The organism is Micromonospora lupini str. Lupac 08, from assembly GCF_000297395.2.
GTDB lineage: Bacteria > Actinomycetota > Actinomycetes > Mycobacteriales > Micromonosporaceae > Micromonospora > Micromonospora lupini.
Window position 1 is genome coordinate 6,903,837 of record NZ_HF570108.1, and the last position, 57,271, is coordinate 6,961,107.

Here is a 57,271-nt window from a genome sequence, read left to right on the forward strand (position 1 = left end):
GTCACCTGGACGATGGCACGCGATTGCGTGACGACGAAAAGGCGGGGCCCCGGTGGCTTGCGCCACCGGGGCCCCGCCCCTTGCTGCTGGTCGTGCTACTCGTCGGCGCCTGCCGCGGCGGTGCCGGCGGCGGTGCCACCGAGGTCGGCGGGGACGGCGTCCGGAACCTCGACCGGCTTGTCCGCGCCCCGGAAGACGAGCTTGGACTTGTCGATGTCCTCCGGGTCGCCCTCGCAGTCCACCACGACGATCTGACCGGGGGTCAGCTCGTTGAAGAGGATCCGCTCGGACAGGTTGTCCTCGATGTCGCGCTGGATCGTGCGACGAAGCGGACGGGCACCGAGCACCGGGTCGAAGCCCTTCTTGGACAGGTACTTCTTGGCGTTGTCGGTGAGCTCCAGACCCATGTCCTTGTTGTGCAGCTGGGTCTCGATCCGCCGGATCATGATGTCCACGATCGAGAGGATCTCGTTCTGACGCAGCTGGTGGAAGACGATGGTGTCGTCGATCCGGTTGAGGAACTCAGGCCGGAAGTGCTGCTTGAGCTCGTCGTTGACCTTCTGCTTCATCCGGTCGTAGTTGGACTCGGAGTCCTCCGACTGCTGGAAGCCCAGCGACACGGCCTTGGCCACGTCGCGGGTGCCCAGGTTGGTGGTCAGGATGATGACCGTGTTCTTGAAGTCCACGATCCGGCCCTGACCGTCGGTGAGCCGACCGTCCTCCAGGATCTGCAGGAGCGTGTTGAACACGTCCGGGTGGGCCTTCTCGATCTCGTCGAAGAGGACCACCGAGAACGGCCGACGCCGCACCTTCTCGGTCAGCTGCCCGCCCTCGTCGTAGCCGACGTAGCCGGGAGGGGCACCCACGAGGCGGGACACCGTGTACCGGTCGTGGAACTCGGACATGTCCAGCTGGATGAGGGCGTCCTCGCTGCCGAAGAGGAACTCGGCGAGCGCCTTGGACAGCTCGGTCTTACCGACACCGGACGGGCCGGCGAAGATGAACGAGCCCGACGGGCGCTTCGGGTCCTTCAGGCCGGCCCGGGTACGCCGGATCGCCTTCGAGACCGCCTTGACCGCGTCCTCCTGGCCGATGACGCGCTTGTGCAGCTCGTCCTCCATGCGCAGCAGGCGCGAGGTCTCCTCCTCGGTCAGCTTGTAGACCGGGATGCCGGTCCAGTTGCCGAGCACCTCGGCGATCTGCTCGTCGTCGACCTCGCTGACGACGTCCAGGTCACCGGCCTTCCACTCCTTCTCCCGCTGAGCCTTCTGGCCGAGGAGCTGCTTCTCCTTGTCGCGCAGCTGGGCGGCGCGCTCGAAGTCCTGCGCGTCGATCGCGGACTCCTTGTCACGACGCACCTGGGCGATGCGCTCGTCGAAGTCACGCAGGTCTGGCGGCGCGGTCATCCGACGGATCCGCATCCGGGCGCCGGCCTCGTCGATCAGGTCGATCGCCTTGTCCGGCAGGAAGCGGTCGGAGATGTACCGGTCGGCCAGGGTCGCGGCAGCGACCAGGGCCGCGTCGGTGATGCTCACACGGTGGTGGGCCTCGTACCTATCGCGCAGGCCCTTGAGGATCTCGATGGTGTGCGCCAGCGACGGCTCACCCACCTGGATCGGCTGGAACCGGCGCTCGAGAGCGGCGTCCTTCTCGAGGTGCTTGCGGTATTCGTCGAGCGTGGTGGCACCGATGGTCTGCAGCTCACCACGGGCCAGCATCGGCTTGAGGATGCTCGCCGCGTCGATCGCGCCCTCGGCGGCACCCGCACCCACCAGGGTGTGGATCTCGTCGATGAACAGGATGATGTCGCCGCGGGTGCGGATCTCCTTGAGCACCTTCTTGAGGCGCTCCTCGAAGTCACCGCGGTAGCGGGAACCGGCGACCAGCGCACCGAGGTCGAGCGTGTAGAGCTGCTTGTCCTTCAGAGTCTCGGGCACCTCGCCCTTGATGATCTTCTGGGAAAGCCCCTCCACCACGGCGGTCTTACCGACGCCGGGCTCACCGATCAGGACCGGGTTGTTCTTGGTACGGCGGGAGAGCACCTGCATGACCCGCTCGATTTCCTTCTCGCGCCCGATGACCGGGTCGAGCTTGCCCTCACGGGCGGCCTGGGTCAGGTTGCGGCCGAACTGGTCCAGCACGAGGCTGGTCGACGGCGCGGCCTCACCCGGCGCGGCGCCCGCAGCGGCGGGCTCCTTGCCCTGGTAGCCGGAGAGCAGCTGGATCACCTGCTGGCGGACCCGGTTGAGGTCGGCGCCGAGCTTGACCAGCACCTGGGCGGCGACGCCCTCACCCTCGCGGATCAGCCCGAGCAGGATGTGCTCCGTGCCGATGTAGTTGTGGCCGAGCTGCAGCGCCTCGCGCAGCGACAGCTCCAGCACCTTCTTGGCCCGCGGCGTGAACGGGATGTGCCCGCTCGGCGCCTGCTGGCCCTGGCCGATGATCTCCTCGACCTGCTGGCGGACGCCCTCCAGGGAGATGCCGAGGCTCTCCAGGGCCTTTGCCGCGACGCCTTCACCTTCGTGGATCAGGCCCAGCAGGATGTGTTCCGTACCGATGTAGTTGTGGTTGAGCATCCGGGCCTCTTCTTGGGCCAGGACGACAACCCGTCGCGCTCGGTCGGTGAACCGCTCGAACATGCCCTCGTGCTCCTCACGTGCCGTGCGCCTTGATGGTCAAGATCTTGGCGGGGCCGGTGCACGAACGTCCAGGACGGGCGTCCGTGCCTCCTTACTCTATCGTCGCTGACCGACTCAGCTGAGGTCGTGTCTCTCCGGTCTGGGTCAGTTCCACGTCGTTTTGCACAACCGTCCGCGCTCAGGAGGTGTTCCGGTACCCCTGGCGCTACGCGCAGAGCGAAATCCGACCGACTCCACGGAAGCCCTCTGCGGGGCCCCACGGGGCCCGGGGAGGGCCTCCGACGGCCTCCGGAGGCTCCGGGAGGGCCGATCGGTGGGACCGGGCACCGCTCCCGACCCTCGCGGGGGAAGCCTCGCCCGACCCTTTCGGGAAGTTGTCCACAGGTTGTGGATAGTTACTCCACCGCCTGTGGACAACGCCGGTCGGGCCGGAAAACGTCCCGATCCGCGAAACCCAGGCGAACCGATCCAGGAATCCCCCCAAACCGGACGTGGATACGGCGACGCCGGCCCGGAGGATGCTCCGGCCCGGCGTCGGTGTCGCCCTGCGGTGGCGGCTGCCACCGGTCAGCTCAACGGATCAGCGCTTGGCGTGGTACTCGTCGACGATCTCCTGCGGGATACGGCCCCGGTCCGAGATGTCCTTGCCGGCCTTCTTGGCCCACTCCCGGATCGCCTTGTTCTGCTCCCGGTCGGCAGTGGCGCCACCGCGACCGCGGGCGGCACGCCCACCGATCACCACGCCGCCGCGACCCACCTTGGTGCCGGCCCCGACGTACGGCGCGAATACGTCGCGCAATTTCGCGGCGTTGGCGCCGGACAGGTCGATCTCGTACTGAACGCCGTCGAGCGCGAACTTGACGGTCTCGTCAGCGTCCCCACCGTCCAGGTCATCGACCAGCTTGTGAATGATCTGCTTGGCCACGTCCCACATTCCTTTCGAGCAGGGCGCTCCTGCTTAACGAGAGCACAATAACCCCCGCGCTGCTCGTCGCGTCAATAGGAGGCCGTTACGACTCGCTGGGAGTTGGCGGCCGACTACTCCGGGCGGACCAACGGGAAGAGGATCGTTTCCCGAATTCCGAGGCCGGTCAGGGCCATCAAGAGCCGGTCGATTCCCATTCCCATACCCCCGGCCGGCGGCATTCCGTACTCCATGGCCCGGAGAAAGTCCTCGTCGAGACGCATCGCCTCGTCGTCGCCACGGGCCGCGAGCTGCGCCTGGGCCACCAGCCGCTCCCGCTGCACCACCGGGTCGACCAGCTCGGAGTACCCGGTGCCCAGCTCGAAGCCGAGGATGTAGAGGTCCCACTTTTCGGCCAGCCCCGGCTCGCTGCGGTGGCCCCGGGTGAGCGGGCTGGTCTCCTCCGGGTAGTCGCGGACGAAGGTGGGCGCCTGCAGGCCGGGGACGACCAGTTCCTCGAACAGTTCCTCGGCGAGCTTGCCGGGGCCCCACTTCGGATCCACGGCCAATCCCACCTTGTCCGCGTACTCCACCAGCCGGGAACGGTCGGTGCGGACCGTGACCTCCTCGCCGAGCGCTTCGGAAAGGGACCCGAACAGGGTCACCGATCGCCACTCGCCGCCCAGGTCGAACTCCCGCCCGTCAGCGTGGGTCACCACCGTCGAACCGCTGACCGCGATCGCCGCCTGTTGCACGAGATTACGGGTCAGCTCGCCGATCGTGTCGTAGTCGCCGTACGCCTGGTACGTCTCCAGCATCGCGAACTCGGGCGAGTGCGAAGAGTCGACACCCTCATTACGGAAGTTGCGGTTGATCTCGAAGACGCGGTCCACACCACCAACGACCGCGCGCTTCAGAAACAGTTCCGGAGCGATTCGCAGATACAGATCGGTGCTCAACGCATTGCTGTGGGTCACGAAGGGTCGGGCCGCCGCGCCGCCGTGCAGGAGTTGCAGCATCGGCGTTTCCACCTCGATGAAGCCCTGGCCGTGCAGTGAATCGCGCAGACTGCGCACCGCCGCCGCCCGCGTGCGGACCATCTGCCGGGCCTGCGGCCGGACGATCAGGTCGACGTAGCGCTGCCGGACCCGAGCCTCCTCGGAGAGCGGCTTGTGAGCCACCGGCAACGGACGCAGCGCCTTGGCGGTCATCTCCCACCGCTGCGCGAGCACGGACAGTTCGCCCCGGCGGCTGGTGATCACCTCGCCGGTCACGCCGACGTGGTCGCCCAGGTCGACCATGCGCTTCCAGGCCTCCAGCCGCTCCGGACCGATTCGGTCCAGGGAGAGCATGGCCTGCAACTCGGTGCCGTCGCCGTCGCGCAGGGTGGCGAAGCAGAGCTTGCCGGTGTTGCGTACGAAGATCACCCGGCCGGTGACCGAGACCTCGTCGCCGGTGGCGGTGTCGGTGGGCAGATCCGCGTAGCGGGCCCGGATCTCGGCCAGGGTGGTGGTGCGGGGGAAGCCGATCGGATAGGGCTCGACTCCCTCGGCGAGCATCCGGTCCCGCTTCTCCCGGCGGACCTTCATCTGCTCGGGAAGGTCGTCGGCGGGGTCCACTGGCACGGCGTTCTGCTCGCTCACGGCACGCTTCCTCGTCACGGGAGATACAGGGGGTCAGGCCCGAGCGTACTCAAGCGGTCCGGGGCCCGTTACCGGATAACCTGCCCGTCATGGTCGATCACACTCACGCCCTCTCCTTCGGTGCCGCGGCGAGCGATTACGACCGGTTTCGTCCCCACTATCCCGACGCCGCCATCCGGTGGGCACTCGACAGGCTCCGCGACGCACGGATCGTCGACCTCGGCGCGGGCACCGGCATCCTGACCCGCGACGTCCAGGCCCTCGGCCACCAGGTCGTACCCGTCGAGCCCGATCCGGGGATGCGGGCGCAACTCGCCCGCAGCACCCCGGGCACGACGGCGCTGGCGGGCAGCGCCGAGGCCGTGCCGCTGCCCGACGGGGCGGCGGACGCGGTGCTTGTCGGCACGGCGTACCACTGGTTCGACCGGGAGCCCGCGCACGCCGAGATCGCCCGGGTGCTGCGCCCCGGCGGCACCTTCGCCCCGGTCTGGAACATCCGGGACGACCGCGTCGACTGGGTGGCGGAGCTGGGCCGGATCGCCCACCTCGACGACAAGTCGGGCAACATCGTCGTGAAGTACGCGGACTTCGGTCCGGCCTTCGGCACCATCGAGACGCGCGAGTTCACGCACCGCACGACCCTCACCCCGGACGAGGTACGCGGCATGATCCGCACTCGTTCCTACTGGCTTACCGCCTCCGACGCGGATCGGCAGCGGGTCGAGGGGGAGCTGACCGAACTCCTGGCCACCCACCCCGCCCTGGCCGGCCGGGAGACAGTCGAGCTGCCGTACCGGACGTTGGTGCTGCGCGCCCGACGACGCTGAGGGTCTACAGGTTGCGTTCGTAGACCATCCGCAGGCCGATCAGCGTGATCATCGGCTCGTGGTGGGTGATGGTGCGGCACTCGTTGATCACCAGGGAGGCGAGGCCGCCGGTGGCGATCACCGCCTTCACCTCGCCCAACTCCTCGGTCATCCGCTCGACGATCCGGTCGACCTGCCCGGCGAACCCGAAGTAGAGGCCGGCCTGGAGGCACTCCACGGTGTTCTTGCCGATCACCGAGCGGGGCTTGGTGGCCTCGACCTTGCGCAACTGGGCCGCGCGGGCGGCGAGCGCGTCGAAGGAGATCTCGATGCCCGGGGCGAACGCGCCGCCGAGGAACTCGCCCCGGCCGCTGATCACGTCGAAGTTGGTGGTGGTGCCGAAGTCGACAACGATCGACGGCCCGCCGTAGAGGGTGAACGCGGCAAGCGTGTTGACCACCCGGTCGGCGCCCACCTCCTTCGGGTTGTCGATCGCCAACTGCACCCCGGTCCGCACGCCCGGCTCGACGATCACGCTCGGCAGGTCGGCGTAGTACCGGCCGAGCATGGTCCGCAGCGACCGCAACGCGGCGGGCACCGTGGAGCAGGCGGCCACGCCGGTGATCTCGACGTTGTCCCCGGCGAGCAGGCCCCGGAACATCAGGCCCAGCTCGTCCGCCGTCGAGCGGGCATCGGTCTTGATCCGCCAGGAGTGCACCAGCTTGTCGCCGTCGAAGGTCGCCAGCACGGTGTTGGTGTTTCCGATGTCGATGCAGAGCAGCACGCACGCAGCCTAGACAACTACTCGACGCGCAGGTCCAGCGCGATGTCCAGGATCGGCGACGAGTGGGTCAACGCGCCCACCGAGAGGAAGTCGACACCCGTGGCCGCGTACCGGCCCGCCACCTCCAGGGTCAGCCCGCCGGTCGCCTCCAGCTCCGCCCGGTCACCCACGGCGGCCACCGCCTCGGCCAGTACCTCCGGGGTCATGTTGTCGCAGAGCAGGAAGTCCGCCCCGGCCTCGACCGCCTCCACCGCCTCGGCGACAGTGATCACCTCGACCTGCACCGGCACCTCCGGGAACGCCTCCCGGACCCGTCGGTACGCCGCCGTGATGCCCCCGGCCGCCAGCTTGTGATTGTCCTTGATCATGGCCACGTCGTAGAGGCCCATCCGCTTGTTGGTGCCCCCGCCGGCCCGCACCGCGTACTTCTCCAGCGCCCGCAGGCCCGGCGTCGTCTTGCGGGTGTCCAGCACCATCGCCTTCGTGCCGGCCAGGGCGTCCGCCCAGGCACGGGTGTGGGTGGCCACCCCGGACATCCGGCAGAGCAGGTTGAGCGCCGTCCGCTCGGCGGTGAGCAGCAGCCGGGTCGGGCCGGTCACCGTCGCCAGCACGTCGCCGCGGGCCACCCGCTCACCGTCGCGGGCCAGCTCCGACACCTCGACGGTACGACCGGAGCCGGTCACGTCGCCCACCAGCTCGAACACGGCGGCGGCCACGGCCAGGCCGGCCACCACCCCGTCGGCGCGGGCCACCAGGTCGGCGGTGTCGGTCTGCTCCGCCGGGATGGTCGCCACGCTGGTTACGTCGAGGAAGTCCGGCCCCAGATCCTCGACCAGCGCGCCCTCGATCACCTGCCGTACGTGCGCCGGATCCAACCCCGCCGCCCGCAACGCCGTCTCCGTCGACTCGATCACGAGTTCCCCTCCCACTGCTCCGTCACCCGGCCCTGCGCCCCGACCGACCCGACCAGGTGGCCCAGCCACCGCTCGTCGGCCGTCGGGAAGTCCTCCCGCCAGTGGCAACCGCGGGTCTCACCACGGGCGTACGCCGCCGCGACAAGCGTCGACGCCACCGTGAGCAGGTTTGTCGCCTCCCAGTCGGCGGTCCGCGGTCGGCCCCGGGCCGCGCCCAACTCGGTGAGCGTTCCGGCCGTCCCGGCCAGCGTCGACGCCGATCGGAGCACCCCGGCCCCCCGGGTCATCGCCCGTTGCAGGGCCGGCGTCACCTCGGCGGGCAGCACCCAGCCCGCGCCACCACGCCAGGCGCCGGTGTCCGCCGGCTGAACCTGCTCGGGCAGGCCGGCCGCGATGTCCTCGGCGATCCGTCGGGAGAAGACCAGACCCTCCAGCAGCGAGTTGCTGGCCAGCCGGTTCGCGCCATGCACACCCGTGCAGGCCACCTCGCCGCACGCGTACAGGCCGGGGATCGACGTGCGGCCGCGCAGGTCGGTGCGGACGCCGCCGGAGGCGTAGTGCGCGGCCGGTGCCACCGGGATCAGGTCGGTCGCCGGGTCCACGCCGATCGCCAGGCAGGACGCCACGATGGTGGGGAACCGTCCGGCCAGGAAGTCCCCGCCCAGGTGCCGCGCGTCGAGGAAGACGTGGTCCGCGCCGGTGGCCAGCAGCACCCGGTGGATGCCCTTGGCCACCACGTCCCGGGGGGCCAGCTCGGCCAGCTCGTGCTGGCCCACCATGAACCGCTTGCCGTCGGAGTCCACCAGGTACGCGCCCTCACCGCGCAGCGCCTCGGAGACCAGCGGCTGCTGCGCGTGCCCGGCGCCGGGCACCCCCGCGCCGGGCGGGGTGATCAGGGCGGTCGGGTGGAACTGGACGAACTCCACGTCGGTCACCGCCGCGCCGGCCCGCATCGCCAGCGCCACCCCGTCTCCGGTGGAGACGGCCGGGTTGGTGGTGGCCGCGAAGATCTGCCCCATCCCGCCGGTGGCCAGCACCACCGCCCGGGCCAGCAGCGCGCCGACGCCGTCCTCACTGCCCTCACCGAGCACGTGCAGGGTGATCCCGCAGGCCGGTCCGAGCCCGTCCGGGCCGTCACCGGGGGCGCGCAGCAGGTCCAGCACCAGGGCGTGCTCGACCAGCCGGATCCACGGGTCGCGTTGCACGGCGGCGTGCAGGGCCCGCTGCACCTCGGCGCCTGTCGCGTCCCCGCCGGCGTGCACGATCCGGTCCGCGCGGTGCCCACCCTCCCGGGTCAGCATCAACGAACCGTCGGGGTGGCGATCGAACTCGGCGCCGATCCGCATCAGCTCCCGCAGCCGGGTCGGCCCCTCCTCGACGAGCACCCGGACCGCCGCCGGGTCGCAGAGCCCCACCCCGGCGATCTCGGTGTCCCGGGCGTGCGCCGCCGGGGTGTCCGCCGGATCGAGCACCGCGGCGATGCCGCCCTGTGCCCACCGGGTCGAGCCGTCGTCGATGTTGACCTTGGTGACGACCGTGACGTGCAGGCCCGCCTCACGCAGGTGCAACGCCGCGGTCAGCCCCGCCACCCCGGACCCCACCACGATCACGTCGGTGGTCTCCACCCAGCCGGGCTCGGGTGCGGCCAGCAGTCTGGGCAGGGCCGGCAGGTCGACGGTCGGTTGGTCCATCCCACCAGTCAACCCGAACGATCCTCGCCGGGGGCGGCGGGGGCGGGACGAGTGGTTTGGGCTACGCCGTCCGGCGCGGACCGCGCCGCGCCGACCGGACGGCAGTGCTCACTTCGTCCGCACCGGCAGGCCGGCCGGGCCCGCGCCCTTCAACGAAGCCGTCACCGTACGGTCGCTCAGCCACAGGTAGCAGCGGACCCCCCGGTCACCGACCCGCCAACGCCCCGCGCCGGGCGGGCGCACCACCACGCCGCTGCGGAACCGCAGGTCGGAGTCGTCCGGTACGCCGACATAGCGGCCGAGGACGCTGCGGCAGCCGGTGTAGAGCGGCGCCCAGTCGGCGTCCCTGGTCGGGTACGGCCGGTCCGGCGCACGCCACACGCCGACGAACTCGGCGTCGTGCCGAGCGCCGCACTCCACCGGGACCAGCGTCTGCACGCCCCGGCCCGCCCCGGTGCGGGTCTGCTGGCAGCCCAAGCGCAGCGCGGAGGCCCCCTTCAACGCGTCCCGCAGGCTGCCCGAGCGGACCACCACCGTTGCCGCCGCCTCGACAGTGGTCAGCTCGGTCAGGTCGCACCGGTACCAGCGGGAACCTGCCGCCCAGCCCGGCCCCGAGGGCAGCGCCACCGACAGCCGCAGTCGCCCGGCCCGCCAGTCGTCGCCCACGTACGCGGAGGCCCGGGTGTCGCACTCGGCGAACGCGCCGCGCAGCTCCACCGAACCGTTGGCCGGGGCGGCGGCCCGCTCGGCCGGGAACGCCCCCACGTGCACGGTCTCCACCCGGTGCGGGCCGGCGCAGTCCATCGGTTGATAGGCGGCCAGCGTGACCACCTCGACGAAGTCGGCGGCCTGACACACCCCGGCGGCCGGCGTGAACGCCGTGGCCGGTGGCAGCGCCGCCCAGTCGTCGGTCAGGTCGCCGTCCAGGCCACCGGACCCGGCGCAGCCGACAAGCAACACTGCCGTGACGGCAGTGGCGAACAGGGTCGTCATGGCACGGCGCATCGCGGCCTCCCCCAGCCACCTACCGGCTTCCGCCAGCGTGCTCAGGGTAACCGCACATGACCTTCCGGTGACAGACCGGAATCGCGTCCCGCGGGATCAGACTCCGGACACGGCGTACGGGTTGGGCATCGGGTCGCCGGCCGTGCCCGGGGCCGCCACGGCCGGGTTCGCACCCAGCTCGACGACCCGGTTGTCGGTGTCCACGTGCACCACCCGCGGCCGGTACGACCGGGCCTCGGCGTCGTCCATCTGCGCGTACGAGATCAGGATGACCAGGTCACCGGGGTGCACGAGGTGCGCGGCGGCGCCGTTGATGCCGATCACGCCGCTGCCCCGCTCGCCCGGGATGACGTACGTCTCCAGCCGGGCGCCGTTGGTGATGTCCACGATCGCGACCTGCTCGCCGGGGAGCAGGTCGGCGGCGTCGAGCAGGTCCTCGTCCACTGTCACCGAACCGACGTAGTGCAGGTCGGCCTGGGTCACCGTGGCCCGGTGGATCTTCGACTTGAGCATGGTCCGGAGCATCAGTCTCGCCTTTCGCGAAAAGATTGGTGGTGGGGGGCCGGGTCAGGCGCGAGGCGCGAGGTGGATCGCGGCGTTGTCGATCAAGCGCGTGGTGCCCACCCAGGCGGCGATCACCAGCCGGGCCGGCCCGGAGACCGGTCCCGGCTCCAGCTCGGGGTCGGTGAGCACCAGGTAGTCGAGCTGAGCGCCGGGCGCGCCGGCGCCGAACGCGGCGTGCGCGGCGGACAGCACCTCCCCCGCGTCCCGGCCGTCGTCGGCGGCCCGGGCCCCGGCCCGCAGCGCGGCGGACAGGCTCAGCGCCGCCGCCCGCTCGGGCTCGCTCAGGTATCGGTTGCGGCTGGACAGCGCCAACCCGTCCGGCTCCCGGACGGTGGGCACGCCGATCACCTCGACCGGGACGTCCAGGTCCCGGGCCATCCGTCGCACCAGGGTGAGCTGCTGATAGTCCTTCTCGCCGAAGAACGCCAGGTCAGGACGGGTGAGTTGGAGCAGCTTCAGGACGACGGTGAGTACCCCGTGGAAGAAGCCGGGGCGGCTCGCGCCCTCCAGCTCCCCGCCGAGCGGGCCCGGGTCGAGGCGTACCCGGGGCTGGCCGTCGGGGTACATGTCGGCCACCGACGGCGCGAAGACGAGGTCGGCGCCGGCCCGCCGGCACACCTCCAGGTCGGCGTCGAGGGTGCGCGGATACCTGTCGAAGTCCTCGTTCGGCCCGAACTGCAGCGGGTTCACGAAGATCGTCACCAGCACGTGGTCGACCTGGTCCCGGGCCGCGCGCAGCAGCGTCTCGTGCCCGGAGTGCAGGGCGCCCATGGTCATCACCACGCCGACGGTGCCCTTCAGCGCTGCCCGGGCCTCGGCCAACTCGGCGCGCGTGTGCACGACCTGCGTCATGCCGCCACCTCCCGGCTCGACTCGGCGAGCACGCCGAGCAGCGACTGCGCGTCCACCGGCCGCAGGCGGCCGGCGGCGATCGCCCGGTCGGCGGTACGCCGGGCCAGCGCCAGATACGCGGGGACCGACTCCGGCGCGGTGGCGGCCAGCCGGGCGAGGTGTCGCTCGACAGTGCCCGCGTCGCCCCGGGACACCGGCCCGGTGAGCGCGTCGTCGCCGAGGCGCAACGCGTTCTCCAGGGCGGCCCGCAGCAGCGGGGCGAGCACCTTCTCCGGACGGGCCACCCCGGCGTCCCGCAGCCGGTCGGTCGCCTCGTTCACCAGGGTGACCAGGTGGTTCGCGCCGTGCGCGAGCGCGGTGTGGTACAGCGGGCGGTCCGCCTCGGCCACCCACTCCGGCACGCCACCCAGGTCGGCCACCAGCCGGGCGGCAAGCGGGCGCAGGTCGGTCGGGGCGGTCACCCCGTACGAGATGCCGGCCAGCCGGGGCAGGTCGTCCGGCGTACCGGTGAAGGTCATGGCGGGATGCAGGGCCAACGGCCGGGCGCCGACCGCGGCGGCCGGCGCCAGCACGGCGAGACCGTGCGCGCCCGAGGTGTGCGCGACCACCTGGCCCGGGTGCAGGGCTCCTCGCCCGGCGAGGTCGGCGACCACTGCGGCCAGCGCGTCGTCCGGCACCGCGATCAGCAGCAGGTCGGTGGCGGCGCGGGCGACGGAGGCGACCGGGCTGGGCGGCACCTCGGGCAGCAGCAGGGCGAGACGGGCGCGGCTGGCCCCGGAGTCGCCCGCCACGGCCACCACCCGGTGCCCGGCGGCGGCGAGCGCGGCGCCCAGGACGGCACCGACCCGACCGGCGCCGACGACGCCGACCGTGAGCAGACGGGAAGGAGGGGCGCCGGTGACGGCGCGGTCCCGCGGTGTGGCAGGCCCAAACTGGGCGGCCGGGCGCGGGCGCAGCGGTGCGCTCATGACGACGATCCAGTCCTCGAGAAGGGGTACCGGTCGATCGCAAGTATGCGCCCGTGTCACGGGGCCGAAACAGGAGGTGTGAAAACGTTCACCACCGCAGGAGGGGCTCGGTGGGTGACCGGTCGGGCTCAGCCCGGAGCCGAGGTGATCGTGCGCAGTTCGGCGGCCACCTCGGCGATCAGATCGGCGAGCGAGGCATCGCTGTCGGGTGCGACCCAGCGGGCGTACGCGACCCGGAAAACCGTGACGCCGGACTCGGTCGCCAGGGCGGCTGTCGTCGCGCTGAGGCCCTTGGCACGCAGGGCGGCGGCGACCGCGGCCGTCAGCGAACTCATCTTGCGCAGCTCACGCTCCTGCAACTCGGCGCTGCTGGCAATGATCGACTGGCGCATTCGGACCAGCTCGAGGCGGTCGGCGAAGATCTCGTCCGCCACCAGGCGGAAGGCGGCGACGACCGCCTCGAACGGGCCGGCGCCCGTCTCGGTCACCGCCTTGACCAGCACCGCCTCCAACTGCTCGCCGCCGCTGAAGAGCGCCTCGCGCTTGTCGCCGAACAGTCGGTAGAAGGTGCGCTTGTCGAGGCCCGCGCGGGCCGCGATGTCGGTGACAGTGGTCTGTTCGAAGCCGCGCTCGCGGAACAGCTCGAAGGCGGCCGCCGCCAGGCGGCCGCGCGCGTCCGGTTGCCAGCGGGCCATGCGGCGATGGTATCCGATGTCACGTTGCGACATTCTTTCCGACCGAGCCATGTCACATCGCGACATCGCGAGGTACGGTGATGTCACAAGGCGACATGCCCCTCTCACAAAGGAACCACCATGCGCGTATTCGTCACCGGCGCCTCCGGCCACCTCGGCTCCGCAGTCGTGCCGAACCTGCTCTCCGCCGGACACGACGTCGTCGGTCTGGCCCGCTCCGACACCTCCGCCGCCGCGATCGAGAAGCTCGGCGCCGAGGTACGCCGCGGCGACCTGTCCGACCTCGACGTCCTTCGGGAAGAGGCGGCCGCCTCCGACGGGGTGATCCACCTGGCGTTCCGCCACGACCTCATGGTCAACGGCGACCTGGCCGGCGCCGCCGAGGTCGACCTGGCGGCTCTCACGGCACTCGCCGACGCCCTGGCCGACTCCGGGAAGCCCCTGGTCGGCACCGGCGGGACAGCCATGCTCGTGCTGGGCGGCATCGTCGGCCGCCCCGGCACCGAAGGCGACACCTTCCCGGGCGGCGGCTACCGGATCGACGCGGAGAACTTCGTGGCCGGGCTCGCATCCCGCGGCGTGCGCTCCTCAGTCATCCGGCTCGCGCCCACGGTGCACAGCTCGCTGGACCGCCTCGGCTTCATTCCCACAATCATCGCGAGCGCCCGGCAGCACGGGTACGCCGCGTACGTCGGCGAGGGCGCGAACCGGTGGCCGGCCGTGCACACGCTCGACGCCGCCCAGCTGTACCGACTGGCCCTCGAAAAGGCCCCGGCCGGTACGCGCCTGCACGGCGCCGCCGACGAAGGAGTCCCCTTCCGGCAGATCGCCGAGACCATCGGCCGCAACCTCGACATCCCGGTCCGGAGCATCAGCCCCGACGAGGCGAACGGGTACTTCGGCTTCCTCGGGACGTTCGCGCAGCTGGACAACCCGACGTCGTCCGCCGTTACACGCGAGCTGCTGGACTGGACCCCCGCCCACCCCAACCTGATCGCCGACCTGAACGAAGGGCACTACTTCCAGGCGTGACCAACGGACGGCAGCCCGGACCGTAGGGTCGGCACGGTGACGCAGCAACGCGGAGTGAACTGATGCCGGTCCGGTGGCGGGACGCGATGACTCACGCGCTCTACGGGCCGGGCGGCTTCTTCGTCGCCGGCGCCGGGCCGGCCGACCACTTCCGCACCAGCGTGCACGCCTCCCCGGCCTTCGCCACCGCGCTGCTACGGCTGGTCTCTCAGGTCGACGCGGCCCTCGGCCACCCTGCCCGCCTTGATGTTGTCGACGTGGGGGCGGGGCGGGGGGAGCTGCTGCGGGCTCTCGTCGGGCTTGCGGTGGGGGTTTCCGGGGAGCCCACCCGCTCCGGGCGGTCAGGCTTGATCCCTGCGCGGGCGGGCTCCCCGGAAACCCCGACTCCCACGGCCTCCGTCCGTCGGTTCCCCGACGAGCCGTCGTCGGTCGCCGCCCGTCCGTCCCTCGCGGCCCGTGTGCGCTTCACAGCAGTGGAGTACGCGCCCCGTCCCGCGAACCTGCCCGAAGAGATCACCTGGACAGCCGAGATCCCCGCCGAGATCACCGGAGTGCTCCTGGCAACCGAGTGGCTGGACAACGTCCCGCTGGACGTGGCGGTGCACAGCGAGGACGGCTGGCGATATGTGCTGGTCGACCCGGAGAGCGGCGCCGAGTCGGTTGGTGAACTGGTCGACGCTGCTGACCTCGACTGGCTGACCACCTGGTGGCCCAGCACAGCGAGCACTCCCGCCGCCGCCTGTGACCCGACCTCGGGCACCACGAGCCCTGCCACCGCCGACTGTGACCCGACCTCGGGCACCACGAGCCCTCCTACCGGCGAGGGCGACTCGACCTCGGGGTTGACCGAGACGGACCCGACCAGCGAGAGCGAGTCGGGTTTCCGGGCAGCCCGGCCGGCGCAGGGATCAAGCCTGACCGCCCGGAGCCGGCCGGGCTGCCCGGAAACCCCCCACGGCGACCAGCCGGAAACCCCCCACAGCAACCAACAGCACGCCGAGATCGGCCGGACCAGGGACGAGGCCTGGGCGGATGCGGTCGGCAGGATCAGCCGAGGGTTGGCTGTCGCGGTGGACTACGGGCATCTGCGGGAGGGGCGGCCCGTCGACGGGACGTTGACCGGGTACCGGGGTGGGCGGCAGGTGCCTCCGGTGCCGGACGGGTCGAGTGATGTGACAGCGCACGTGGCCATGGACTCGGTCGCCTCCGCCGGCGCGGCGGTCGCCCGGTGTGCGTACTCCCTGGTCTCGCAGGCCGAGGCGCTGCGGGCGCTCGGGGCCGACGGCGGGCGACCGCCGCTGAGCCTGGCCGGCGTCGACCCGGCCGGCTACGTGCGGGCGCTGGCCGCCGCGTCGGCGGTGGCCGAGCTGACCGACCCGGCCGGGCTCGGCGGACACCTGTGGCTGCGCCAACCGGTCGGCATCCCGTTCGGGCCGGCCGTGGCACGATGACGGGCATGACCACCGACGCCGGGGCCCTTCGTGAACTGACCGTCGGCACCGGGGCCGGCCTGGTCGCCGGCACCGGCGATCAGCAGCTCGGCACCGACATGGTGCTGAACATCGGCCCGCAGCACCCCTCGACGCACGGCGTGCTGCGCTTGAAGCTGGTGCTCGACGGCGAGCGGGTCATCGCCTGCGAACCGATCGTCGGCTACATGCACCGGGGGGCGGAGAAGCTCTTCGAGGTGCGCGACTACCGGCAGATCATCGTGCTGGCCAACCGGCACGACTGGCTCTCGGCGTTCTCGAACGAGCTGGGTGTGGTGCTCGCCGTGGAACGGCTGATGGGCATGGAGGTGCCGGAGCGGGCCACCTGGCTGCGGATGGCCCTCGCCGAGCTGAACCGGGTGCTCAACCACCTGATGTTCCTCGGCTCCTACCCGCTGGAGATCGGGGCGATCACGCCGGTCTTCTACGCCTTCCGGGAACGGGAGACCATCCAGGCGGTGATGGAGGAGGTCTCCGGCGGCCGGATCCACTACATGTTCAACCGGGTGGGCGGGCTGAAGGAGGAGGTGCCGTACGGCTGGACCGGGCGGGCGCGCGCGGCGATCGGCGAGGTACGCCGGCGGCTGCCCGACCTGGACCACCTGATCCGGCGCAACGAGATCTTCCTGGCCCGTACGGTCGGCGTGGGCGTGCTGTCCGCCGCGGACGCCGCCGCGTTCGGCGCGTCCGGTCCGGTGGCCCGAGCCTCCGGGCTAGACCTGGACCTGCGCCGCGACGATCCCTACCTGGCGTACGACGAGCTGGACGTGCCGGTGGTGACGAAGACCGCCGGGGACTGTCACGCCCGCTTCGAGGTGCTGCTCGACCAGGTGTACGTCTCGCTTGATCTCGCCGAGCAGTGCCTGGACCGGGTGGACCGGTTGACCGGGCCGATCAACACCCGGCTGCCGAAGGTGCTCAAGGCGCCGGAGGGACACACGTACGCCTGGACGGAGAACCCGCTGGGCATCAACGGCTACTACCTGGTGTCGCGCGGCGAGAAGACTCCCTGGCGGTTGAAGCTGCGCACCGCCTCGTACGCCAACGTGCAGGCGCTGGCCACCCTGCTCCCCGGCTGCCTCGTGCCGGACCTGATCGCCATCCTCGGCTCGATGTTCTTCGTGGTCGGCGACATCGACAAGTGAGCGGGGCCGGGGCCGTTCCGCAGGTCAGCGTCAGCGCCAGCGGTCGGTGACCGGGGCGCCGCCGGCACGCGGCACGTCGTCCTGCGGCGGGTAGCCGTACCGTTCCTCGACCCGGCGGCGGCCGGCCCGCTCGGGGGCGGGCTCCGGCTCGTGGCCGCGCTGGCGCGGCGGGCGCCACTCGTCCGGCACGGGTACCCCACCGACCGGCAACGCCGGCCGGCGGTCGTCCTGCCAGCCGGCGTCCTCGTGCCGGCGTGCGTCCTCGTGCCGGCGCGGGTCGTCCTGCCGGCGTTGGTCGTCGTGGCGGCGTTGGTCGTCGTGGCGGCGTTGGTCGTCGTGGCGGCGTTGGTCGTCGTGGCGGCGTTGGTCGTCGTGGCGGCGTTGGTCGTCGTGGCGGCGTTGGTCGTCGTGGCGGCGCGGGTCCTCGTGGCGGACGGACGCCCAGCGGTCCGCCACCCGGTACTCGGTGCCCGTGGCGTCGGCGTGCACCTTGGCCCGACGTTCCCCGACGTGCAGCTCACGGCCGTTCTCGTCGTCCCGGACTGCCGCCCAGCGGTCACCGGCCCGCAGCTGCGACCAGTACTCGCCGGTGTCGTCCGCCCGCAGCGCGGGACCGGGTTGCGGCGCACCGGCGTGGCCGGGCTCGGCCTGCTCCGACCAGCCACGGTCGTCGCGCGGCGCTCGGCCACCCCAGGCGGGCTCGTCGGACTGGGCGTACGCGTCGCGCTGGCCGGTCCACTCCGGCTCGTCGCGGCGAGCGGTCCATCCCGCCTTCTCGTCGCCGGCGTCGGGCCCGGGTCGGTCCCGGCCCGAGCCGTCCCGTGCGCCCCTCCAGCCGGAGTCACCCCGTGCGGCGGGCCGCGGACCACCCCAGGACCGGTCCTCGACGGGGCGAGCCCGGTCGTCGGCAGGACGAGTCCGGTCGTCGGCGTACGGGGGCCGAGGGCTCTCGGCTTCGTCCCACGACTGGTCGGCCGGCCGGGCACGGCCCTCCGTGCCGCCGCCCCGGGTCCATTCCTGGGCCGGCGCGGTCCACTGGCCGGCGTACCCACCCCCGTAGCGCCCGCCCGGCTCGGCCGGGCCGCCGTCCACAACAGTGTGCCGGGTGGTCACGTGCACGGTCTCGGTGTGCCGGACCACGCCGACCGGCCGATGCGCCGGCTCCGGGCGGTCGTGCTCACGCGGGCGGTCGTGCTCGCGGGGGCGGGGCGCGGCGGCGTACCCGGACGCGGGCCGCTCGGAGCCGTACACACCGCCGGCGGTCGGCTCGGGGGGCGCGTCGGCGGCGGCGCGGTGACGGTACGCCGGTTCGTCGTCGGCGCGCTCGTCGCGGCCCCACCGACCGGCCACCTCGTCCGGACCCAGGCCACGAGCCCGACCGGCCACCTCGTCCGGAGCTGGCACCCGCACGCGCCCGGCGACCTCGTCCGGAGCCGGGCCCCGAACCCGCCCGGCGGACTCGTCCGCGCCCGGCATCCGGACCCGGGCGGCCGGCGTCTCGCCGGGGACCGGCATCCGACTGCGGACGGCCGGAGCCTCGTCCACCGGGTCGGCGGCCGGCGCCCGCACACGACCAGCACCCGCCGGCTCGACCGCCGGGGTGGCTCCGGCCAGGGCCGCTCCGGTGGCATCCAGGCGGCGGCGGACCGCGGCGATCCCCTCCTGGGCCCGCTGCGCCTGGTCGAGCGCCTGGTTGCCGCGCTGCGCGGCGGCGACGATCTCGGCGCGCAACTCCCGGCGCAGCTCCTCGATCTCGTCCAGCAGCTCATCGGCGCGAGCGTCGTCACCGTCGGGGCGCAACGCGATGGAGAGGCCGATCAGGACCACCGCCACGATGGCGAGCACCGCCGCGAAGCGCAGCGGACCGTTACCGTCAGCGACCAGAAGGATCAGCGCCGCCACCGGGGCCAGGGCCACGCCGCCCCAGAAGAGCACGGTCAGCAGCAGCGGTTGACGCCGGACGTCGGGGGTGACCGGGGCTGGCATGGGTGTGCAGCCTACCGACGATCCCCACCGGAGGGAACGGGTCCCCGGACGCGCGGACGCCCCCGCTCCGAGACGGGGAGAGGGCGTCCGCGACGCACCCGAAGGAGCCTCAGCTGGTGGCGAAGGCGCCGTCCGAGGAGAAGACCAGACCCACGCTGATCTTGCCCTCACGCAGCCCGTTCTTGGTCAACGGCCCGCCCTGGTCCAGCGAGGAGAACGAACCCACCGAGAGCCCGTACGTCTTCTCCAGGCCCGGCTTGCAGAACGGACGCTGCTGGCACTCCGGCGGGCCGCCCAGCACCGTCGCGCTGCCGGAGCACTTCGCGGCCAGTTCGGAGAGGGTCCGCACGCCGTACTTGTCGGCGAACTCCTTGGTGACCGCGAACGCGTTCTGGTCCTGCGCGGCGGCCGGGGTGCCGAAGGTGATGCCCACCTTGTCGCCCTCGGCCTTGAGCTTGGTCACCGTCGTGTTGATGTCGGGCGAGGACACCGGCTGGGCGTTCTTACCGTTGGCCTTGGTGTTGAGGAACTCGGCCATTGTCGACGCGTACTCCGGGACGACCTGGATCTCGCCCTTCTCCAGCGCCGGCTCGTACAGCTCCCGGTTGCCGATCTGCTGCACCTTGACCTGGTAACCGGCGGCGGTGAGCGCGATCCGGTACAGCTCACCAAGCGTCTGGCTCTCGCTGAAGTTGCCGGCGCCCACCACGATCTCGCCACCCGGGCCCTTGGCGATGCCCGCGGTGACGTTGTTGGCGCTCGCGAACTCCTCGGCGGCCACCTTGGGGGTCTTGCGGTCGGCGTCGACGGCCTTGTTGAGCTGGACCAGCTTCGGGGTGTCGAGCGCCGCGGAGACCTTGTCCAGAGCGGCGATCACCTGCGGGTTGGCCACCTTGCTGTTGACCGCCGGGATGACGTTGTCGGAGTTCTGGAGCTTCTTGTCGTCCGTCAGAGCGATGAGCTGCTGACCGGCGACCGGTGCGCACCCGGCGCCGGAGGCGCTCGTCTGGGGGGCGTCGGTGCCGGACGAGCCGGCATCACCACACCCGGTGAGCAGTGCTGCCCCGGCGACGGCGCCGATGGCGCCCATCGCCAGACGTGTACGTGCGCGCATGTGTGCCGCCCGCCTTCCGTGTCCCGGCGCGGCCCGTCCCGGGCCGGCCGCGTGTCCGACGGGCGATCCTGACTGTCGGCCGCCCGCAACTTCCACCCAACATGGTCCGCGAGCGACCGACAACCTGAGATGGGCTTCGTCACCGCATCGTCACCGACCGGCCCGCCGCTGGTCGCCGCTTCGGCGGCCACTCACCCGGACGGACCACCGGAGGACGGCGCGTCAGGCGCGGCCGGTGGCGTCGGCGGGCCGGGCGCGGCCCGCGCGCTGCCGCCCGCGCCTAAGGGGACGGGGAGTGACCAGGCGTTCCACGATCCCGAGGAGCAGCTCGGCAAGCAGCGCCAGCCCGGCCACCAGCACACCACCGGCCACGATCTGCCCGCCACCGGCGGCGATGCTCAGACCGAAGCCGGTGCGGATGATCTCGCCGAGACCGCCACCGTTGACGAACGAGGCCAGCGCTGTCGTGGCGATGACCTGCACGGCGGCGGTCCGGAAGCCGGCCGCCAGGTACGGCACCGCGAGCGGCAGCTCCACCCGGCGCAACAACTGCCCGCCGGACAGGCCCATCCCGCGGGCCGCGTCGCGCGCCTCCGAATCGGCCTGACGTACGCCGGTGTAGGCGTTTGCCAGCAGCGGTGGGACGGCGAAGACGGCGAGCGCCACCACCACCGGCGTACGCCCGAAGCCGAGGAAGGTAAGCGGCAGGATGGTCAGCAGCGCCAGGGTGGGAATGGCCAGTGTGGCGTTGGACACCAGCACCACCAGGCCACCGCCCCGGCCCGCGTGCCCGAGCCAGAGCCCGACCGGCCAGGCCACCAGGCAGCCCAGCGCCACCGCCAGGGCGGAGATCGTCAGGTGCTCACCGAGCCGGTCCAGGATGCCGCCCGGGTTGCTCCAGTTCAGGGGGTCGTTGAGCCAGAGCACCGCCTGGTGCACGGGGTTCGCCGCGGCGCTCACCGGACACCCCGCGCGGACCAGGGGGTGACCAGCCGGCCGACGAGGACCAGCAGCAGGTCCAGCAGCACCGCTAGCGCCACGCAGAGCACCGTGCCGGTCATGATCTCGGCCTTGTAGAGGTTGTTCTGGAAGCCAGCGAAGATCAGTTGGCCGAGGCCGCCGTGCCCCACCAGCACCCCGACGGTGACGAGCGCGACGGTCGAAACGGTGGCCAGGCGCAGCCCGGTCAGGATGCCGGGGATGGCCAACGGCAGGTCGATCCGGAAGAGCCGCCGCCACCGGCCATAGCCCATGCCCTCGGCGGCCTCGCCGACCTCCGGCGGCACCTGGTTGAGCCCCGCCACCACGTTGCGGACGATCAGCAGCAGCGCGTACAGGACCAACCCGACCAGCACGGTGGTGGCGCCGGTTCCCAGGTACGGAGCGATGAACGCGAACAGCGCCAGTGACGGGATGGTGTAGATCACGCCGGTGACGCCGAGGATCGGGCCGGCCAGCGGACGGACCCAGTACGCGAGCACGGACAACGGCAGGGCGATCAACACCGCGATCAACACCGCGCGTCCCGTGAGGGAGGCGTGTTCACGCACGGCAGCGAGGATCGTGTCAGAGTTGTCCCGCACGTACTGCCAGGAGAACCAGGGGTTACCCGGGTCGGCCCGGTAGCTCAGGCGGAAGGACATACGTGGACGTTACCCCGGAGGTTGCCAGCGTGGCCGAATCCCCTCGCGCGGCGTCGATCTCCCTGCAGGGCATCCAGAAGCGCTACCCGAACGGCACCGAGGCCGTGCGGGAGCTGAGCCTGGACGTCAGGGCCGGCGAGTTGGTGGTGCTGATCGGCCCGTCCGGCTGCGGCAAGTCGACGGTGCTCCGCATGGTCAACCGCCTGATCGAGCCGACGGCCGGGCGGATCATGCTCGGCGACGAGGACGTCACCGACGTCGACCCGGTGCGGCTACGCCGCCGGATCGGCTACGTGATCCAGAACGTGGGCCTCTTTCCACACCAGACGGTCCGGGCGAACGTGGCAACGGTTCCGGGCCTGCTCCGCTGGTCCCGGGATCGCACCCGGGCCCGCGTCGACGAGCTGCTCGACCTGGTCGGCCTGGACCCGGCCCAGTTCGGCCGCCGCTACCCGCACGAGCTGTCGGGTGGGCAGCGGCAGCGGGTCGGCGTGGCCCGCGCGCTCGCCGCCGACCCGGTGGTGCTGCTGATGGACGAGCCGTTCTCGGCCGTGGACCCGATCGTCCGGGCCCGCCTGCAGGAGGAGTTCCTCCGCCTCCAGGCCGAGGTCCGCAAGACGATCGTGCTGGTCACCCACGACCTCGACGAGGCCGTCCGGCTCGGTGACCGGATCGCGGTGCTCTCCCAGGGCGGGCATCTCGAGCAGTACGACACGCCGGCCGCCCTGCTCGGCGCGCCGGCCACCCCGTTCGTCCGCGAGTTCGTCGGGGCCGACCGGGGCATCCGCCGGCTGGCGGTCACCCCGCTCGACCGGGAGTCCCTGGAGCCGGTGCCCGGGGACGCGCCCGCCGATCTGCCCACGGTGGCTCTGGACGGCACGGCGTACGACGCGCTGGCGGTGCTGCTCACGTCGGGACGGGACCGTCTCGTCGTGACCGACGACGGCCGCCCGGTGGGTGCGCTCAGCCGCCAGGGCCTGCTCGACCTAGGGCGTACGACGGGCTGACCCGGCCGGCGGCGGCACCCGCCCCCGCCGGCGTCGCTCTGATCAGGCGCGCCCGCCGAGACTCGCGGTGCCGATGATCCAGCCGGTGAGGAAGCCGTAGCCGGCGCCACTGCTGGCGTCCTGCAGCGCCGCCAGCAGCGACGGGTCCGGGCCGAGCAGAGCCGCCAGCACGGCGGCGAGCCCGCCGGCCAGCACGTACGCGGCCCAGCCGGAGAAGAACTGGCTGACCGGGCCGGGCACCCGGGCCACCTGCGCAGCGGGCAGCAGGTAGAGCAGCGCCACCGCGAGGACCACGAGCGCGACGGCCCGCAGGTCGGCGGCGAACAGACCGCCGGCCTGCCCGTCCGCGTCCAGCCGCCAGGCCGGCCAGGCCAGCAGGCGCAGGTAGAAGCCGCCGGCCGAGTCCGGGTCGGTAAGTGTCGCGGCGGCCCAGCCGGTGTACGCCGGGCTGCCACAGATGCCGACCAGCAGCAGAGCCGCGAGTGCGCCGGTGCCGGCCGCCGTCCCGTAGCCGCTGACCGGGCCGCTACGGACGAGTCCCATGATCCGCCCAGGTCCCGTGCCGGCCGGCCGGGCGGACCTGGGCTGCCCCGAACGGCTCAGTGCTTCAGCAGGTAGTCGATGAAGGCGGCCCGCAGCAGCGGCGCCGACTCCTCGTAGCCGTGCCCGGTCAGCTCCCGCCACAGGGCGTTCGCCTCGTCGATGGTCGGGCCGATCGAGTTCGGCGCGCCGTCCAGCACCGTGGCCTCGTCCGCGTTCGGCAGGTGCCGCAGCACCGACCAGTAGAACCCCACGTCGCGACTCTCCCGGGCCCGGGCGAACGCCCGCTCCCGCAGCTCCTCCGTGGACAGCGCGTCGAGTTCCTCGAACGAGGTTCCGCCGGGGGTGGCGGCAGGTGTATCGGTCATGCGGCGAGCCTAACGGTCGAGATCAGCGCCGGCTCGGCGGACGGGACACGGCTCACCTGTCGTCGGCGTCCCAGCGCCGCGGGCCGGTCTCCCAGCGGGGGTCACGCCACGGGTCGGCCGGTTCCGGGGCGGGCGGTGTCGGCAGCGTCGGAGGCCAGTTGTCCGCCGGCTGTGACCGGGGCACGTTCCACCCCGTGCTGATCGTGCCGTCGCCGACCGGCTCGACCTTCTCCACGCTGCCCGGCCGGGGCCGCCCGAACCTCTCGACCAGCCGGGTCACCAGCAGCCCGACGCCGAGCGCCACCCCACCGACCGTCCACGAGCTCACCGTCAGGTCGCGCTCCGGCGCGTACTCCTGGAAGACGGTGACCAGGCCGACCGCCAGCACCGTGCCGAACACCCCGCCGCGGCGGCCGTACGCGCTGGTGCCGCCGAGCAGGGACACGCCGATGGCCAGTACGGTCCAGTCCAACCCGGAGGTGGGTGTGACAGCCCCGGGGCCGTTGGCGGCGAGCAGGACACCGGCGAGCGCGGCCAGCACCGTGGAGCCGACAAGCGCGACGGCGGCGACCACGGCGGCCAGCGTGCCCCGACGACGGGCCGGGTCGGCCACCGGTCGGTACCGACCGACCAGCCGGCGAACCGACCTGATCGTGCCGAACAGACCGCCGAGGACCGCCACGGCGGCGAACCCCGCGAAGAGATAGCCGGCCGTACGCCTCGGGTCGTAGTCCCCCTGCACCAGGATCGACGTCGACCGACGTTCGATGTACACGACGACGCCTGCCGCTCCGGCCAGGCTCGCCGCCCAGGCGGGCACCTGTAGCGCCACCACGGCCAGGGCCAACACGAGACCGCCCACCGCGGCGACCACGACGGCCGACCCCACGGACGTCGCCAGACCCCGGTCGCCCTGTTCCGCGTAGTGCAGCGCGGCGGCGACAGCGACCGGCCCGACGGCCAGGTTGGGCACGGCGGTGCGCAGGCTCAGCCCGGCGGCGAGAGCGAGCAGCCCGAGGCCTACCGCGCCGACCAGCAACGTGCGCAGGCCGACGCCGCGCAGCGCGTCCGGATCGGCCCGCCAGAGCAGCCAGCCCAGGGCGACGAGACCGACGAGCAGCAGGAATTCCCAGTACACGTGCACGCCGACGCGGTCCCGACCGGGCTCGCCGTGGGTGGGATCGTCGAAGACGTTCTCCAGGACGGCGGCAGGAACCCCTGACGAGGGTTCGACCGACGGGTCCCGGCCCGTGTCCTCGTACCCCATGGCACCGCCTCCCCAGTGGCCGGCCGTCCCGGTCCGGCGCACGGACGGATCGGGGGCGGCCGTTGCTCTCCGATCGGAGGCACCGTACCCGCGCCCGGAGCCAGGCGTAACCCCCTGCTCAGCGCTGGCCGGGACGGCTCTGACGCTGGTCCGGCTCGTGCTCGTCGTCCGGGCGCTCCGGGACCCGGCAGGAACGCTCCAGCCACAATGCGGCCCCGACCAGCGCCAGCGACGCCACCAGCCCGGCCCCGGCGGCCGGCCGGTCCCCGATGGCGGCCCGGGTGGTCTCGACGAACAGCCACCCGCCGAGCCCGGCGTAGAAACCGGCGAAGATTGCCCCGGCCAGCGCCGACGCCTTGGCCAGCACCACGAACCGGGCGACCATCAGCGGGTTGACCGGATCCCGGCCGGGCTTGCGCTCGATGCGACCGCGGGTGTTGACGGCCGCGTAGGCCTCCAGCACCGCGAGGGCGGCCAGTGTCACCACCGGCAGCCACGGCAGACGGGGGATGCCGCTGTAGTAGAAGGTGCTGATCAGCAGCCAGGCCACCGCCGCCGCACCCAGGGCGGCCACGACCAGGGTCGAGATCCGGGTGGGGCCCATCCGCGACCGGTCCGGCCCCGGACCGCCCGGTGGTGGGGACTTCGCCTGCGTCATGCCGGCCGGCTCCACTGGGTCATGCCGTCGACTCTAACGCCAGTTCCGGCCGGGGACGCAGTTCCAGCGCGTCGTCGGCGGCCGGGCCGGCGGTGAGCAGGTCGGTCAGCCAGCCGTGGCCGGGCAGCCGCCCGTACGGCTGGATGTCGATCCACGGTCGCAGCACGAACGCGCGCAGGTGCGCCCGGGGATGCGGCAGGGTCAGCTCATCCTCGTCGCTGAGTACCGGCTCGTCGTCGTCGCCCCAGACGGCGATCACGTCCACGTCGAGGGTGCGCGGCCCGAACCGCCGCTGCGGGTCGCGGACCCGGCCGGCCGCGCGCTCCGCGGCCCACGCCCGCTCCAGCCAGTCGCGCGGCGTGGCGGCGGCGTCCTGGGCCAGCACCACCGCGTTGAGGTACGCGGGCTGGTCGGCGTCCCCCCACGGTGGAGTCTCGTACACCCCGGAGATCACCAGCACGGCGTCGCCGAGCGTGGTGACGGCAGTCCGGAGGTGCTCCAGGCGGTCGCCGAGGTTGCTGCCCAGCGAGAGCACGGCCCGGGTCATGGGGTACGCGTCCGGGTCATCGTGACGGCCACGTCGGTGAACGTGTGCGGCACCGGTGCCTCCGGCTTGTGCACGGTTACCGTGGCGGCGACGACCCGCTGGTCGGCCAGGCAGACGGCGAGCAGCCGGTCGGCGAGGGTCTCGATCAGGTTGACCGGCTCGCCGGTCACCACCGCCACCAGACGTTCGGCCAGCTCGCCGTAGTGGACCGTGGCGGTGACGTCGTCGCTGGCCGCCGCCGGGGCGAGGTCCAACTCCAGGACGGCGTCGACCACGAAGTCCTGCCCCTGGGCCCGTTCGAAGTCGTACACCCCGTGCCGGCCGCGGGCCCGCAGGCCGGTCAGCTGGATCCGGTCGGTCATCGCTCCCCCTCTCGTCGTCGGCGCGTTGTGGTGGCGGGCGGGCTGCTCATGTGGGCCGCCCGTCGGCGCGCGGTGGTGGCGGATGGGCTGCTCATGTGGGCGGCCCGCCACCGGCGCGGGCGGGGACCAGGCGTGGGCTGCCGGTGGCGGCCCAGACGGCGAGCGCGTCGACGGTGGCGCGCACGTCGTGCACGCGTACGCCCCAGGCGCCCGCCGCGACGGCCAGCACGCTGGTGGCCACGGTGGCGGCCTCCCGCCCGGCGGTGGGTCGTGGTGCGCCGTCGGCGCCGGCGAGCAGTCGGCCGAGGTAGGACTTGCGGCTGGCGCCGAAGAGCAGCGGGTACCCGAGGTCCAGCAGCTCCGGCAGGCGGGCGCTGAGCTCCCAGTTGTGGACGGCGGTCTTGGCGAAGCCGAGGCCCGGGTCGACGACGATGCGGTCGGCCGGAACTCCGGCGGCCAGCGCCTCGTCGATCCGCTGGCCCAGTTCGTCCCGCACGTCGGTCACCACGTCCGTGTAGCTGGCCAGGTCGCGCATCTTCCGGGAATGGCCGCGCCAGTGCATCAGGACCCAGGGGCAGCCGGCGTCGCGGACGACGCGGGCCATGTCGGGGTCGGCCAACCCGCCGGAGACGTCGTTGACCACCGCAGCGCCGGCACCCAACGCGGCCTCGGCCACGCGCGCCCGGCTGGTGTCGATGCTGACCGGCACACCGGCGGCGGTCAGCTCGCGGATGACCGGCAGCACCCGCTCGGCCTCGGTCACCGCGTCGATCCGCTCGGCGCCCGGACGGGTCGACTCACCGCCGATGTCGACCAGGTGCGCTCCGGCCTCGCGCAGACGGACGCCGTGTCCGACGGCCGCGTCGAGGTCGGCGTACCGTCCGCCGTCGGAGAAGGAGTCCGGCGTGACGTTGAGGACGCCCATCACCACCGGGCCCGGGGCCCGTACCAGATCGGTCACGACTAGACGGTACCGGTCGCCGCGGCGACATCCGGTGGCCCGGGTCGACCACCCCTGACGTGCTCATTAGAACAGGTGTACGATCGGTCATCCGCGCAGCAACGGGCATCGCGTTCGCGGCTTGTCGCAATCCGGGGCGGCCCGTACGCTTTGGAATTGGCCAGCATCGAGATGGCGAAGCCTGGAGGGAGGGCCGAAGCGGGGAAAAACCGCCCAAAGCTCGCCACGCTCCGTGGTGAGTAACGAACGCAGGGTCGAGAACGCTGCGCCCTGCGAGCAGATTTCCCGCCAGGCTTGCCTACTGCACCGCCGCGGCACCGCCGGCCGCGATATGGGGAGGTTCCAGTGATCGCCTTCGAGCTCATGGAGACGGCGTCGTCCGGCGTCGCCCACGCGCTCTCCACCCTGGCGTCAGCTCCGCTCGCCGAGCCGGCACCGAAGGGGATCGACACCAGCGGTGTCGTCACCTTCTTCGCCAGCAAGATCGCGCCGATCCTGCTCGCCGTCCTGGGCGTCATCTTCATCGGTCGCGCCAGCCGCGGCGAGATATCAAAGGTCCTGACCAGCTCCGCGATCGCCATCGTCGGGCTGGCCTTCATCGCCGGCGCGGCCACACTCTTCTTCGTCGGCGATTACCTGATCGACCTGATCTTCGAATAGGCGCGTTCACCAGATGCGGCTACGCACCGACGACGACATCTACCGGGCCCGCCTGGTCTACCTCGGGCCGCCCGGCTACACCCTTCCGGTCCACCTGCCCTACGCCCAGTACGGGCTCTTCATGCTGCTCGTCCCCCTCTACATGTTCATCCACTGGCTGTTCACGTTGACCGTCGAACTCTTCCCCGCCTGGGAGATCGCGCTCGCCATCGTGACCACGTCGTTCATCTTCCGGCACGTCGACCCCGACCGGCCGGCGCGGGTGGTCATCCGCACCGCGCTCACCGACTGGCGACGTACCCGGGAGCCGGCGATCGAGCAGCGCGACCCGCGCCTGGTCGGCAGCCGGATCAGGATCCGGGAGGAGCTGGCATGACCGGGCGTACACCGAGCGGTCCGTCGCACGACGCGGGTGAGGTGGCATGAGTCGCTCTTCCACGCCGGGTCCCCCGGCCGGCCGCCCGGCCGTGCCGGCCAGTCACCGTGTGCAGTCATTCGACTACCCCGAGGCCGAGGACGAGGTGGCGCTCGACCCCGCGCTGGTGACCTCGCCCGGCCACGGCGCGGTAGGTGTGTTCCAGGCACCTCGACCGGTCACCCGCCGGACGCCACCCGCCGAGCCCAGCGCGGTCTCGGCGGATGAGAACGCCGACATCGACTCGCCATTCCTGGACCTGTTCGGCGGCGCGCGACCCAACGGCCCACGGGCCGTGACGGCAGGCCCTGCGACCCGGAGCCAGCCGACGGCCCCGCAGCAGCCGCCAGCGGTCGCCCCGACGCCGGCCCGACCGGCTCCGGACCTGGAGCCACCATGGACGCCCGACGACCGGTCCACAAGCGACCGACGGGCCGTCGAGCCGGCAGGTGAATCCCGGGTTCCGCACCAGGCGGGCGACCGACGTCCGATGCCGCGCCCCTCGGACGACCCCGAGCCGGCCGCCGCAGGCGCGTCCGCGTCGACGGCCGCCGGCCCGGCTCGCCGGACGGTCAGCGCCGCACCCGTCGTCCAACCGACGGCAGCGGTGGAGCGACCGACCGCCCCGACGGACCGACCATCAGCACCAGCGGAACGGCAGGTCAGCGCCGCCCCCAGCGACCGGCCGGCGCTGGAGCGGGCGCCGCACCGCCCCGGGTCGGAGCGGCAGCGCGAGGCCGGAAAAGAAGTCGCCCCACCCCGCCAGCGGACCGCGAGCCGCCAGGACCGGCCGATCAAGCCGACCCGGGTCCGCGCCCCGAAGATCAAGTTCGGTGACCGGGATCCCTCGGTCGAGCTGGCCATCACCGAGATCGCCGGCCACCTGACCTTCACCCCGAACACGGTCACGGCCTGGTATTGGCTGCCTGAGGTTCGGTGGGCCTTCCGCCCGGACGCCGAGCGCGAGGCGCTGCTGTCGGCGATCTCCGAGCAGTACGCCGGCCTGGCCGGCTTCCGGCTGCACCTGCGCCGGACCACCCGCCCCTTCCCCGCCGACGAGTGGGCGCGCACGATCGACTCGCACACCCCGGCGCCGCTGCCCGACGTGGCCGGGACCACCGGCTGGGCGGACCACCTGGTCGCCGCCCAGCGGCACCTCATGGCCGTCAACCACGCCGAGGGGCAGACCTACCTGGGCGTCACCTTCGCCCGCCGCTCCCTCGGCGACTCCATGACCGAACGACTGCTCCGCACCTTCGGCCGGGGCACCGCCGACGGCGAGCGCCGCAAACTGGGCCGCACCGTGGAGCAGTTCGACGAGGTTCTCGGCGCGTTCGGCATGCGCGGCCGACGAGTCACCGCCCAGGAGTTGGAGTGGCTGCTCTACCGCTCGGTGGCGCTGTGCATGGCGCCCCCGGGCAGGCTCTCGCCGGTGACCGACGGGCGCTGGGAGCGCGGTGACCTGCTCGCCCTGACCGAGCAGGTCGAGCGCTACCGCACCCCGTACGGCTCGACGGTGAAACTGGTCAACCGGATGACCGGCGAGGAGCGGCACGTGGCAGTGCTCGCCGTCGGCCGGATGGAGCCGCTGGAGATCCCGGAGCGGCACGAGCCCTGGCTGCACTTCCACGAACGACTGCCCTGGCCGATGGAGATCTCCACCCGGGTCGACATCCTCGGTTCCGGCGACTCGTTCCGCAACCTCGAACACCGGCTGCGGATGATCCGCTCCCAGCAGCTCGACTACGCGGAGCACGGCATCGACGCGCCCCCGGAGCTGGAACGGCTCGCCAAGCGGGCGCTGGTGATCGGCGACGAGATGACCACCGGCCTCCCCGTCGACTCGGCCCGCGCCCACGGCTGGCACCGCATCGCGGTCGGCGGCCGGACCAGGGAGGAGTGCCTGGAACGGGCCCGCCGGCTCATCCAGCTCTACTCCCGGGAGCTGCGCATCTCCCTGCAACACCCGAAGAACCAGGACTGGCTGGCCCGCGAGTTCATCCCCGGCGAGCCGATCGCCAACACCGGTTACGTCCGCCGGATGCCGGTCCCGCTGCTCGCCGCCGCACTCCCCCAGGCCGCCTCCACAGTCGGCGACCGGCGGGGCGACCTGATCGGGCGTACCGCCGGCACCTGCCGCCGCCCGGTCTTCCTGGACCTGCACTTCCCCATGGAGGTCCGCGAACGCTCCGGGCTCGCGGTCTTCGTGGCCGAGCCGGGCGGTGGCAAGTCGACCCTGCTCGGCGCGCTGGGCTACCTCGCCGCTCGGCGAGGGGTCCAGGTGACCCTGCTCGACCCGTCCGGGCCGCTGGCCCGGCTCTGCGCCATGCCCGAGCTGCGGCCGTACTCCCGCGTGTTGAACCTGACCGGGTCGGAGCACGGCACCCTGGCGCCCTACTCGCTCATCCCGACGCCACTGCGCAGCGAGTTCGCCACCGGCGCCGCCGGAGACCGCGAGTTCGAGATCGCGGTCTCCAACGCCCGCGCCGAGCGGCGCATGCTGGTCCAGGACATCTGCATGATGCTCGTGCCGCCGCAGGTGGCCCGGGAGGCGTCGACCGCCACCCTGTTCCGGCACGCCGTCCGGCAGGTCCCCGCCGAGGAGACGTCCACGCTTGACGACGTGGTGAGCTGCCTCGGACGGCTCGACGACGACGCCGGCAAGGAGCTTGCGAACCTGCTCCTCGACACCGCCGAGATGCCACTGGCCATGCTCTTCTTCGGCCGGCCACCGGAAGGTCTGCTCGGTGCGGACGCGGCGCTCACCGTGATCACGATGGCCGGGCTCCGACTGCCCGACCTCAAGATCGAACGAGAGTACTGGTCGGCCGAGGAAGCCCTCGCCCTGCCGATGCTGCACACCGCGCACCGGCTCGCCGTCCGCCGCTGCTACGGCGGATCCATGTCGTCCCGCAAGCTCGTCGGCCTCGACGAGGCGCACTTCATGGAGGGCTGGCGATCGGGCCGTTCGTTCCTGGTCCGGCTCGCCCGGGACTCCCGAAAGTGGAACCTCGCCGCACTTGTCGCCTCGCAGAACCCCCGCGACATCCTCGGCCTCGACGTGCAGAACCTGGTCTCCACCGTCTTCGTCGGCCGCATCGCCGAGGACGCCGAGATCGCCTCCGAAGCGCTGCGGCTGCTGCGGGTGCCGGTCAACGACGGGTACGAGGCCACGTTGGCCTCGCTCTCCGCCGCCGACACCAGCTCGTCCAACCGCCTCGGTTTCCGGGAGTTCGTGATGCGCGACGTCGACGGCCGGGTGCAGAAGGTCCGCGTCGACGTCTCGTACGTCGAGGGCCTGCTGGACCACCTCGACACCACGCCCGCCGCGATCGCCGCTGCGGCCGGAGTCCTGCCGAGCATCTCCCTGCCGGATCTGGAGGCGTGACATGGCTGGGCCCCGGGCACGGATCGCGTCGTTCCTGCTCGCGCTCGGCGTGCTGGCCGGGGCCACCCTCAGCTGGCCGCTGCTCGGCGCGGAGGCCGCCGCAGCCGCTCCACCCGTCGCCCAGGCCCGCGCCGACCTCTGCACGACGGCGGAGTGGCAGGCCGACTTCCGGGCCTGCGTAGGGAAGCTCCAGGCGGTCAGCGAGGACGAGGTCAAGTGCCGCAACGCGCCGACCCCGGGCACTCCGGACTCCGGCCTGGCCGGCTGGTTCGCCGGTCGCCCGGACTCCGCCAAGCAGCTCGGGCCGAAAGGGCTCTACAGCGATTACGGCTATGCCGGATACAGCTATCCGACGTACGACATTCCCGGCGGCTGCGCGTCGTCGGTCCTGCATCCGGATTACAAGTTCACCACGACGGTCGCGAACGGCGAGTTCATGGTGGCCACCGCGGTCGTCGGTGCATCCAATGCGCTACGGGAGCGTGCCTGGGACCCCGGATCGATGTGGGGCTGGGCCGACCCGCTCGTCGAGAAGGCGACCAAGTCGGTCTACGAGAAGGTGTTCAGCGTTTTCGGGATCGTCACGCTGTGCGTGGTGGGGCTCTATCTGCTGTGGCGATCCCGGCAGTCGGACATGAGCAACGCCATGACCACCGCCGGCTGGGCTCTGTTGGTGATGGTGGCGGTCACCGCGCTCGCCGCTTGGCCGGTGAAGTCGGCGAACATCGCGGACGGCACGTTGGTCACCTCCCTGGGCGTGGTGCATGACGCGGTGGGCCCAGCAGCCCGAGATACTCCGCCGAGCCAGTGCGATGATCCCAATCCCGATGCCTGCAAGGACAACAGGCCACCTGCGGTGCGAGCCAGCGACACCGCCACCGAGGCGATGCTCTACCGGAACTGGCTGCGGGGTGTGCTCGGCTCGGCCGACAGTGAGACGGCCCGTAAGTACGGTCCGGCGCTGTACGACGCCAAGGCACTCTCGTGGGACGAGGTCGAGAAGCTGCGCGCCAACCCGGCCACCCGGGAGGCGACGATCAAGGCCAAGCAGCAGCAGTGGGCGCGGGTGGCCGAGCAGATCCAGACCGAGGATCCGGAGGCGTACGAGTACCTCCAGGGGGTCCGGGACATGGACCGGGTGGGTGCCGGATTCATCGCGGTGCTGGCCTCGGTGCTGTTCGCCATGTTCGACCTGACCGCGTCGCTACTGGTCCTGTTGGGCTTCCTGATCTTCCGCTGGGCGGTGATCGCGGCGCCCATCCTGGGCACGGTCGGATTGCTCCGGCCGGCCAGTGCCGGCCTGCGGCGGCTCGCGAACGCAGTGGTCGCTGCGATCTTCAACATCGCCATCTTCGGCACCGGGGCCGCCATCTACCTGTTCGCGGTCGATTTGATCATGAGCACGCCCACGCTGCCCGGCTGGCTCCAGGTGGTGCTGATGTGGTTGTGCGGAGTGGTCGGCTGGCTGCTGCTCCGCCCGTACCGGCGAATCACCCAGCTCGGCGGTAAGGACAGCAGCGAGGCGGTCAGCTCGGCGGGCTCCTGGCACCGCCGGTTCTTCCGGGACATGCGGACGGCGGCCCGGCTCGACGTGGCCGAGCCCGGGGGCACGATGGAACCGGTGGGCGGACGCCGCCGGTCGCCGGTCGCCGAGCAGACCCGACTGCGCCCGGAGGCACGCCGAGAGGACCCGGCCCAGACTCCGTCGCCGACCCCGGTCGCGAGCCGCGGTGCCGGCGACGGCCGACCGGACGGGCAGGAACGCGCCGACGAGGCGCCGACGACGGAGACCGGCAACCGAGGTCGTCAGGTGCCGCCGCAGCCCCGTCGACGGCAGCCGGCGACCTGGACCGAACCGGACGTGCCGTCGGAGAACCCGTCGTTCGTGGTCTACCGGCCGGGCTCCACCGAACGTGCGCCGGACCGCACTGGACCTCGGGTGCGCTCAGAGGCTCGGTGACGGCGATGCGACGGGCCCTGGAATTCCTCTTCACCCGGGCACTGCGGTCCCGGCTGGGAGTCGCGGTGGTGATCGCGGTACTCGTCTTCGGGGTGATCGGTGCGGCGCGCCTGGCGTCCGGGCCGATGAACTCGGCGGACGGGTTGAGCACCCGGCCGGACCGGCCGATCACCACCGTCGACCCGACTGCCGGCGACGACGGGGTGACCTCGACGGAGGCTCCGCCGTCGCCGGTGACCCGGCCCGGCGCCCGCACGCCGGAGCAGACCGCCGGCCAGTTCGCCTCGGCCTGGCTCGGCCGACCCGGAATGACCGCCGAACAGTGGCAGGCCGGCCTGCGGCCGTTGTCGACCCCGGCGCTCACCGAGAAACTGGCCGGCGCCGAGCCCGGCGGAGTGCCGGCCGAGGAGGTGACCGGCCCACCAACGTTGCGGTCGCGCACCGAGACGTTCGTCGAGGTGCTGCTGCCACTGGATACCGGACGGCTCCGGTTGGAGCTGGTGGTGGCTGACGAAGGCTGGCTGGTCGACGTGGTCGACTGGGAGCGACAGTGACGGCCGGGCGCGCAGGGCGCACTCTTCGCCGGCCGATCCGGGTCGGAGTGATCGCCTCGGTGCTCACCGGAGTGCTGCTCCTGCTCTGCTGTGCCGGGGGCACCGCGGCGTTCTTTCTTAGCGGTCTCGGCGGCGACGCGGAGGACGGGGACACACTGGCCGGCTGGGGCTGCGGACCGGTGCGTCCGGTGGACATCGTCGGCGAGCTGCCCCGGTTCAGCGAATATGGCGACGCGCAGATCCGCAACGCCGCGATCATCGTCAAGGTCGGTCAGGACATGGGCGTGCCCTCGCGTGGCTGGGTGATCGCCCTGGCCACCGCGATGCAGGAGTCCGCGCTGCGCAACCTGGCGAACACCGGCGTGCCCGCCTCACTCGCCCTGCCGCACGAGGGCGTCGGCGCGGACCACGATTCACTGGGCCTGTTCCAGCAGCGGCCGGGATGGGGCTCGGTCGCCGAGCGGATGACTCCCGCGTACACGGCCCGGAAGTTCTACGAGAAGCTCGTGAAGGTCCGCAGCTGGCAGCGCCGACCGCTGACCGTGGTCGCCCAGCAGGTCCAAATCAGCGCCTATCCGGACGCGTACGCCAAGCACGAGGAGCTGGCCAGCAAGATCGTGGACGCCCTCGCCGGTGGCGCGGCCCGCACCGTCGAGATCAACGGCAAGGCGGTGTGTGACGCGGCGGAGCGCGGCCAGATCGCCGCCTCGGGCTGGACCGCGCCCATCTCCGGCGACGTCGGTTCCGGCTTCCGGACCGCCGAGCGCCCCAGCCACAACGGAGTCGACATCGGGGCCGCCAAGGGCACCGAGATCCGTGTCGCGGCCGCCGGTCGGGTACTGGTCGCCCGCTGCGACCCGGACAATCGCGGACGGCGGAGCTGCGACGTGGACGGATACCCCGGCAAGGGTGGCTGCGGATGGTTCGTCGACGTGCTGCACGCCGGCGGCTACATCACCCGGTACTGCCACATGGTGGTCCGTCCCCGGGTCTCGCCCGATCAGATCGTGCCGGCCGGCGAGGTGATCGGGCAGGTGGGTAGCAGCGGCAACTCGTCCGGTCCGCACCTGCACTTCGAGGTGCACCTGCGCAACGACCGTTCCAGCCGGGGCGCGATCGACCCGATTCCGTTCATGCGCGAGCGGGGCGCCCCGCTGCGCGCCGCGGAGTGAGGCTGCCTCGGGCATGACCGGACCGATGCCGGACCCGTTCGCCGACCAGCCCGACTGGGCACCCCGGCCGCCCCGCCCACTGACCGTCGTGCCCGCGACCGGGCGCGTGGAGTTGCGCGGACAGCGGGTGCTTGTTGGTCTTCCCGGGCTGGGCTGGCGAGGGGACCTGCGCGCGGACGACCGCGTCGTGCAGGGTGCCCGGACCTACGTGCCGGTCATCCCCGAACACGAGTGGTACCGGGCCGAGGCCGACCAGATCGAGGTGTTCGCGCCGCTGGTCCCGGTGGAGCGGGTCTGGGTGGAGATGGTCGGTGAACGGCCCGGCTCGGACGGGACCCGGGACACCGGAATCCGGCTGGTCTCGCTGGACGGTCCCTCCCACCGGTCCCCCACACCCGTGTTCGAGGCGGACGCCGTCACCGGACGCCGGGTGGTGCACGTCGAGGGTGGGCTGGAACACCGGGACATGCGGGCCGTCACCGAGACCTACTCCGGCGCCGAGGGCGACATCTGCGTGCGAATCACGCCGGAGGTGGAGTGGTACCGCTGGGCCTGGCGCGGCCAGTCACCCACCACTCTGGAAGTCCCGGTCCACCTGCTGTGGATCGAGTGATTAAGGGGTCTTGGCGCCGGCACACACCCGCCAGCCGTCATCATCCTCGACCACGTTAAAACTCCAGTCCTCTCGCCGGCTGCTCCTGGGGACGCCATCCGAAGACCCGGCAATGGTGAGTGTGGTGACAACCGATTCGCCTTCACTCGACGGGCTCCTAGTCAGGGGGCCCCAAGTGACTCGTACAGTTACATCGAATTTCGATTCGCGCTGCTCCACCTCAAGACGGAGTTCCTGCAGCGCGCGAAGCTCAGCCCCGCCCTCGCACGTGTACAGGTCGGCTCGCGCGTCGTTGCGGTCCACCAGGAACGCGCGTAGGTAGTTGTCGACGACGACGTCGGGGGCGCTGCGGTCCGGGGCGGCGGCGCGGTTGTACAGCACGTAACCCGTCGCCACCGCGCCGAGGCAGAGCAGGGCGAGCACCCCACCGACCACGGTGAGCACGGTGCGCAGTCGGCGGCGGCGCGGTTGTGGCGCCGGCGCTGGCGGGGCCGGCGGCAGCTGCTCGGACGGAGTCCGTTGGGCCGGTACGCGGGAGACCTGGGAACCGGCGGGGGGCTGCACTGATTCCACCTCCTGAAGTTAACGGCTGGACGGCCCGGAGCCAATGCCTCAGATCAAGCGGATCGTGACGGACCCCTCCCCACCGGTGAGATCCGCGACAACACCGGCGCACCGCCGCGGTACCTCCCGGAGCAGCGGCCCTGGCTGGGATACCGTCACTGCTCGGGGAGGGGTTGCCAACCTCGGGTGAGGGGGTGGACGCGGTGGCCGGTCCGAAGGCACGCACGAACCGCGCTGCGGCGCTGCACCGCCGGGCCGCAGCGGTCGTGACCGCCGCCGCCGGCATCCTCGACGAGACGCGACCGGCCCCTGCGGATCAGCGCCGCCAGTACGAGTTGGCCGACCGACTGCGGGTGGTCGCCGCGCGGCTGGCGCCGGGCTGGTCGGGTGCCGGTCTGGACTCGCTCAGCGTGGATTCTCCGGCGGGTGACGGCCCGCCCCCCTTCGTGCGGGTGGGTACGGCGGCGCCGTTGGACGACGCTCGTTTCCCCGCGCTCGTGCCGTTGATCGGGACCGGGCACCTGAGTGTGGACGCCGATGCGCGGGAGCCTCGGGTGGCGGGGCTGCTGCGCGCCGTGCTGTTGCGGTTGCTGGGTGGGGCGCCCGCGGGTGCGCTGCTGGTGCGCGCGGTGGACGCCACGGGTGCGGTGCTCACGCCGTTCGCCGCGCTGGCCGATGCCGGGCTGCTGCCGCCTCCGGCGGTGGACGTGGCGGGTCTGCGGGCGGTGTTGACGGAGGCGGAGCAGTGGGTGACCCCCGGTGCGAGCGGGCGTCGCCGTCACGACCGCACCCTGCTGCTGGTGGTCGCCGCGTTGCCGGAGTTGACCGGCCCGACCGATCTGGCGCGGATCGAGGCGCTGGCCGAGCAGGGGCCAGCGGCCGGCCTGCACCTGGTGGTGGCCGGCTGGCCGCCACCGGGCCCGTACGCGTCCCGCGCGCCGTTGCCGCAGGCCACCTCGTTGGTGCTGCGCAACGCGTACGCGCTGCTCGGTGATCCGCCGGGGGCGTCGTTCACGAGCCCGGCGGCCGAGCCACCGGGCGGGTTGAACTCACCTGTCTTCGTGGAGGCGGACCCGCCGGCGGATCTCGTCGACGCGGTCTGTCGGCGGCTCGCCGCCCAGGTGGAGGCGGGCTCCCGGTTGGCGTTGGCGGATCTGCTGCCGGCGACTGGCGAGCGGCTCTGGGAGGCGGACTCGGCGGACAGCCTGACCACGATGGTGGGTGACGCCGGGGGCCGGCCGGTGCCGCTGGGCTTCACCGAGTTGACCCCGCACTGGCTGGTCAGTGGCCGGTCCGGGGCGGGACGTGCGGCGTTCCTGACCACCGCGCTGCTGGGGCTGGCCGCCCGGTACGGCCCGGACGACCTGGCGCTCTACCTGGCGGATCTGGGCGACGGTGAGTCGTTCGTGGAGTTTCTGCAGACCGAGCGGGACCGCTCCTGGATTCCGCAGGTGCGGGCCGCGGCGATGGCCGCCGACCGGGAGTACGTCCGTGATCTGTTCGACCAGTTGACGGCCGAGGTGCAGCGCCGCGCCGAGGCGGCCGGGCGGGCCGGTGGGCAGCGCTTCGCGGAGCTGCGCCAGCACCGCTCACTGCCCCGCATCGTCTGTGTGGTGGACAATGTGCCGCTGCTCTTCGCCGCGCGGGATCGGTTGGCCGCCGAACTGACCGCGCAGGTGGAGGGGCTGGCGCGCGCCGGTCGGGCGTACGGCGTACACCTGGTGTTGGCCGGTGCGGGCGAGCTGGGGTTGAACGCCCGCGCGGACGCCGGGCACCGGGATTCGGTGCTCGGACAGTTCCCGGTGCGGGTGGCGTTGCCGGGCGGCGGTCCGGTGCTGGAGCCGACAAACGACTCGGCTGCGGGGCTGCCGGTGGGCAGCGCGGTGGTGAATACCGCCGGAGGACTGGGTGGCCCGCGGGGCGCGATCCGCGGCCACGAGCGGTTGGTCCGGCACCCTGATCCGCTGGACCATCCGGAGGTCGTCGAGCAGCTGCGGCACGAGCTGTGGGCGGCCCGGCCGGCCGGGTCGGCGCCGCCGGTGGTGTTCGCCGGGTACGCTCGCCCGCTGCTCAGCAACGATCCGCGTCAACGGGCAGCTCTGGCGGGCCAGGCGCACGGGCCGTCCGCTCTGCTCGGCCGGGCGGTGGACGTGGCCCGTACGACGGTTGCCGTTCCGATGGGGCCGGCGGCCGGGCGCAACCTCGCGGTGCTGGGCTCGGGCCCGGCGGCGGGTGGCCTGTTGGCGACGGCGGCCCGGAGCACCGCGGCCCACCATGCGCCGGGCACCGCCCGGTTCCTGGTGGCCGCGCCGGACCAGGGGGCACGCCCGCTGGCGGAGGCGTTGACGGCCGAGCTGGCCGCCCGCCATCCGGCCCGCCTGGTGGACGTGCCGACCCTGCTCGCGGACACCGATGGGGAGCTGCCGACGTACCTGGTGGTCTTCGGTTTGGATCGGCCCGGTCCGCGGGAGCTGCCGGCGGACCGGTTGCGTGCGCTGCTGCGGGACGGGCCGCCTGCGGGCCGGCACCTGCTGGGCTGGTGGCGGGCGGTGCCGCCGTTCGCCGCGCTGCTGGAGCCGGACGGCGAGGTCGACAAGCTCGCGGCTGTCGTGGTGCTGGACGTGCCGGCCGCGCAACTCGCTGCGGTCTTCGGCCGACCGGTGGACTGGCGGGCGCACCCGGACCGGGCGGCGCTGTGGGACGGTCCGGACGAGCGGGGCACGGTCCTGGTGCCGTTCGCCGACCAGGCGGGGTGAACGGGCGGTGCAGACGGAGGGTGTCGGTGTGAGGTCGAACGCGACGGTGACCGGGCCGGGGCGGCAGCGGACCGCCGGCCCGGACGACGATGGAACGCCGCCGGCCACGGAACCCGCAAGCGGCTGGGCCGAGTACCTGGCGGCGGCGCGCCAGCTGGACGGAGTCCGTCGCGGGGCGGCTGCGGCCGCCGGTGAGCAGGCCCGCTCGGCGGAGGCCGCCCGGGAGGAACTGACTGTCGTCCGTGCCGGGCTGGCGAGTCAGCAGGAGCGGCTGCGGGAGCGGGGCGTACCGGCGATTTCGCTTGTGCCGTCGCCGCCGGAGCTGACCGAGGCGGCCCGGTCGATGGTCGGGGGTCCGGCCGCCGTGCTGGCGGCGCTGCGGGCCGCGCGGGGTCGGGCCGAGGCGGCGGACGCGGCGTTGGCCGCGCGTCGCGGCCTCCGGGCGGCGTCCTGGCCCGCGCGGGCGCGCAACCTCCTGGTGTACGGGCCGCTGGCGCTGCTGGTGCCGCTGATCCAGGTGGTGGTGTACGCGGCGACCGGTACGGGCCCGGCCAGCGTGACGGCCCTGATCGCCGGCGTGCCGATGCCGGCGGTCGCCTTCGTCGTCGGTTGGGTGGGTGTCGGGAGGGTGTTCGGCGCCAGCCCCGACGAGCGGGTCGATCGCACGATGCGTTTCGGCGCGTTGGTCTGCCTGGTGCCTGCGGTGCTGGTCACGGCCGGCCTGCTGCTGGCCCTGCTGGCCGGCTGACGCGCCGACGATCGGGCCGGGCCGAAGACGTCACTGCCCAGAAGAAGCACCGCAGACGCGAAGGCCGGCCGTCCCCGCAGGGGTCGGCCGGCCTTTGTCGTACCGAAGGGTCAGCGGGGGATGATCAGCGACATCGCCTCGGCCCGCGACTTCGAGTCCGACTGCAGGATGCCGCGCACCGCCGAGGTGATGGTCTTGGCGCCGGACTTCTGGATGCCGCGCATCGCCATGCACATGTGCTCGCATTCGAGCACGACGACGACGCCGCGCGGGGCGAGCTTGCTCATCAGCAGGTCGGCGACCTGCGAGGTGAGCCGCTCCTGCACCTGGGGTCGCCGGGCGAAGACCTCCACGAGGCGGGCCAGCTTGGACAGGCCGGTGATCCGCCCGTCCGGGCCGGGGATGTAGCCGATGTGCGCGCTGCCCCGGAACGGCAGCAGGTGGTGCTCGCAGAGGCTCATCACGTCGATGTCCCGGACGATCACCAGCTCTTCGTGGTTGGCCTCGAAGGTGGTGCTGAGCACCTGGGCCGGGTCGACGCGCAGGCCGGCGAAGAGCTCGGCGTACGCGCGGGCGACCCGGGCCGGGGTCTGCTGGAGTCCGTCGCGGTCCGGGTCCTCACCGACGGCGATCAGGATCTCCCGGACGGCCTTCTCGATCCGGCCGAGGTCGACCGCGTCCTCGACCGGGCGGCCGGTCAGCTTGCCGCTGATCAGCCGCGCGGCGACGTAGTCCAACTCGTCGTCGCCGTCGGGTTCGGTCGCGGAGACGGCCAGCTCCCGGTGCGGGGAGCTGGCCGTCGGGTCGTCGCTCAGTGCGTACCGTCCGAGTTGTTGGACGACGTGCCGCCTCCGACGGACGCCTGCGCGCCGTCGGCCTCGGCCTGCGCCTTGAGCTTGTCCTTCTCCGCGGGGGTGAGCACGGGCGGCTCGGTGGACGGCTGGCGCTTGCCGAAGCCGTTGTACGGAGCAAGCGGCGGACGCTTGACCACCCGCGCGCAGATGCGCGCCATGTCGGCAGTGGAGAGGGTCTCCTTCTCCATCAGCTCGAGCACGATGCTGTCCAGGACGTCCCGGTATTCCACCAGGATCTCCCAGGCCTCGTCGTGCGCCAGCTCGACAAGTGCCCGCATCTCGCCGTCGATCTCGGCGGCCACCGAGTCCGAGTAGTCCCGCTCGTGGCCCATGTTGCGGCCGAGGAACGGCTCGTCTCCGCTGGTGCCGTACTTGATCGCGCCGAGCTTCGAGCTCATGCCGTACTGGGTGATCATCGCGCGGGCCAGTTGGGTGGCCTTCTCGATGTCGTTGCCGGCGCCGGTGGTCGGCTCGTGGAAGACCAGTTCCTCAGCGGCCCGGCCGCCCAGCGCGTACGCCAGGGTGTCGATCATTTCGGCGCGGGTCTGGGTGTACTTGTCCTCGGTCGGCAGCACCAGGGTGTGGCCCAGCGAGCGGCCACGGGACAGGATCGTCACCTTGTGCACCGGCGCGGCGTGCGGCAGCGCCCAGGCGACGAGCGCGTGGCCACCCTCGTGGTACGCGGTGATCTTCTTTTCCTGGTCGCTCATCACGCGGGTCCGACGCTGCGGGCCGGCGACCACCCGGTCGATCGACTCTTCGAGCGAGTCGTTGCTGATCGCCCGCTGGTCCTTGCGGGCGGTGAGCAGGGCGGACTCGTTGATCACGTTGGCCAGGTCGGCGCCGCTGAAGCCCGGGGTGCGCCGGGCCACCGCGTCGAGGTCGACATCGGGGGCGAACGGCTTGCCCTTGGCGTGCACCCGCAGGACGGCCTTGCGGCCCTCCATGTCGGGGGCGTCCACCGGGATCTGCCTGTCGAACCGGCCCGGGCGCAGCAGCGCCGGGTCGAGGATGTCCGGCCGGTTGGTGGCCGCGATCAGGATGACCCCGCCCTTGGTGTCGAAGCCGTCCATCTCGACGAGCAGCTGGTTGAGCGTCTGCTCGCGCTCGTCGTGGCCGCCGCCCATGCCGGCGCCGCGGTGGCGGCCGACGGCGTCGATCTCGTCGACGAAGACGATCGCCGGGGCGTTCGTCTTGGCCTGCTCGAAGAGGTCGCGGACCCGGCTGGCGCCGACACCGACGAACATCTCCACGAAGTCGGAGCCGGAGATCGAGTAGAAGGGCACCCCGGCCTCGCCGGCGACCGCGCGGGCCAGCAGGGTCTTGCCGGTACCGGGCGGGCCGAACAGCAGCACGCCCTTCGGGATCTTGGCGCCCAGGGCCTGGTACTTCGCGGGGCTCTGCAGGAAGTCCTTGATCTCGTGCAGCTCCTCGACGGCCTCGTCGGCGCCCGCGACGTCCGCGAAGGTCGTCTTCGGAGTGTCCTTGGTGATCATCTTCGCCTTGGACTTGCCGAAGTTGAGCACCCGGGAGCCGCCGCCCTGCATCTGCGACATGAAGAACAGCAGCAGGAGCACGAGCAGCGCGATCGGCAGCAGGTTGACCAGCAGGCTCACCCAGATGCTGTCCGACGAGACCTTGGCGTCGGCCGGGCCGGTGACCCGGTTGGCCGCCTTGGCGTCCAGCACCTGGTTCCAGATCTCGTCCCCAGCCTGGTACGGGAACTGGGCCTCGATCCGGTCGGTGTTGGTCTCACCGAACTTGGTCTTGTTCTTCAGGTCCAGCTGGAGCGTCTGCTCCTTGTCCTGGAACACGACCTTGTTGATCTGAGCGGTGTGGAGCTGGTCGAGCGCAACGGAAGTGTCCACGCGGTGGTAGCTGGGACCAGCGGTGAACAGCTGACTGAGCACAACGGCGCCGAGGATGACCAGGATGATCCAGACCACCGGTCGGCGGAAGAAACGCGTACGTTCCATACTGTTGTCGAGCGCCGGAGCGCCCGCATCCTCCTGATCGACGTCCTGACCGTCTGATGGTGTCGCCGCCCTGGGCGGCGTCGGAGCCGCCGTGCGGGCCGGCCTCGACCCCGAGGCGCGAAAACTGCCGCGCCGCGGTCATTCGACGGTACACCGTGTACGCGAGGAGTGAGCTTGCGAGCCCCGCAGTCGTGTACCAATCAAAAGCCCGTGTACGCGACGAGCGAGCCTGCGAGCCCCGCCCCCGGCTCTCCGTCGCCATCGACGACGGGCTCCGTGGGCGGTCCTCGCCAGCCCCGCACGAGACGTACGGCGGGTCCGGGCAAGAACCGGCGTGGCGGGGAATCCGGCCCGGCCACCCGCACGCCCGGTCACGCGGTCGAGGGGCCGGGCGCGAAGTTGCCTCCGCGCCACCGGGCTCCACGGTAACCGGAACAACTGAGAGCCCGCTGAACGTCGGCTTGATGAACGCCGATTCGAGTCGGCGTCACCGCACCCACGGACGGGGGTCCGGCGTCAGGACCGGGCGTAGACCTCGGGCTTGAGCACCCCGACGTAGGGCAGCTCTCGGTACCGCTCGCCGAAGTCGAGGCCGTAGCCGACCACGAACTCGGTGGGGATGTCGAAGCCGACGTACTTCACCGGGACCGGCACCTTCACCGCGTCCGGCTTGCGGAAGAGCGCGACCACCTCGACGCTCGCGGCCGAACGCGACTCCAGGTAGCGCAGCAGCCAGGAGAGCGTCAGCCCGGAGTCGACGATGTCCTCGACGACCACGACGTGCCGGCCGGCGATGTCCCGGTCGAGGTCCTTGAGGATGCGGACCACGCCGGAGGAGGTGGTGCCCTGGCCGTAGGAGGAGATGGCCATGAAGTCGAGTTCGGCAGGGGGGCCGTTGCGGCCCAACGCCCGGGCGAAGTCCGCCATGAACATCACCGCGCCCTTGAGCACGCAGACCAGCAGCAGTCCGTCGTCCACGTGGGAGTAGTCGGCGGAGACCTGCTTGGCCAGCTCCGCTGTCTTCTCGCGGATCTGCGCCTCGGAGATGATCACGTGGTCGATGTCGGCGTCGTACCAGGAGCCGTCAGCCATGACTCCTAGCCTGCCGTACGTCGGATGGCCTCCGTCGGCGGGGCCGCACCTTTCGACGCGGTCCCGCCGGGGATCTTCGGCGCAAAAGACACCAAACACATCAGCTGGTACGAGACCGCCAGCGGCGGCCGTCCTCGCTGGGCTTCCAGTCGGCCGAGTCGTGGCTGTCCACGGTGAGGCCGGCCGCCGAGGCGGCGACGAGCAGGACGAGGAACAGGAGGAAGAGCAGGAACTCCATGGCGGCGCTCACTTTCGCATGATTGCTGTCGGTTTCGCCGCCGGTGCGCACCGGACTGAGACAAGTCTGCGCCGGCTCCCGCCGGCCGGACAGTGGCAGGAATGCCACTGGGCATCGATTTACTGCCATCCCTGGGGTTACCCTCGTCACATGCTCCGATCCGTCGCCGTCCTCGCCCTCGACCAGGTCGCTCCCTTCGAGCTCGGTGTGCTGGCCGAGGTGTTCGGCACCGACCGGACGGCCGACGGCTTCCCCGCGTACCGCTTCGACGTGTGCAGCCCCGACGGCGCTGCCGTGCGGACGTCCTCCGGCTTCCACCTCACCCCGAACGCCGACCTCGGCCCGCTGGAGGAGGCCGACCTGGTGGCAGTCCCCGCGCACAGCCAGGGCACCGTCGTCCCCGACCCGGTGCTCGACGCGCTGCGCCGCGCCGACGCGCGCGGCGCGTACCTGTTCAGCGTCTGCTCCGGCGCCTTCCTGCTCGGTGCGGCCGGCCTGCTGGACGACCGGGAGTGCACCACCCACTGGCGCTACGTCGACGAGCTGCAACACCGGCACCCTCGCGCCCGGGTGCGCTGCAACTCGCTGTACGTCCAGGACGGTCGACTGCTCACCAGCGCCGGCACGGCGGCCGGCATCGACGCCTGCCTGCACCTGATCCGCCAGGTGCACGGCTCGGCCACCGCGACCCGGCTGGCGCGGCGGATGGTGGTCCCGCCGCACCGCGACGGCGGCCAGTCGCAGTACGTGGAGGCGCCGATCCCGCGGGCACCCGAGGCGCCGACGCTGGAGCCCGTGCTGGAGTGGCTGATGGGGCACCTCGACCGGACGATCACGGTGGAGGAGCTGGCCGCCCGCGCCGGCATGGCACCGCGCACGTTCGCGCGCCGGTTCCGCGCCGAGACCGGCACCACGCCGCACGACTGGCTCACCAACCAGCGGGTGCTGCTCGCCCGACGGCTGCTGGAGGAGACCCCGTTGAGCGTGGAGGCCGTCGCCGACCAGGCCGGCTTCGGTGATGCTGCCGCGCTGCGCCATCACTTCAGTCGCCGGGTCGGCGCCACCCCGCACAGCTACCGGAGCACCTTCCGGGACCGGGCCCACACCGCCTGACCCGTCTGACCCGAGGCATCAGTTGGAGCCCCTTTGCTCTGCTTCACTCCGCGCACCACCCGAGCACCGAATCTGTTGCGCCGGTTGAAGCAGAGCAAAGGGCTTCAATCAGTCGGGTAGGGAGTCGACAGGTCTCAGCCGGTCGGCGCGGCGGAGCACCCGGCGACCGCCCGGCAGGTCGGTCGGGCCCTGGCCGTGCCAGCCCGTCACCAGCGCGTCCAGGGCGACGACGTGCCGGTGCGACAGCGCGCTCGGCAGCGCGCCCAGTTCACGCGCCCAGGAGTGCAGCACCCGACCGCGCACGGCGGGCGCAAGGTCGGCCAGCACCGGCACGGAGAGCCCTCCGTCGGGGCAGCGGGCCGCCTCCAGCGCCGTACCCGCCAACTCGTCGAGGGCGGCGTTGTCCGCCGCCACCAGTCGGGCGGTACGCGCCAGGTTGTCCACCACGCCCGGCCCGAGCGCCCGCACCAACTCCGGCAGCAGGTCGGCCCGCACCCGCGAGCGGGCGTACGACGGGTCGGTGTTGTGCGGGTCCTGCCACGGGCTGAGCCCGAGCGCGGCACAGGCGGCGCCTGTCTGCTCCCGGCCGATCTCCAGGAGCGGGCGCAGCAGCGGCACCCCCGCCAGGTCCCGCCGGGCCGGCATCCCGGCCAGCCCGCGTGGGCCGGCGCCCCGGGCGAGCGCGAGCAGCACGGTCTCGGCCTGGTCGTCGCGGGTGTGTCCGGTGAGCACCGCGACCGCCTCGTGCTGCCGAGCCGCCTCGGTCAACGCCTCGTAGCGGGCCTCCCGGGCCGCCGCCTCCGGGCCACCGGGACGCCCGGCCACCCGCACCCGCACCGCCACCACCGGCGCGAAACCGGCCTCCCGGGCCCAGCCGGCCACGGCCTCCGCGCGCTGCTCCGAGCCGGCCTGCAGGCCGTGGTCGACGGTCACCAGGCCGGCGGGTCGACCCAGCCGGGGCGCCACGAACACGGTCGCCGCCGCCAGGGCCAGCGAATCGGCCCCACCGGAGCAGGCGACAAGCACCGGGCCGCCGGACGGCAGGCCGGTCAACGCGCGCCGCACCGCCACCCGGATCGCGGCCACCGGCGGGGCGAGCGCGGCCATCGACGGACGGTCAGCCGGCGGCCGGTACGGTGCCGGCCGGGCCGTGCACCCGCGCCACCCAGGCGTCCGGGTCGCCCAACTCCGAGAGCCGGGGCAGGGTGAGCGGCGAGTTGAAGATCGAGTTGAAGCCGTCCATGCCGACCCGCTCGACGACGCCGTGCACGAACTTGCGGCCCTCGGCGTACTGGCGCATCTTGACGTCCACCCCGAGCAGCCGGCGGATCGCCTTCTCCAACGGGTTACCCGCCTCGCGCCGCCTGTTGAACGACGCCCGGATCCGCTCCACGCTCGGGATCACCTGCGGGCCGACACCGTCCATCACGAACTCGGCGTGCCCCTCCAGCAGGGTCATCAACGCGGTGAGCCGGTCGAGGACGGCGCGCTGCGCCGGAGTCTGCACGATGTCCAGCACGCTCGTGCGGCTCTCCGGGTCGCGGACCGCCTCGGACAGCGTCGCCACCCCGCGCCGCAGCCGCTCCACGAGGTGTTCGCCGCCGCTTGACGAGGCGTCGACGAACGCCTGCACCTCGCCGAGGAAGTAGCCCCGCATCCACGGCACGGCCGTGAACTGGGTCCGGTGGGTGACCTCGTGCAGGCAGACCCACAGCCGGAAGTCCCGGGGGTCGGCGCCGAGCTTGCGCTCCACCTCGACGATGTTCGGCGCCACCAGCAGCAGTTGGCCCGGGTCGGCGGAGAAGACCTCGTACTGGCCGAGCACCCGGCCGGAGAGGTAGGCCAGCACCGTGCCCGCCTGCACCCCGGTCAGCCGGGACCCGATCGCCTCGGTGAGCGCGCCGGGCTGCTTGTCGCCGGACAGCCGACTGACCAGCGGGGTGATCACCTCACGGAGCCCGGCGATGTTGGTGGCCGCCCAGTCCCGGCGGTCGACGACCCGCACCGGCGGGTGTGCCACCTGCGCCCGCAGCCCCGTGTAGTCGGCCACGTGCCCGGCCGCCTCGTCGGTCAGCCGACGCAGGTCGCCGACGACGTCGGTGGCCTCGGAGTACGACACCCGGGGGCCCGACTTGCTCAACGCCCCCGCGGTGGCGGCGGCCAGATCCCAGTCCACGAACTGCGCCATGGACCCACCGTACCCGCGTCGCGACACCCCGGCCCGGGCTCGCGTCGGCGATCGACGCCGGTCGCGGGCTCGACGCCGGCCGGAAACCCCGCCCCGGGGCTGGTCAGCGGCAACCGCAGCCGGCCAGCGCGGCGGCGATGCGGTCCAGCGCCGGTTGGGCGGTGTCCGTCCCACCGGGCACCTTGTCGGTGAGCACCGCGAACGTGAGCAGCCGGCCGTCGGCCGTGGTGACCAGACCCGCGATGGCGTGCACCCCGGTCAGCGTGCCGGTCTTGGCGCGCACCGCGCCCGCCCCTGCGGCGGTGCCCGGGGTGCCCCGGTAACGGTCGCCAAGCGTGCCGGACCAGCCGCCCACGGGCAGGCCGCCGAAGACGCCGGCCAGCTCCGGGTGGTCCGGGCTCGCGGCCAGCCGGATCAGGTCGGTGAGCAGGGACGGGCTGATCCGGTTGTTGCGCGACAGCCCGCTGCCGTCGGAGAGGGTGATCTCGTTGGCGGGCAGGCCCAGCTCCGCCACCTCGGCGTCCATCGCGGCAGCGGCGCCGTCGAACGAGGCCTTCTGGCTGCGCGCCAGCGCCACCTGGCGGGCCAGCGCCTCGGCCAGCAGGTTGTCACTCTCGCTGATCATGATGTCGACCAGCCGGATCATCGGCGGCGACTGCACCGCGCCCAACTCGGTGCCGGGAGGCGGGGTGCCGCCGGCGGCGGTCGCCAGGGCCGGCGCCGTCCCCCGCTTGACGGTGCTGGCCGGTACGCCGAGCAGCCGCGCGAACGACCGGCCGGCGGCGAGGTCCGGCTCGGCGACCCGCTCGGCGCCGCCGGCCTCGGCCCTCGGGTCCTTGCGCGCGCCGTCGGTCATCAGCGCGGTCACCGCGCCGCCGTACCCGCCGGTCGGAATGTCGTCGTCCCAGCCGGGGCCGTACACCGGGCCGGAGTAGATCGTGCCGTCGACGGTGACGCTGGTCGGGGCCGTGCCGCCGAGCGCGGTGCGCACCTGCGTGGCCAGGTCGTCCAGGCGTGCCGCCCCGGGGTAGTAACCCTTCTTGTCCACCGCGAGCGTGGGGTCGCCGCCACCGACGATCACCACCTCGCCGGGCTTGGCGCCGGCCACCGCCCGGGTGGGAATCCGATACCCGGGTCCACGGGCGGCCAGCACGGTCACCGCGGTCGCCAGCTTGGTCACGGAGGCGGGCACCGTTCCGTCGTCGGCCCCCTTGGCGAACAGCGTCTGCCCGGTGGTCACGTCCGCCACCGAGACGTTCACGCGGTCGCCCAGGGCGGGCACCCCGACCAACGGGTCGAGCGCGGCCCGTACGCCGTCGGGCGCGGGCAGCGGGGCGTTCTGGTCGGGCCCGTCGAGCACGTCCGCCGGGTCGGGTTCCGGCGTGGGGTCGGCGGCGGTCGGCGCGGACGCCGCGTCCTCGCCGAGCCAGCCGGCGACCGGGCCGGGTCGGGTCACCACGACGCCGACACCGGTCAGCACCAGCAGCACCACCACTGCCAGCACGGTCACCAGCCGCCCCCGGCGACGCGGCGGGGACGGCGCCAGCGTCGGCTCGGCGTCGGCAGACGCCGGCAGCGCGGAGATCGGCGGGCCCAGCGGCGGTACGCCGGTCGGAATGCGGACAGTCGGGCCGTCACCGGACGGCGCGTCACCCCGGGCAGGGCTGGTCGGGGCGGCCCCGACGGGGGAGGGGCCGGCCGGGACGGGGTGGGTCGGGTGTGCGTCGCTCGGCGGGGCGCTGGTGGGACGGTCTGTGCCGAGGACCGGGAATCGGCCGCTGTTCGACCCGGCGGAAGGAGGCTCGGACGCGCTCCACGGCAGCGGCGGGGGCCGCTCGGGAACCGACTCCTCGGGCGCCCGGGGAAGGTGGGCGTCGGGCACCGGCACCCGCCCGGTGGCGCCGCCGGAACCGGATCGCCCGGTACCACGCGCGGTGCCCCCGTCCGGGCGGTAGTGTGAATCTTCCCTCCCCACGACCCCCTCCTCCCCCAGCGAAAATCGGCTTGGGTGACACTACTTCGGTCCGAAGACTATGCGGCGGCCGGAGTCGGCGGGTGGGCATTCACCTGTCCGGAGGGCCGCCAGTGGTTCCGTTAGCCAGCGTGGGCAGACGAGGGAGCGTGCAGATGGATTTCGACGTGACGGTTGAGATCCCCAAAGGTCACCGGAACAAGTACGAGGTGGACCACAAGACCGGCCGGATCCGGCTGGACCGCACCCTGTTCACGTCCACCCAGTACCCGGCCGACTACGGGTTCATCGAGGAGACGCTGGGCGAGGACGGCGACCCGCTGGACGCGCTGGTGCTCGTCCCCGAACCGACCTTCCCGGGCTGCCTCATCCGCTGCCGGACCATCGGCATGTTCCGGATGACGGACGAGAAGGGCGGCGACGACAAGGTCCTCTGCGTGCCCTACGAGGACCCCCGCCAGGAGCACCTGCGCGACATCCACCACCTGGGCGAGTTCGACCGCCTGGAGATCCAGCACTTCTTCGAGGTGTACAAGGACCTGGAGCCCGGCAAGTCGGTCGAGGGCGCGACCTGGGTCGGCCGCACCGAGGCCGAGGCCGAGATCCGGGCCTCCTACCAGCGGGCCCGCGACGCCGAGGCGCGCGGCGAGTCCACCCACTGAGGTACGACCACCGGCCGGGCCCGGGAGCCGCTCAACCGAGCAGCCCCCGGGCCCGGTCGTACAGGTCGAGCACCGCGCAGGCGACCGGCACCACGGCGACCACCAGGGCCGTGTCGGTGAGGTCCGCGACCCTACCGAGGTACGGCGACACCGCCCGCCGGGCGTACCCGGTGCCGGCGGCCACGGTCACCAGACCCAGAGCCGCCCCGCCGAGGACCAGCGCCAGTCGGCCGGTGTCGTCGGCCCGGTCGATGAGCACCGCACCCAGCACCGCGTAGCCGGCCAGCGCGGCGAGCACCGTCGGCAGCCGGTGCCGCAGTGCCACGAACAGCCGCGACCGCAGCAGCAGCACGGCCGAGACCACCGCCACCAGCACCGGGCCGGCCGTCCCGCCGGCCATGCCGAGGACGACCGCAGCGCCCACCGCCAGCACGGCGTGCCCGAGCAGCATCCCGGTCAGCACCTCCTCGGTGCGTGTGACGGCCGCGTGCACACGGCCCCGGTCCGGCAGGTCCCGGGGACGCTCCGGCTCGGCGTCCGACGCGGTCGCCGGAAGGGTGATCGGCGGCAGCGGCAGCTTGCCCAGCCGGATGGCCAGCAGCGGAATCGCCCCGACGGCGAAGACCAGCGCGCTGAGCAGCACCGCCGCCGTGCCCGCGGGGGTCAGCAGGAGCGCGCCGAGCGCCGCGCCGGCGCCGAGCAGACCGACCGTGACGCCGGCCACGAAGACCCGCAGCCGGCTGGCCACCCCGAGCAGACCGACGAGCGCCACCAGCAGCAACGCCACCGAGCCGGTCAGCAGTTCGGGCGCGCCGACCCAGCGCACCGGCCCGAACGGGCCGACCGGATCACCGGAGCCGATCGCCAGGGCGCCGGCCACGAAGGCGTACGGCATCGCGTAGCCGCCGAGCGTCGCCCCGGCGGCACCGTCGCCGTTGGCCCGGGAGGCGACGGCACCGGCCACGGTGAGCAGCAGCGCCACCACCGCCGCCGCGAACCAGCCGCTGCGCAGCGTCGGACCGCCGGCGAGCAGGGCGAGCAGCCCGACGGCGAGCGGCACGGCGGCACCGGCCAGACCGGCGACCCGGGTGGCGGCGGGTGACCAGGCGCCACCCCGTCGGCGGGCGCCGTCGGCGATCGCCTCCACCACGTCGTCGTACTCCAACTCGGGCCAGTGGGCGCGGGCCGGCACCAGGTGCAGCACCTCACCGTCGCGGACCCCCTGCGGCAGCAGCGCCTGCGCCGTCGCCAGCAGCGCCCCGTCGGTACGGCGCAGCACCCAGCCGCCGTGCCGCTCGCCGTCGTCGGCCAGGCCCTCACCTGCGTGTCGGAGCACGTCGGGCAGCAACTCGGCCAGGGGCACCTGCTCCGGCAGTGCGACGTCGACCCGCCGCTGCGGCGCGCTGATGGTGACGCGGGCCAGGCCGGTTGTCATCGAGGGATCTCCATATCGAGGGGGATCGGAGGCTGCGGGGACGACAGGACTTTACCTACGATGAGCCAGGCTCGGGTTACCCAGCGCTGTCAGGAGGCCGAGTGTCCACAGTCGTCATCAAGCGCCCGCCACGTCGTCCGGCGCCGGAGATCCCCGTTGGCGAGCTGCCCGTCGAGGCGCCGCCGGAGATCCCCGCGGTGACCGGTGGCCGGTGGCAGCAGATGCTGATGGTGCTGCCCATGCTCGGCGGCACGGTGGCGATGGCGATGATGTTCGGGCGGGGCGGCGGCGCCTACTCGTACGTGGTGGGCGGGATGTTCGGGCTCTCGTCGCTGGCCATGCTTGTCACCTCGTGGGGCAGCGCCTCGGGCACCCCGAAGAAGTCGGAGATGATGGCTGCCCGCCGGGAGTACCTGCGCCACCTGGCCACGCTGCGCCGCCGGGTCCGACAGACCGCCGGGCAGCAGCGGGCGGGGCTCTACTACCGACACCCCGACCCGGCTCGGTTGTGGTCGACCGTGGACAGCCGCCGGGTCTGGGAACGCCGTCCCGCCGACCCGGACTTCGCTGTGGTACGCGTCGCCGTCGGGCCGCAGACCCTGGCCACTCCGCTCGTCGGACCGGTCACCCGGCCGCTCGAGGAGCTGGAGCCGATGACCGCCGGCGCGCTGCGCCGCTTCCTGGACGCGTACTCCGTGGTGCCCGAGCTGCCGGTGGCCCTGTCGCTGCGCAGCTTCGCCCGGGTGCACGTCCGGAGCGCCGCCGGCGGCGGCCCGGCCGGCGGCGGCCCGGCCGGCGGTGGCCCGCCCACCGGCGACCCGGCCGCCCAGGCCCTGGCCCGGGCGGTGCTGACCCAGCTGGCCGTGTTCCACGCCCCCGACGAGCTGCTGATCGCGGTCTGCGCCGGCCCGGAACGCCGGGCCGAGTGGGAGTGGGTGAAGTGGCTCCCCCACGCGCACCATCCCTCTCGTACGGATGCGCTCGGGCCGGTGCGGCTGGTGACGTCGTCGGCCGCGGAGCTGGAACGGCTGCTCGGTGACGTGCTGGCCAGCCGGTCCCGGTTCAGCCCGGCCGGACCGGCCACCGACGGCCCGCACGTGGTGGTGGTCCTCGACGGCGGTGACCTGACCGGTGCCACCGACCTGACCGGCGACGGCGGGATCGACGCGGTGACCGTGCTGGACCTGGACACTCCGCCGCCCCGCCTGCTCGACAGGTACGCGCTGCTGCTGGAGCTGCGCGGCCGGCGGCTGCACTCGTTCTCGGCGGAGGGGCACGCGGAGGTGGGCAGCGCCGACCACCTCGACCTCGCCGACGCCGAGGCGGTCGCCCGGCGGTTGGCGCCGCTGCGGCTGGCCGGCGCGGCCCGCGGCCCCGACTCCCCACTCCAGGTCGAGCTGGGCCTGCCGGAGCTGCTCGGCCTCGGCGATCCGGAGAGCTTCACCGCCGAGCAGGGCTGGGCGCCGCGCTCGGCCCGGGACCGGCTGCGGGTGCCGATCGGGGTGGGTGTCGACGGCGGTGCCATCGAGCTGGACCTGAAGGAGTCCGCCCAGGACGGGATGGGCCCGCACGGCCTGCTCATCGGGGCCACCGGCTCCGGCAAGTCCGAGCTGCTCCGTACGCTGGTGCTCGGGTTGGCGGCGACGCACAGCTCCGAGCAGCTCAACTTCGTCCTGGTCGACTTCAAGGGCGGCGCCACCTTCGCGTCGTTCGACCGGCTGCCGCACACCGCCGCCGTGATCACCAACCTGGCCGACGCGCTGCCCCTGGTCGACCGGATGGTCGACGCGATCAACGGGGAGCTGGTCCGCCGCCAGGAGCTGCTGCGCCGCGCCGGCAACTTCGCAGGCGTGCGCGACTACGAGCGGGCGCGCGCGGCCGGCAGCCCACTCGCCCCGCTGCCGTCGCTGCTGCTGATCTGCGACGAGTTCTCCGAACTGCTCTCCGCCAAGCCCGACTTCATCGACCTGTTCGTGCAGATCGGCCGGCTGGGCCGGTCGCTCGGGGTGCACCTGCTGCTCGCCAGCCAGCGCCTGGAGGAGGGCCGGCTGCGCGGGCTCGACACCCACCTGTCGTACCGGATCGGGTTGCGCACCTTCTCCGCGCTGGAGTCCCGGACGGTGCTCGGTGTGCCGGACGCGCACGAGCTGCCCCGCTCGCCGGGCCACGGCTACCTGCGCGCCGGCACCGATCCGCTGGCCCGGTTCAAGGCCGCGTACGTCTCCGGCGCGGTGCGTCGCCGTGCCGCGACGGCGGTTGACGCGGCCGGCGGCGTCCGCCTGCTCACGTTCACCACCCACGCCGTGCCACTGCCCGAGCCGCCCACCCCTGCCCTGCCCATGGTGGCCGAGGACGAGAGCGACCGGGAGACCCTGCTCGACCTGCTTGTCGACCGGCTCGTCGGGCAGGGCCCGCCCGCCCACCAGGTGTGGCTTCCGCCGCTCGGTGAGCCACCGGCCCTGGACGAGCTGTTGGGCCCCGTCGAGGTGGATCCGGCGCGCGGGCTCAGCGTGGGCAACCCCGAGCTGCACGGCGCGCTGGGGGTGCCGGTGGCAGTGGTGGACCGGCCGTTGGAGCAGCGCCGGGACCTGCTCTGGCTGACCCTGGACGGCGCGGCCGGGCACGTCGCGGTGGTCGGTGCGCCGCAGAGCGGCAAGTCCACCGCGCTCCGCACGCTGATCTGCGCGTTGGCGCTCACCCACACCCCGGCCGAGGCGCAGGTCTACTGTCTCGACTTCGGCGGCGGTGGCCTCGCGGCGCTGCGCGACCTGCCGCACGTGGGCGGGGTGGCCGGCCGCGCCGATCCGACCGCCGTGCGGCGCACGGTCGGCGAGATGACGACGCTGCTCGCCGAGCGGGAGCGCCGATTCGCCGAGCTGGGCGTGGAGTCGATGGCCGCGTACCGGCAGCGTCGTGCCGCGGCGGGACCGACCAGCCAGCCGGGCGCCGACCCGTTCGGCGACGTCTTCCTGGTGATCGACGGCTGGAGCACCGTCCGTGGCGAGTACGACGACCTGGAACCGTTGGTCACCGACCTGGCCACCCGGGGCCTGTCGTACGGGCTGCACGTGGTCGCCACGGCGCTGCGCTGGCTGGACTTCCGCCCGGCGATCCGGGACCTGTTCGGCTCCCGGCTGGAGCTGCGCCTCGGCGACCCGTCCGACTCCCTGGTGGCCCGGCGGGCGGCGGCGAACGTGCCGGAGCGCCCCGGCCGGGGGGTGACGGCGGAGAGTCTGCACTTCCTCACCGCGCTTCCGCAGCTCGCCGCCCCGAACGCGGGCACCGCCGACCTCGTCAGACGGATCGCCGACAGCTGGACCGGCCCGGTGGCGCCCCGGGTCCGGCTCCTCCCGCCGGTGCTGCCGTACGCCGATCTGGATCTCGCCGCGACGACCGGGCTGCGGCTGCCGATCGGAATCGCCGAGGCGGACCTGCGGCCGGTGCTGCTCGACTTCGCGAGCGAGCCGCACTTCGTGGTCTTCGGGGACGCGGAGTGCGGCAAGTCGACGTTCCTGCGGGCCCTGGCCACCTCGATCACCACCCGGTTCACGCCGGAGGAGGCCCGGGTGATCCTGGTCGACTACCGGCGCAGCCTGCTCGGCGCCATCGAGACGCCACACCTCATCGGGTACGGCACCGCCGCCGCGCACACCGCCGACCTGGTCGAGTCGGCCGCCGGATACCTGGAGCGACGGGCCCCCGGGCCGGAGGTCACTCCGCAGCAGTTGCGGGACCGCTCCTGGTGGTCGGGGCCGGAGCTGTTCGTGCTCGTCGACGACTACGACCTGGTGGCGGCGGGGCCGGCGAACCCGTTGCGGGCGTTGGAGGAGCATCTGCCGCACGCCCGCGACGTCGGGCTGCACCTGGTGCTGGTCCGCCGTTCCGGAGGCGCGGGACGGGCACAGTACGAGCCGATCGTGCAGCGGCTGCGGGAGCTCTCCACCGCCGGGTTGGTGATGGCGGGCAGCCCGGAGGAGGGCGCGCTCGTCGGCCCGGTGCGACCCGGGCCGCTGCCGGCGGGCCGTGGCCGGCTGGTCACCCGGCGCGAGGGCGTACGCCTCGTTCAGCTCGCACACCTGCCGCCACCATGACCTGTCTTCGCGGTTCCTCCCGTGACGGGTGGGGAAACCGGTAATCTCCGATCGTCGTGGTTCCGTCGTGATGAATGGCTGAGGATGTGACAGGGGTTCGGCACAGCGGTCCGGCAGTGGCCCGACGGGCCGGCCGGGCGCTGCTCGGTGCGGCGGCGATGCTCGCCGTCGCGGTGCCGACCGCCGCACCCGTCGCCGTGCCCAGCAGCGGCGGGCAACTCGCGGGCGCGCCGGTGGCGTTCGCCCCCGGTGACAGCGTCGCCCGCACCGACCAGGTCCGTGACGAGCAGTGGCAGCTCGACGAGCTGCGGGCCGACACGGCCTGGCGCAGCTCGACCGGCCGGGGCGTGACAGTCGCGGTGGTCGACTCCGGTGTGGACGCCAACCATCCCGACCTGGCCGGCCAGGTGCTGCCCGGCCTCGACCTGGTCGGGCCCGCCGGCGGCGCCGGTCCGGATCCGGTCGGCCACGGCACCACTGTCGCCGGCCTGATCGCCGGGCGCAGGGACGACAAGCGGGGCGTGGTCGGCCTGGCACCGGATTCCCGGATCCTTCCGGTCCGCGTGCTGGACGAGCGCAACAAGTACGACGACGCCCTGATCGTCGCGAAGGGCGTCCGCTGGGCTGTCGACAACGGCGCCCGGGTGATCAACCTGTCGCTTGGCGGCAGTGGTGACAGCCCGGCCCTGGCCGCCGCTCTGGACTACGCGTTCGCCCGGGACGTGGTGGTCGTCGCCTGCACCGGCAACCTGGCCACCTCGCCCGACTCCAAGGTCTGGTACCCGGCTCGTGAGCCGGGCGTGATCGCGGTCTCCGGGCTGGAGCGCAGCAGCGACAACCTGTGGTCGGGGTCGATCACCGGCCGGGCGACAGTGCTCACCGCCCCCGCCACCGGCCTGGTCGGCGCCCGCCCGGCCGACGGGTACTGGCGGGTGCAGGGCACCAGCTTCGCCGCGCCGTTGGTGGCCGCCACCGCCGCGCTGGTCCGGTCCCGCTACCCGGACATGCCCGCCGGCGAGGTGGTCAACCGGCTGCTGGCCACCGCCCGTGACATCGGCCCGACCGGCCGGGACGACCGCTTCGGGTACGGGGTGGTGGACCCGGTGGCGGCGCTGACCGCGGACGTTCCTCCGGTCACCGCCAATCCGCTGGACGACCTGACCTCGCCGGGCGTGGCCGGTTTCGGCCCCGCTCCCGGTTCCGGTGACAACGACCCGGTCAGCGGCGCCGGCAGC

At 72.8% G+C, this 57,271-nt stretch carries 49 protein-coding genes (1 of these 49 running past the window's edge); 18 read left to right on the top strand and 31 right to left on the bottom strand.

The annotated features are described in order from the left end of the window. Window positions 1-95 precede the first annotated feature (95 nt). The 3 genes from MILUP08_RS32740 to lysS all read right to left on the bottom strand — a co-directional run bounded on the left by MILUP08_RS32740 (window position 96) and on the right by lysS (window position 5,186). On the bottom strand, window positions 96-2,639 hold the full coding sequence (locus tag MILUP08_RS32740) for an ATP-dependent Clp protease ATP-binding subunit (protein WP_007466056.1): 2,544 nt from the start codon (window positions 2,637-2,639) through the stop codon (window positions 96-98). Between the two features lie 580 nt (window positions 2,640-3,219). After that, a complete protein-coding gene (locus MILUP08_RS32745) occupies window positions 3,220-3,564 on the bottom strand; it encodes a histone-like nucleoid-structuring protein Lsr2 (protein WP_007466057.1) in 345 nt (114 codons plus the stop codon). Between the two features lie 113 nt (window positions 3,565-3,677). Beyond that, window positions 3,678-5,186 (bottom strand): lysine--tRNA ligase, encoded by a 1,509-nt coding sequence (lysS, locus tag MILUP08_RS32750; RefSeq protein ID WP_007466058.1) that lies wholly within the window; start codon window positions 5,184-5,186, stop codon window positions 3,678-3,680. Window positions 5,187-5,275: 89 nt separating this feature from the next. Here lysS and MILUP08_RS32755 point away from each other — a divergent pair, with 89 nt between their 5' ends. Continuing rightward, on the top strand, window positions 5,276-6,013 hold the full coding sequence (locus MILUP08_RS32755; RefSeq protein WP_007466059.1) for a class I SAM-dependent methyltransferase: 738 nt from the start codon (window positions 5,276-5,278) through the stop codon (window positions 6,011-6,013). 4 nt (window positions 6,014-6,017) lie between these two features. On the opposite strand, the gene MILUP08_RS32760 is transcribed toward MILUP08_RS32755, so the two are convergent. From MILUP08_RS32760 to MILUP08_RS32795, 8 genes are all read right to left on the bottom strand, one after another. Continuing rightward, the gene (locus tag MILUP08_RS32760; protein ID WP_007466060.1) at window positions 6,018-6,776 is read right to left on the bottom strand and encodes a type III pantothenate kinase; all 759 of its coding nucleotides are present in this window, start codon (window positions 6,774-6,776) and stop codon (window positions 6,018-6,020) included. A gap of 17 nt (window positions 6,777-6,793) precedes the next feature. Further along, window positions 6,794-7,690: a carboxylating nicotinate-nucleotide diphosphorylase gene (gene nadC / locus MILUP08_RS32765; RefSeq protein WP_007466061.1), complete on the bottom strand. Its 897-nt coding sequence runs from the start codon at window positions 7,688-7,690 to the stop codon at window positions 6,794-6,796. Then, window positions 7,687-9,381 (bottom strand): L-aspartate oxidase, encoded by a 1,695-nt coding sequence (locus MILUP08_RS32770; RefSeq protein ID WP_007466062.1) that lies wholly within the window; start codon window positions 9,379-9,381, stop codon window positions 7,687-7,689. The genes nadC and MILUP08_RS32770 overlap by 4 nt, the downstream gene beginning before the upstream one ends. 108 nt (window positions 9,382-9,489) lie before the next feature. Next, window positions 9,490-10,386, bottom strand: a complete 897-nt coding sequence (locus MILUP08_RS32775) for a septum formation family protein (RefSeq protein WP_007466063.1) — start codon at window positions 10,384-10,386, stop codon at window positions 9,490-9,492. A 96-nt stretch (window positions 10,387-10,482) separates the two neighbouring features. Next, window positions 10,483-10,911, bottom strand: a complete 429-nt coding sequence (panD, locus tag MILUP08_RS32780; protein WP_007466064.1) for an aspartate 1-decarboxylase — start codon at window positions 10,909-10,911, stop codon at window positions 10,483-10,485. Window positions 10,912-10,953: 42 nt separating this feature from the next. After that, complete coding sequence (gene panC, locus MILUP08_RS32785) at window positions 10,954-11,802, bottom strand: pantoate--beta-alanine ligase (protein WP_007466065.1); 849 nt, start codon at window positions 11,800-11,802, stop codon at window positions 10,954-10,956. Beyond that, window positions 11,799-12,770 (bottom strand): Rossmann-like and DUF2520 domain-containing protein, encoded by a 972-nt coding sequence (locus tag MILUP08_RS32790; RefSeq protein WP_007466066.1) that lies wholly within the window; start codon window positions 12,768-12,770, stop codon window positions 11,799-11,801. The genes panC and MILUP08_RS32790 overlap by 4 nt, the downstream gene beginning before the upstream one ends. 128 nt (window positions 12,771-12,898) lie before the next feature. Then, the gene (locus MILUP08_RS32795; protein WP_007466067.1) at window positions 12,899-13,465 is read right to left on the bottom strand and encodes a TetR family transcriptional regulator; all 567 of its coding nucleotides are present in this window, start codon (window positions 13,463-13,465) and stop codon (window positions 12,899-12,901) included. A gap of 120 nt (window positions 13,466-13,585) precedes the next feature. Between MILUP08_RS32795 and MILUP08_RS32800 the strand changes: the two genes are divergently transcribed. The 3 genes from MILUP08_RS32800 (at window position 13,586) to MILUP08_RS32810 (ending at window position 17,132) form a co-directional block, all read left to right on the top strand. Then, a complete protein-coding gene (locus MILUP08_RS32800; protein WP_007466069.1) occupies window positions 13,586-14,497 on the top strand; it encodes an SDR family oxidoreductase in 912 nt (303 codons plus the stop codon). 458 nt (window positions 14,498-14,955) lie between these two features. Further along, entirely contained in the window at window positions 14,956-15,948 is a 993-nt protein-coding gene (locus tag MILUP08_RS32805; RefSeq protein ID WP_083916098.1) for an SAM-dependent methyltransferase, read from the top strand. After that, a complete protein-coding gene (locus MILUP08_RS32810; RefSeq protein ID WP_007466075.1) occupies window positions 15,945-17,132 on the top strand; it encodes an NADH-quinone oxidoreductase subunit D in 1,188 nt (395 codons plus the stop codon). The genes MILUP08_RS32805 and MILUP08_RS32810 overlap by 4 nt, the downstream gene beginning before the upstream one ends. Window positions 17,133-17,162: 30 nt before the next feature. On the opposite strand, the gene MILUP08_RS32815 is transcribed toward MILUP08_RS32810, so the two are convergent. The 4 genes from MILUP08_RS32815 to MILUP08_RS32830 all read right to left on the bottom strand — a co-directional run bounded on the left by MILUP08_RS32815 (window position 17,163) and on the right by MILUP08_RS32830 (window position 21,875). Further along, window positions 17,163-19,118, bottom strand: a complete 1,956-nt coding sequence (locus MILUP08_RS32815) for a hypothetical protein (protein ID WP_007466077.1) — start codon at window positions 19,116-19,118, stop codon at window positions 17,163-17,165. A 109-nt stretch (window positions 19,119-19,227) separates the two neighbouring features. Further along, window positions 19,228-20,208 carry a glycine betaine ABC transporter substrate-binding protein gene (locus tag MILUP08_RS32820; protein ID WP_237747217.1) on the bottom strand — a complete coding sequence of 327 codons (981 nt, stop codon included), beginning with the start codon at window positions 20,206-20,208 and terminating at the stop codon, window positions 19,228-19,230. Window positions 20,209-20,454: 246 nt separating this feature from the next. Continuing rightward, window positions 20,455-21,192 (bottom strand): ABC transporter permease, encoded by a 738-nt coding sequence (locus tag MILUP08_RS32825; protein ID WP_007466081.1) that lies wholly within the window; start codon window positions 21,190-21,192, stop codon window positions 20,455-20,457. Next, complete coding sequence (locus tag MILUP08_RS32830) at window positions 21,189-21,875, bottom strand: ABC transporter permease (RefSeq protein ID WP_007466083.1); 687 nt, start codon at window positions 21,873-21,875, stop codon at window positions 21,189-21,191. The genes MILUP08_RS32825 and MILUP08_RS32830 overlap by 4 nt, the downstream gene beginning before the upstream one ends. A 2-nt stretch (window positions 21,876-21,877) precedes the next feature. On the opposite strand from MILUP08_RS32830, the gene MILUP08_RS32835 reads away from it, so the two are divergent. Then, window positions 21,878-22,882 (top strand): ABC transporter ATP-binding protein, encoded by a 1,005-nt coding sequence (locus MILUP08_RS32835; RefSeq protein ID WP_039907054.1) that lies wholly within the window; start codon window positions 21,878-21,880, stop codon window positions 22,880-22,882. 42 nt (window positions 22,883-22,924) lie between these two features. Here the strand turns inward: MILUP08_RS32835 and MILUP08_RS32840 are convergent, their stop codons facing one another. From MILUP08_RS32840 to folP, 7 genes are all read right to left on the bottom strand, one after another. After that, window positions 22,925-23,425, bottom strand: a complete 501-nt coding sequence (locus MILUP08_RS32840) for a hypothetical protein (RefSeq protein WP_007466087.1) — start codon at window positions 23,423-23,425, stop codon at window positions 22,925-22,927. 56 nt (window positions 23,426-23,481) lie between these two features. Next, complete coding sequence (locus MILUP08_RS32845) at window positions 23,482-23,790, bottom strand: hypothetical protein (RefSeq protein WP_007466088.1); 309 nt, start codon at window positions 23,788-23,790, stop codon at window positions 23,482-23,484. Between the two features lie 52 nt (window positions 23,791-23,842). Next, a complete protein-coding gene (locus MILUP08_RS32850) occupies window positions 23,843-25,057 on the bottom strand; it encodes a hypothetical protein (protein ID WP_007466090.1) in 1,215 nt (404 codons plus the stop codon). 118 nt (window positions 25,058-25,175) lie between these two features. Further along, a complete protein-coding gene (locus MILUP08_RS32855; RefSeq protein ID WP_007466092.1) occupies window positions 25,176-25,715 on the bottom strand; it encodes a DUF3180 domain-containing protein in 540 nt (179 codons plus the stop codon). Window positions 25,716-25,734: 19 nt separating this feature from the next. Next, window positions 25,735-26,262 carry a 2-amino-4-hydroxy-6-hydroxymethyldihydropteridine diphosphokinase gene (gene folK / locus MILUP08_RS32860; protein WP_007466094.1) on the bottom strand — a complete coding sequence of 176 codons (528 nt, stop codon included), beginning with the start codon at window positions 26,260-26,262 and terminating at the stop codon, window positions 25,735-25,737. Further along, window positions 26,259-26,624: a dihydroneopterin aldolase gene (gene folB, locus MILUP08_RS32865; RefSeq protein WP_007466096.1), complete on the bottom strand. Its 366-nt coding sequence runs from the start codon at window positions 26,622-26,624 to the stop codon at window positions 26,259-26,261. The genes folK and folB overlap by 4 nt, the downstream gene beginning before the upstream one ends. A 91-nt stretch (window positions 26,625-26,715) precedes the next feature. Further along, a complete protein-coding gene (gene folP / locus MILUP08_RS32870; protein WP_007466098.1) occupies window positions 26,716-27,585 on the bottom strand; it encodes a dihydropteroate synthase in 870 nt (289 codons plus the stop codon). 345 nt (window positions 27,586-27,930) lie between these two features. Here folP and MILUP08_RS32875 point away from each other — a divergent pair, with 345 nt between their 5' ends. Genes MILUP08_RS32875 through MILUP08_RS32905 form a run of 7 tightly spaced genes read left to right on the top strand, consistent with a single transcriptional unit; the run spans window position 27,931 to window position 36,347 of the window. Next, entirely contained in the window at window positions 27,931-28,245 is a 315-nt protein-coding gene (locus tag MILUP08_RS32875; protein WP_007466099.1) for a hypothetical protein, read from the top strand. A gap of 13 nt (window positions 28,246-28,258) precedes the next feature. After that, window positions 28,259-28,621, top strand: a complete 363-nt coding sequence (locus MILUP08_RS32880) for a hypothetical protein (protein WP_007466101.1) — start codon at window positions 28,259-28,261, stop codon at window positions 28,619-28,621. A 46-nt stretch (window positions 28,622-28,667) separates the two neighbouring features. After that, on the top strand, window positions 28,668-32,048 hold the full coding sequence (locus tag MILUP08_RS32885) for an ATP-binding protein (RefSeq protein WP_007466103.1): 3,381 nt from the start codon (window positions 28,668-28,670) through the stop codon (window positions 32,046-32,048). A 1-nt stretch (window position 32,049) separates the two neighbouring features. After that, complete coding sequence (locus tag MILUP08_RS32890; protein ID WP_007466105.1) at window positions 32,050-34,008, top strand: MraY family glycosyltransferase; 1,959 nt, start codon at window positions 32,050-32,052, stop codon at window positions 34,006-34,008. Next, a complete protein-coding gene (locus tag MILUP08_RS32895; protein ID WP_039907058.1) occupies window positions 34,005-34,562 on the top strand; it encodes a hypothetical protein in 558 nt (185 codons plus the stop codon). Before MILUP08_RS32890 ends, MILUP08_RS32895 begins: the two co-directional genes overlap by 4 nt. After that, window positions 34,559-35,734 (top strand): M23 family metallopeptidase, encoded by a 1,176-nt coding sequence (locus MILUP08_RS32900; RefSeq protein WP_007466109.1) that lies wholly within the window; start codon window positions 34,559-34,561, stop codon window positions 35,732-35,734. Before MILUP08_RS32895 ends, MILUP08_RS32900 begins: the two co-directional genes overlap by 4 nt. A gap of 13 nt (window positions 35,735-35,747) precedes the next feature. After that, a complete protein-coding gene (locus tag MILUP08_RS32905) occupies window positions 35,748-36,347 on the top strand; it encodes a hypothetical protein (protein ID WP_007466111.1) in 600 nt (199 codons plus the stop codon). On the opposite strand, the gene MILUP08_RS32910 is transcribed toward MILUP08_RS32905, so the two are convergent. Continuing rightward, on the bottom strand, window positions 36,348-36,911 hold the full coding sequence (locus tag MILUP08_RS32910; RefSeq protein WP_007466113.1) for a hypothetical protein: 564 nt from the start codon (window positions 36,909-36,911) through the stop codon (window positions 36,348-36,350). It lies immediately after the preceding gene. A 194-nt stretch (window positions 36,912-37,105) separates the two neighbouring features. Between MILUP08_RS32910 and MILUP08_RS32915 the strand changes: the two genes are divergently transcribed. Next, window positions 37,106-39,667 (top strand): FtsK/SpoIIIE domain-containing protein, encoded by a 2,562-nt coding sequence (locus MILUP08_RS32915; protein ID WP_039907061.1) that lies wholly within the window; start codon window positions 37,106-37,108, stop codon window positions 39,665-39,667. A 28-nt stretch (window positions 39,668-39,695) separates the two neighbouring features. Beyond that, window positions 39,696-40,415 carry a hypothetical protein gene (locus MILUP08_RS32920; protein ID WP_007466117.1) on the top strand — a complete coding sequence of 240 codons (720 nt, stop codon included), beginning with the start codon at window positions 39,696-39,698 and terminating at the stop codon, window positions 40,413-40,415. 110 nt (window positions 40,416-40,525) lie between these two features. Here the strand turns inward: MILUP08_RS32920 and folE are convergent, their stop codons facing one another. The 4 genes from folE to MILUP08_RS36215 form a co-directional block, all read right to left on the bottom strand. Beyond that, window positions 40,526-41,191: a GTP cyclohydrolase I FolE gene (gene folE / locus MILUP08_RS32925; RefSeq protein WP_039907063.1), complete on the bottom strand. Its 666-nt coding sequence runs from the start codon at window positions 41,189-41,191 to the stop codon at window positions 40,526-40,528. Window positions 41,192-41,226: 35 nt separating this feature from the next. Beyond that, complete coding sequence (gene ftsH, locus MILUP08_RS32930) at window positions 41,227-43,245, bottom strand: ATP-dependent zinc metalloprotease FtsH (protein ID WP_007466121.1); 2,019 nt, start codon at window positions 43,243-43,245, stop codon at window positions 41,227-41,229. A 516-nt stretch (window positions 43,246-43,761) separates the two neighbouring features. Beyond that, entirely contained in the window at window positions 43,762-44,337 is a 576-nt protein-coding gene (hpt, locus tag MILUP08_RS32935; protein ID WP_007466123.1) for a hypoxanthine phosphoribosyltransferase, read from the bottom strand. A gap of 100 nt (window positions 44,338-44,437) precedes the next feature. Then, window positions 44,438-44,587 (bottom strand): hypothetical protein, encoded by a 150-nt coding sequence (locus MILUP08_RS36215; protein WP_167626026.1) that lies wholly within the window; start codon window positions 44,585-44,587, stop codon window positions 44,438-44,440. 138 nt (window positions 44,588-44,725) lie between these two features. Here MILUP08_RS36215 and MILUP08_RS32940 point away from each other — a divergent pair, with 138 nt between their 5' ends. Next, the gene (locus MILUP08_RS32940) at window positions 44,726-45,688 is read left to right on the top strand and encodes a GlxA family transcriptional regulator (protein ID WP_007466126.1); all 963 of its coding nucleotides are present in this window, start codon (window positions 44,726-44,728) and stop codon (window positions 45,686-45,688) included. A 108-nt stretch (window positions 45,689-45,796) separates the two neighbouring features. Here the strand turns inward: MILUP08_RS32940 and tilS are convergent, their stop codons facing one another. The 3 genes from tilS to dacB form a co-directional block, all read right to left on the bottom strand. After that, window positions 45,797-46,795, bottom strand: a complete 999-nt coding sequence (gene tilS, locus MILUP08_RS32945; RefSeq protein WP_007466131.1) for a tRNA lysidine(34) synthetase TilS — start codon at window positions 46,793-46,795, stop codon at window positions 45,797-45,799. Between the two features lie 10 nt (window positions 46,796-46,805). Beyond that, the gene (locus MILUP08_RS32950; protein WP_007466133.1) at window positions 46,806-47,876 is read right to left on the bottom strand and encodes a zinc-dependent metalloprotease; all 1,071 of its coding nucleotides are present in this window, start codon (window positions 47,874-47,876) and stop codon (window positions 46,806-46,808) included. A 103-nt stretch (window positions 47,877-47,979) separates the two neighbouring features. Then, entirely contained in the window at window positions 47,980-49,452 is a 1,473-nt protein-coding gene (gene dacB, locus MILUP08_RS32955; RefSeq protein ID WP_420329278.1) for a D-alanyl-D-alanine carboxypeptidase/D-alanyl-D-alanine endopeptidase, read from the bottom strand. Window positions 49,453-50,003: 551 nt separating this feature from the next. On the opposite strand from dacB, the gene MILUP08_RS32960 reads away from it, so the two are divergent. Then, window positions 50,004-50,510 (top strand): inorganic diphosphatase, encoded by a 507-nt coding sequence (locus MILUP08_RS32960; protein ID WP_039907066.1) that lies wholly within the window; start codon window positions 50,004-50,006, stop codon window positions 50,508-50,510. A 31-nt stretch (window positions 50,511-50,541) separates the two neighbouring features. Here the strand turns inward: MILUP08_RS32960 and eccD are convergent, their stop codons facing one another. Then, window positions 50,542-51,945 carry a type VII secretion integral membrane protein EccD gene (gene eccD, locus MILUP08_RS32965; RefSeq protein ID WP_007466140.1) on the bottom strand — a complete coding sequence of 468 codons (1,404 nt, stop codon included), beginning with the start codon at window positions 51,943-51,945 and terminating at the stop codon, window positions 50,542-50,544. A gap of 101 nt (window positions 51,946-52,046) precedes the next feature. Between eccD and MILUP08_RS32970 the strand changes: the two genes are divergently transcribed. Together MILUP08_RS32970 and mycP are read left to right on the top strand one after the other, a co-directional pair. Beyond that, complete coding sequence (locus tag MILUP08_RS32970) at window positions 52,047-56,036, top strand: type VII secretion protein EccC (protein ID WP_007466142.1); 3,990 nt, start codon at window positions 52,047-52,049, stop codon at window positions 56,034-56,036. A gap of 74 nt (window positions 56,037-56,110) precedes the next feature. Continuing rightward, window positions 56,111-57,271 carry the 5' portion of a type VII secretion-associated serine protease mycosin gene (gene mycP, locus MILUP08_RS32975; RefSeq protein WP_007466143.1) on the top strand. The gene runs 171 nt beyond the window's last position, so only the first 1,161 of its 1,332 coding nucleotides appear in the window; its start codon is at window positions 56,111-56,113; its stop codon lies beyond the right edge, outside the window.

Excerpts from the sequence above, each read along its gene's own strand:
- MILUP08_RS32740 (WP_007466056.1), bottom strand. The coding sequence starts at position 2,639 with ATGTTCGAGCGGTTCACCGACCGAGCGCGACGGGTTGTCGTCCTGGCC.
- MILUP08_RS32755 (WP_007466059.1), top strand. The coding sequence starts at position 5,276 with ATGGTCGATCACACTCACGCCCTCTCCTTCGGTGCCGCGGCGAGCGAT.
- MILUP08_RS32770 (WP_007466062.1), bottom strand. The coding sequence starts at position 9,381 with ATGGACCAACCGACCGTCGACCTGCCGGCCCTGCCCAGACTGCTGGCC.
- MILUP08_RS32775 (WP_007466063.1), bottom strand. The coding sequence starts at position 10,386 with ATGCGCCGTGCCATGACGACCCTGTTCGCCACTGCCGTCACGGCAGTG.
- panD (WP_007466064.1), bottom strand. The coding sequence starts at position 10,911 with ATGCTCCGGACCATGCTCAAGTCGAAGATCCACCGGGCCACGGTGACC.
- panC (WP_007466065.1), bottom strand. The coding sequence starts at position 11,802 with ATGACGCAGGTCGTGCACACGCGCGCCGAGTTGGCCGAGGCCCGGGCA.
- MILUP08_RS32790 (WP_007466066.1), bottom strand. The coding sequence starts at position 12,770 with ATGAGCGCACCGCTGCGCCCGCGCCCGGCCGCCCAGTTTGGGCCTGCC.
- MILUP08_RS32795 (WP_007466067.1), bottom strand. The coding sequence starts at position 13,465 with ATGGCCCGCTGGCAACCGGACGCGCGCGGCCGCCTGGCGGCGGCCGCC.
- MILUP08_RS32800 (WP_007466069.1), top strand. The coding sequence starts at position 13,586 with ATGCGCGTATTCGTCACCGGCGCCTCCGGCCACCTCGGCTCCGCAGTC.
- MILUP08_RS32810 (WP_007466075.1), top strand. The coding sequence starts at position 15,945 with ATGACGGGCATGACCACCGACGCCGGGGCCCTTCGTGAACTGACCGTC.
- MILUP08_RS32815 (WP_007466077.1), bottom strand. The coding sequence starts at position 19,118 with ATGCCAGCCCCGGTCACCCCCGACGTCCGGCGTCAACCGCTGCTGCTG.
- MILUP08_RS32820 (WP_237747217.1), bottom strand. The coding sequence starts at position 20,208 with ATGGGCGCCATCGGCGCCGTCGCCGGGGCAGCACTGCTCACCGGGTGT.
- MILUP08_RS32830 (WP_007466083.1), bottom strand. The coding sequence starts at position 21,875 with ATGTCCTTCCGCCTGAGCTACCGGGCCGACCCGGGTAACCCCTGGTTC.
- MILUP08_RS32840 (WP_007466087.1), bottom strand. The coding sequence starts at position 23,425 with ATGGGACTCGTCCGTAGCGGCCCGGTCAGCGGCTACGGGACGGCGGCC.
- MILUP08_RS32845 (WP_007466088.1), bottom strand. The coding sequence starts at position 23,790 with ATGACCGATACACCTGCCGCCACCCCCGGCGGAACCTCGTTCGAGGAA.
- MILUP08_RS32850 (WP_007466090.1), bottom strand. The coding sequence starts at position 25,057 with ATGGGGTACGAGGACACGGGCCGGGACCCGTCGGTCGAACCCTCGTCA.
- MILUP08_RS32855 (WP_007466092.1), bottom strand. The coding sequence starts at position 25,715 with ATGACGCAGGCGAAGTCCCCACCACCGGGCGGTCCGGGGCCGGACCGG.
- folK (WP_007466094.1), bottom strand. The coding sequence starts at position 26,262 with ATGACCCGGGCCGTGCTCTCGCTGGGCAGCAACCTCGGCGACCGCCTG.
- folB (WP_007466096.1), bottom strand. The coding sequence starts at position 26,624 with ATGACCGACCGGATCCAGCTGACCGGCCTGCGGGCCCGCGGCCGGCAC.
- MILUP08_RS32880 (WP_007466101.1), top strand. The coding sequence starts at position 28,259 with ATGCGGCTACGCACCGACGACGACATCTACCGGGCCCGCCTGGTCTAC.
- MILUP08_RS32885 (WP_007466103.1), top strand. The coding sequence starts at position 28,668 with ATGAGTCGCTCTTCCACGCCGGGTCCCCCGGCCGGCCGCCCGGCCGTG.
- MILUP08_RS32890 (WP_007466105.1), top strand. The coding sequence starts at position 32,050 with ATGGCTGGGCCCCGGGCACGGATCGCGTCGTTCCTGCTCGCGCTCGGC.
- MILUP08_RS32905 (WP_007466111.1), top strand. The coding sequence starts at position 35,748 with ATGACCGGACCGATGCCGGACCCGTTCGCCGACCAGCCCGACTGGGCA.
- ftsH (WP_007466121.1), bottom strand. The coding sequence starts at position 43,245 with ATGGAACGTACGCGTTTCTTCCGCCGACCGGTGGTCTGGATCATCCTG.
- hpt (WP_007466123.1), bottom strand. The coding sequence starts at position 44,337 with ATGGCTGACGGCTCCTGGTACGACGCCGACATCGACCACGTGATCATC.
- MILUP08_RS32940 (WP_007466126.1), top strand. The coding sequence starts at position 44,726 with ATGCTCCGATCCGTCGCCGTCCTCGCCCTCGACCAGGTCGCTCCCTTC.
- tilS (WP_007466131.1), bottom strand. The coding sequence starts at position 46,795 with ATGGCCGCGCTCGCCCCGCCGGTGGCCGCGATCCGGGTGGCGGTGCGG.
- MILUP08_RS32950 (WP_007466133.1), bottom strand. The coding sequence starts at position 47,876 with ATGGCGCAGTTCGTGGACTGGGATCTGGCCGCCGCCACCGCGGGGGCG.
- MILUP08_RS32960 (WP_039907066.1), top strand. The coding sequence starts at position 50,004 with ATGGATTTCGACGTGACGGTTGAGATCCCCAAAGGTCACCGGAACAAG.
- eccD (WP_007466140.1), bottom strand. The coding sequence starts at position 51,945 with ATGACAACCGGCCTGGCCCGCGTCACCATCAGCGCGCCGCAGCGGCGG.